The sequence below is a fragment of the Microbacterium bandirmense genome (genome assembly GCF_037204185.1).
Taxonomy (GTDB): Bacteria; Actinomycetota; Actinomycetes; order Actinomycetales; family Microbacteriaceae; genus Microbacterium; species Microbacterium bandirmense.
The window spans coordinates 223,216-279,603 of record NZ_JBBDGM010000002.1 but is presented as its reverse complement, the minus strand read 5'-3'; the positions used below and the strand labels follow the sequence as shown (position 1 = coordinate 279,603).

The window sequence follows — 56,388 nt, the reverse complement described above, 5'->3', positions numbered from 1 at the left end:
CTGACCGCCGACGGCGACGGCAGGTTCGATTCCGCCGTGGCGACGCTCGCCGACGGACGGGAACTCGTCATCCGCGTGGCAGAGGACGATGCGGCCGCTCTGGAGCTCGCGGAGGAGTCGCTGGCGCTGCGCGCACTCACCGCGGGTGCGCGCGAGATGCTGCCGTTCCGAGTGCCGACGCACGTCGGCGAGACGCGCGTCGGCGAGGCCCGCGCACTGGTGACCGATCTGATGCCCGGGTTCCAGATCGACGCGACGCTGATCCCCGCCGGTCGCGGTGCGGCCGTCTCGATCGGCGAGACGATCGCCGCGGTGCACGCGCTTCCCACGTCGGTGGTGCGTGCCGCGGGGCTGACAGTGCGCGATGCGGACGAGGTTCGTGCCGAGATCACCCAGCTGGTCGACCGGGCGGCGGCCACCGGCCGGGTGCCGTCGCGGCTCACCGGTCGCTGGCGCGACGCGACGGCCGACGACGAGCTGTGGCGGTTCGAGACCGCCGTGACGCTGGGCGGGATGCAGGCGCCGTCGTTCCTGTTCGAGGACGATCCCCACGACGGGCCGCAGGTGTCGGGCGTGCTGGGATGGCGGGGACTGGCCGTGGGCGACCCGGCCGAGGATCTCGGCTGGCTGTCGGGCGCTCCCGAGGCCGCGGCCGACGTGCATTCCGCGTACACGACCGCGTCGTCGCGGGCGATCGACGATGCGCTGCGGGTGCGCGCCCGGCTGCATGCCGAACTGGAGTTCGCACGATGGCTGGTGCACGGTGCCGAGCTGCGACGCCCCGACATCGTCGAGGATGCTGCCGCGCTGCTCGAATCGCTCGCCGACGGGCTGCGCAGCGATGATCTGCGTGTGGTCGCCGCGTACACGGGCGGGGTCGATTCGGCGCTCGATGTGCTCGACCGGGTGCCCGAGACCGCCGCGGCGACGATCGACACGTCGATGCAGACCGACGCGTATCGCCCGGAGGACCTGCGATGGCAGGACGACGCCGAGCAGCGCGGTGACTCCGACGGGACGGATGCCGAAGACACGGACGATCGCTCCGACGCATCCGACGACACCGACGATCGCTCCGAAGACACCGATGCCGAAGACACCGACGATCGCTCCGACGCGCATGGGGGCGCGCCGGCGGCCTGGGAGGAGCCGACTCAGGACCTCACCGAGATCAGCGGCGTGCGCGGCTCGACACACGGCGACGCTCGCGAGACCTCGAGCGCGGCGGCGGGATCGGATGCCGACGACGGCGCCGCGACGGGATCGAGCGATCTGGATTCGGCGGAAGAGGCTCAGCGCGCCGCACGGGCAGCGCTCCAGCGCTGGACCAGCTCCGACTCCGAGTAGACGCGGTCCCCGCGGATGACGAGGTCGTCGGCCACGTAGTACAGCGCGACGTCGATCTCCTCCAGCGGCACAGCGAACCGTCGGTGATAGGCCAGCCGGTAGAGCGCGAGCTGCAGCATCCGATCTTCGCGCTCCTGCGCCGTGCGCGGCGCGCGACCCGTCTTCCAATCGACGATCTCGATACGCCCGCCGCGATCCTCGCGGCGGTAGACCGCATCGAGCTTGCAGATGACGATGTGGCCTTCGTCGTCGACGGTCTGCCCGAAGGCGAAGTCGATCTCGATCTCGACGGCGATGGGCTTCAGCGGTGCCCACTCGCTGGCCTCGAAGATCTGCTGCAGTCGGTTCAGGTCGGCGGCGTCGGCGTCGGACACGCCGGGCGCCTCCGGCACGTCTTCGTCGATCTCCCACAGGGCCTCATCGATGCCGCGGCCCGCTCCGACCAGCCCCGACCGGTTCTCGACCCAGGCGTGGAACAGGGTGCCCAGACGCGTCTGGCGGTACGGCCGCTCGGGCATCGGTCGGATGATCTGCCCCAGGGTTCCCGCGTGATCGGTGACGTAGTCCTTGAACCGCGACGCCGGCACCCGCGTCGGCACCTCGGCGTCGGTACCGCGCCGGCGCGCTTCCCGCTCGGCGAGCAGCCGCTGCAGCTCGACGGTGGGCTCCGGTGGTGCCTGCTGAGCGCTGCGCACCTCGTCGACCGCCCGCTCGATCAGCGGGCGCCGGGCGCCCAGCGGGTCGAGCGGCCAGGTGGTCGTCATGCCGGGGCCGTCATACGGGTTCTCGTCGGGATCGACCGCATCGATCGCGTCCAGTCCGAGCACGTCGATGGCCTCGAGCAGGTACGGGCTCGGTGTGCGCGGCTTCTTCTGCCCTGCCCAGTGCGCGCCGGTCAGCAGCAGGTCGCTGCGAGCGCGGGTGACGGCGACGTACGCCAGCCGGCGCTCCTCACGCTTCTGATAGTCGGAGTACGCCTTCTTGAAGCGCGTCAGCGCACCCCCGGGATACGTCTTGGTGATGCCGCCCGACAGCGAGCGCTGCCCCTCGCGGTGTCTCTTGACCGGGTCGTCGCCGACGGCATCCATCGCCTCCTGCGGATCCCACTCGAACCTCGGCAGGGCTGCGGCGTCGCCCCGCAGCGGGAACGGCACCGCCCCGAAGCCGAACCAGCCCGCCGTGTCGGTCGCGCGCGACGGCAGCTCGTCGTCGACCAGCCGCACGACGGCCACGGCGTCCCATTCGAGCCCCTTCGACCCGTGGATCGTGAGCAGCTGCACGACGCCGGGTTCCGGGGGCTCGGGGCGCGGCATCAGCTCATCGGTGCTCTCGGCCTTCTCGAGCCAGGCGAGCAGACTGCTGATCGTGCCGCGCTCATCCGCGGCGAGGAACGCGCGCACCTCATCGGCGAACGAACGCAGCTGCGTGGTGGCGATGCGCGCGGGGCCACGGGACTCGTTGACGGCGAGCTCGATGTCGAGGCGCAGCTCGAACTCGATGAGCCGGATCAGCTCGGGCAACGGCTGGGTGATCGCGCGACGCAGCCGCTCGAGCATCTCCCCCGCGGCCCTGATGCGCGCCCTGCCGTCGGGGGTGATGCCCTCGATGAGGCGGTAGTCGTCGCGCATGCCGCGCACGACGTCGACCGCGTCGACGATCGACACCGATTCGTCGGCGCCGCTCGACGACCGGATCAGCGCGCGCACCTCATCCGAGAGCGGCGTCAGGGCGCTGTCGCGACGCGAGATCTCGGATGCCAGGTCGTACAGCGCCGCCATGTCGGCGACCCCGACCGCGAAGCGCGGTCCGGTCAGCAGCCGGATGAGAGCGGAGCCGGCGTTCGGGTCGTGGATGACCCGCAGCGTGGAGACGACGTCGACCACCTCGGGTGTGGCCAGCAGGCCGCCCAGGCCGAGGATGCGATGCGGGATGCCCGCTGCGGCGAGCGCCCCGGCGAATGTCTGCATGTGGCGCTTGGAGCGGAACAGGATCGCCCCGGTGTGCGGTGAGGCCCCCTGGTGTGCCGCGCGTCGCGCGGCGAACCATTCGGCGACCCGCGTCGCCTCCTCGTCGACGGTGAAGGCGAACCGCACATCGACCGTGCCCGTCCCGGCGCCGGGGCGCGGCTCGAGCGGCGGCACGTCGAGCCCCGGTCGCTGCAGCGGTTCGAGCAGGGTGTTGGCCACGTCGAGGATGTGGGCGTCGTTGCGCCAGCTCGTCATCAGGCTGTACGTCTGCGCCGTCTGCGCGGTCGAGAACGAGTGGGAGAACGCGAACAGGTTGTCGGCGCTCGCTCCGCGCCATCCGTAGATCGACTGGTGCGGGTCGCCCACGGCCATGACGGCGGAGTCGCGGAACAGCTCGGCGAGGAAGCGGGTCTGGATGACGGAGGTGTCCTGGTACTCGTCGAGCAGCACAACCCGGTGCTGCTCGCGCAGCTCATCGCGCACGTCGGGTGACGACTCGATGATGTCGTAGGCGCCCGAAACCTGATCGGCGAAGTCGAGCACCCCGCGGCGGGACTTCTCCGAGATGTACTCGCGCACCAGGTCGGCGAGCACCGGCAGCGCGAGCAGATTCGCCGATGCCTTGTCGACCGCATCCACCCCGAGATAGGGCTCGAAGGCGGCGGCCTGAGCGTCGGCGATCCGCACGGCGCGGTCGAGGTCGACGCGGTGGTCGAGCACATCGCCGGCGAGCTTCTGGACGGCATCCACGATGCCGGGCAGGGCGCGGTCGATCAGCTCGAGTCCGGGCAGGTCGGCGCGCAGCACGACGTCGCGGGCGAGGATCCACGATGCGGCCTGGCTGAGCATCGCGACGTCCGGGTCGCGGCCGATGCGCGCGGCGTGCTCGCGCACGATGCCGTCGGCGAACGCGTTGTACGTCGATACGCGCGGACGGATCATGAGGTCTTCCGCGGTGCGCGGCAGCGTGGCATCCCACCCGGTCGCGTAGGTGTCGGCGAGTTCGTCGAGCACGTGTGCGCGCACCAGCTCGCGCTGGCGGCCGGGTGCGGCAGCATCCACGCGACGCAGCGCGCCCGACGCGACGATCTCGGGCACGTGGGGCAGCAGCCCGCGTCGGCCGTACTCGTCGATCATCGCCAGACGCGCGCCGATGCGCTCCGACAGCTCACCGGCGGCCTTGCGGGTGAACGTGAGACCGAGGATCTCATCGCGCCGCACGTGCCCGTTGGCGACCAGCCACACGACGCGGCCCGACATGGTCTCGGTCTTGCCGCTGCCCGCACCGGCGACCACGAGCGCGGGGCCCGCGGGCGCCTCGATCACCCGCTGCTGTGCGGGCGTCGGCGTCGGCAGGCCGAGCGCACCGGCCACATCGGTCGCCGAGATGCGGAGCTGAGTCGCTGAGTCCCCCAGCTGAGTCGCTGAGTCCCCCAGTGCGGTCGCTGAGCCTGTCGAAGCGTGCCAGGCGGTCATGCGCTCACCGCCGGCACCGTGTGGATGAGACAGGGCTGCACCCGCCACTGCGTGTCGGCGCAGTGCGCCTCCACCTGGGCGGTGAAACTGCTCGCCGACATGCCGCGCGCGGCGTCGGCGACGCGCCGGAGGAACTCGTCGCGCGCCTCGCCGTCGAGGGTGTGCTGGTGCGCGACGCGGTAGTCGCTCTTGGCGAGGGTCTTGGCGACGAGCACCAGGCGCGCCCCGGCGAGGGCGTCCGGGTCGGCCCCTTCGATCAGGCCCTGCTGCACGGCGAGCTGGTACGCCGACAGCTGCGCGTGCGCGAGCACCTTCTCGTCGTTCTCGGGCTCGTACTTGCCGGTCTTCAGGTCGACCACGACCACGTTCTCCTTCTCGCCGGGCATCGCCTGCCATCCACGGCCGCGCGCATCGGCGTGCTCTCCGCCGCCCGCCGGATACGCCTCGACGCGGTCGATGTACCCGTGGATGATGGCCTGGCGCGCGGTGTCGTCACCCGCCGGATGCACCGTGGGCAAGACCCCGTCTCGCTGCGCTCCTTCAGCGGCAGCTTCTCGGGGCACATCGACCGCCAGCCGGAACTCCACCTCACTGGCCAGCACCCTGCCGCCGTCGGCCGCCACCCGCCCGAGGTACGAGTGCACGCGCTCGACGTACTGCTCGGCACGCCTGCGCTCCTTGCGTCCGATCCACTCGGTGTCGAAATCGAGCTCGGGCCAGCGGCGTGCGACCACCTCGCGCATGCGCTCGAGGTCACCGTCGGGCGCGGCCTCCATCGCCGCGTGCACGATCGTGCCGATGCCCGCCGAAGGCGGGAGCACCGTGTCACCGCCGAGCGCGGAGACGACCCAGTTGAGGCCGCACTCCTCGAACGCCTCCATGCGCGAGGGCGACACCCGAGCCGCCTCGACGTCGAGATCGCGCAGTGGCGCCTCGGTCGACGGCGGCGTCACGCCGTACCACTCCGCGGGTTCGGCGCCGGGCACTCCCTCCCGGGCGAGCACCGCCAGCTGCCCGGCGGCCTCCTGCCGGGCCGTGGGCGACGACGAGGTGGTCAGGGTGCGTCGGTGCCGTGCGACCAGACCGCGCAGGGTGAGCGGATGCTCGGCCGCGGGGTGACGCTCAGGCGGGTCGGGCTGCGGGAGGAACCCGAAGAACGGACTCGGTGTCGAGTCGTCATCATCGACGGCGGTGATCAGCAGACGAGAGCGAGCCCGCGAGACGGCCCGCACGAACAGGCGCAGTTCGTCGTGCAGCGCGCTGCGGCGGCGGTCGAGCACGCCGGGAACGACCGCGTCCACGCCCGTGCGCGCCGCCGTGATGGCGTCGGCGAGACGCCAGGTCTGCAGCATCCCGCCGCGCAGGCGCACGTTCGGCCAGACCCCGTCCTGCACACCGGCGATCACGACGGCGTCGAATTCGGTGCCGAGCGCCGTCGCCGGTGTGAGCAGGGTGACGCGGCCAGGACGCTCGGGAGCCGAGAGCGTGTCCTCGGGCACCTCGCTGCCGAGGATGTCGCGCACGAACGTGTCGGGCTTCTCCTCGGGCGTGCGCTCGACGAAGCGCTTGGCGGCGTCGAACAGCGCGACGAGTGCGTCGAGGGCGCGGGCGGTCTCGCCGCTGGTGGATTGCAGCGCGTTCTCGCGCCACGAGATCTGCAGTCTTCTCCCGTCCACTCCCCTGGCCGCGTCCCAGGCCCGCCAGAGCAGATCGTGGATGGTCTCGCCAGCGGTCGCCGCGGCGGTCATCTCCGCGAGCGTGTCGGCGAATCGGGCGGCCGCCCGCGCCTCTGCGGCATCGATGAGCGTCAGATGCGACGGGGCGGCCATCGCCTGCCGCAGCAGTTCGCGCGCGGGAGTCGATCCGCCGTGTTCGAGCTCGAGATGACGGAGCCTCGCACGAAAGCGCCGCAGGCCGATGGCGTCCATGCCGCCGAACGGCGATCGCAGGGCCTCTTCGAGCTGCTGCGGGGTGCGCTCCTCGACCGGTGTGAGCGCGAGGTCGACGATACCGACCAGATCGCGCACGACCGTCTCGTCGCCCAGTGGTCGCTGCACCCCGGCGGCGCGGGTGGGCACGTCGCGCGCGGCGAGCTCGGCCTCGAGCTGGGCGACCTGCCGGGTGTCGTGGGCGATGACGGCCATGCGATCCCAGCGGATGCCATCGCTCAGGTGCCAGTCACGCAGCACGCCCGCGATGCGGTCGACCTCTTCGTAGGGCGAGGGCGCGATGAAGGTCGTCACGGCGGCGGCGGAGTCGTCGACCACGACCGGAGCACGGCGATGATCGACCCGCCCCGATGCGCCGATCGCCTGTGTCACGGTGCGGGTGAGTGCGGTGAGAGCCGGAGCCTGTCGATGCGGGGTGTCGAGAACGTGCACGTCGCCGAGCTGCGCGGCGAGCTGGGCGAACAGCTCGGGGCTCGCGCCGCGGAAGGCCCCCGACGAGATGTCGGGATCACCGAACGCGAGCACGGCGATCCCCCGCGACCGGAGCGCGCGCACGAGGGCGATGCCTCCTCGCGTGAGCTCCTGGGCGTCGTCGATGAGCACGACCCGCAGGTCGGCGAGAGGCCCCAGCTCTGCGGCGTCCGCCGTGTGCAGGATACCCACGGACTCACTGAGCAGATCGGCGGCGTCTCGATGCGCCGACCGCAGGCGCCCCAGCACCTCGTGATACCCGTCGAGGAACTCGCCGGCCGCCGCCCACAGCTCATCGCCCAGTTCGCGCAGCTCACCGGGCAGCACACCCAGTTCGGTGCACTCGGCCAGGAACGCACGCAGCTCGGAGCGGAACCCCTTCGACGCCCGCACCGAGGGGCCGAGCGAGTCCGGCCAGCGTACGACGCCGTGCTGAGCGATGGCGTCTTCGGCGTCCTCGGCGTCCTCAGCCTCCCCGGCGAGCAGCTCGGCGATGATGCGGTCCTGGTCCGCGCCGGTCAGCAGCGCCGGCGGCTCTTCACCGGCGCGCACCATCGCGCCACGGACCAGCTGGAACGCGAACGACCCCACAGACCGCGCCAGCGGGCCCGGTGTCGCCTGTGTGATGCGCACGCCGATGCGGTCGCGCAGCGCGGTGGCCGCCTGCCTGTTGGGGGTGAGCGCCAGGACCTCGTCCGGACGGAGCCCGGAATCGAGCAGGTGCACGACGCGGTCGACGAGGGCGGTCGTCTTGCCGGTGCCTGGTGCGCCGATGACGACGCCGGACGCCGTCGCCTCTGCCTCGACGATCGCGCGCTGCGCAGCATCCGAACCCATGCCTCCACGCTATCGGCGGCGACCGACACGAGCTCACGACGCGTCGTGTGCGCCCATGGCGAAATCCGACCGTGCCCGGGGCGAGCGCCGATGCCAGCCGGTAGAGTTGCCGGTGTTCGCAGAACGTGAGGAGATCGCGTGGAAATCCGCATCGGCATCGTCAACACCGGCCGTGAGCTCAGCTTCGACACCAGCAGCAGCGCCGACGAGGTGCGCAAGCAGGTGACCGAGGCCCTCGAGCAGAACGCGAGCCACCTGAGCTTCGCCGATGCCAAGGGCAGCTCGTACATCGTGCCCACCGCGAACCTCGCCTACGTCGAGCTCGGCAGCGAAGAGTCGCGCCGAGTCGGCTTCGTCGCCTGACATGTACATCCTGCTCGCGCTCATCGCGGCGTGCGCACTCGGTGTGGCACTGCACTTCCTGCTGCCGCACCGCGAGCTGCGCGGCGTCGCGGTCACCCCGGCGATCGCGACGGCCGTCGCCGCCGCGACCTACACGGTCATGCAGTGGGCCGGTGTCGCCGAGAGCAGCGTGTGGCTGTGGGTGGCCAGCGTCGGCGGCGGACTGCTGATCGCAGCGATCGCGACGATCAGCATCAGCGCCCAGCGCATCCACCACGACCGCCTCGAGAAGCAGGCGCTCGGCATCTGACGCGGCCCGGCCCGTAGGCTGCCGACCGGTGTGGGAGATCTCAGACCGTCCGCGCGGGAGCCCGCGTGTCGTGCCCCGACACGCCGGTCGGCACCCGTTCCGTCTGAGACTTCCGACAGTGGTCCGGCTCAAGCCAGCGCCCCGGCACGCGCAGGCGGTCCCGCACGCGCGATCGACGTCGGATGCTACGAGGCGAGCCCCATGGCATCCATGCGCCGCGCGTGCGCGCCCATCAGCTCGGTGTAGACCGGCTCGATGCGCGTGTCGTCGGCCTCGAGCCGCCCGGGACGCAGCGCGCCACGGCAGACGAGCAGGGTGTCGCCGACCAGGCGCCGGCCCCACATCGACAGCAGCGAGCGCCACTCGTCATCGCTCTCGATGGTCTGCTGGATGATCGAGACGATCTCGCCACCCCGGTCGTCCTGCCGCAGGATCGCGGCGACCCGCTCGCCCGTCTCGCCGTAGCTCGAGGCGAGCGCGAGGTAGAAGTCGTCGAGCATGCCGGCGGTGAGGTACACCGACAGCAGGGTCTCCTCCTGATGCACGCCGATCGTCTTGCGGCGGAACGCGTCGAGGTTCTCGCGGAACGGCAGCATCACCTCGGTGGGGTCATCGCCCAGGTCGGCGATGATCTCGACGATGCCGCGGTGCTTGTCGAGTGCGGCGCCGGCGGCGCGCGACAGCGCTTCCTTGCGCGCGAGTTCGTGCGTGCCCCGGATGCCACGGGTGAGCGTCTCGAAGTAACCGAGCTGCAGATACGCGGCCTGACCGAGGAAGCGGTTCAGCTCAGGCGCGAGCTCGGCGAAGTCGACACGTGTCGCTCCCCCGGTGTCTCCCTTGCTGCGCAGCGTGAGATTGCGCCGCTGCGGCTTGCGCTTCCAGAACCAGTTGACCACCAGAACAGACTATCGGGCGACCGCCGAACCGCGAGATCTCCTACACTCGCCACACGAGGTGGCAACGCACTTACTACCCGAGTAGCATCGTCCCATGGCGCACATCAAGATCAGCCTGAGCCTCAGCGAGGAAGACGCCGCCTTTCTCGACACCGAGACACTGAGCGGCCGGTACTCCTCTCGGTCTGCCGCCGTGCAGGATGCTGTGCGGCTGCTCCGCGAGAGCCTGCTCGCCGACGCGTACGCGGAGGCGTACGCCGAGGGTTACGACGAAGACTGGGACGCCACCGCTGAGGATGGGATCGCATGATCTCGCTGCTGCGCCGCGGACAGATCGTGCTCGTCGCACTCGACCCCGCGGTTGGCTCCGAGGCGAAGAAGACCCGGCCGGCCGTGGTGGTGAGCAACAACACAGCCAACGCGGTCGCGGCGCGCACCGACAGCGCGACCGTCACCGTCGTCCCCCTCACATCGAACGTCGCCCGGATCCTGCCCTTCCAGGTTCATCTCCCGGCGGGCGACACAGGCCTTAATCGGGACTCGAAGGCCCAGGCCGAGCAGGTCCGCACGGTGGCGGTCTCGCGTATCGTGCGTCCGGTCGGGTGGGTGGGCGCAGAGCTCATGGCCGCACTCGACGACGCGCTGCGGCTGCACCTCGCGCTGTAGCCGCAGCATCGCCGAACACCGGTTCTCGGGCATCGGGCGCCCCTCGGGTAGGCTTGTCCCGTCCTGCCATCGGAGCAGGGCCCCGCGCCTGTGGCAGCAGTTGACGGCGTGGATCCGTTTAACAAGGCGCCGCTCGCACGGCAACCGCCGCGCACGCGCCGGACAGGCAAAGACATACTGTGACTTCATTCGCTGATCTGGGGATCGATCAGGACATCATCGACGCACTCGCCGCCAAGGGCATCGTCGACGCTTTCCCCATCCAGGAGCAGACCATCCCCCTCGGCCTTCCCGGCCAGGACATCATCGGCCAGGCCAAGACCGGCACCGGCAAGACCTTCGGCTTCGGCATCCCCGTCGTGCAGCGGCTGGGCGAGAACCCCGAGCCGGGCGTCAAGGCGCTCATCGTGGTGCCGACGCGCGAGCTCGCCGTGCAGGTGTACGAGGACATGGATCTGCTCACCTCGAACCGCTCCACGAGCGTCGTGGCCATCTACGGCGGCAAGGCCTACGAGGGTCAGATCGACCAGCTCAAGGCCGGTGCGCAGATCGTCGTCGGCACCCCCGGTCGTCTGATCGACCTCGCCAACCAGCGCCTGCTCGACCTCTCGAACGCCACGGAGGTCGTGCTCGACGAGGCCGACAAGATGCTCGACCTCGGCTTCCTCGCCGACATCGAGAAGATCTTCTCGAAGGTGCCGCCGGTGCGCCACACGCAGCTGTTCTCGGCGACCATGCCCGGCCCGATCGTCGCGCTGGCGCGCCGGTTCATGACGAACCCGATCCACATCCGCGCCAACGACCCCGACGAGGGCCTCACCCAGGCGAACATCAAGCACATCATCTACCGCGCGCACTCGCTCGACAAGGACGAGATCATCGCGCGCATCCTGCAGGCCGAGGGTCGCGGCAAGGCCGTCATCTTCACCCGCACGAAGCGTGCCGCGCAGAAGCTCGTCGACGAGCTCGGCGACCGCGGCTTCAACGTCGGCGGTGTGCACGGTGACATGGGCCAGGAGCAGCGCGAGCGCTCGATGGCGGCGTTCAAGGCCGGCAAGCGCGACGTGCTGGTCGCGACCGACGTCGCCGCCCGCGGCATCGACGTCGACGACATCACGCACGTGATCAACCACACCATCCCGGATGAGGACAAGACGTACCTGCACCGGGCCGGTCGCACCGGCCGCGCCGGCAAGACCGGCATCGCGGTCACCTTCGTCGACTGGGAGGACCTGCATAAGTGGGCCCTGATCAACCGCGCCCTCGACTTCGGCCAGCCCGAGCCCGTCGAGACGTACTCGTCGAGCCCGCACCTGTTCACCGACCTCGACATCCCCGAGGGCACCAAGGGACGTCTGCGCACGGCTCCCAAGGCCGAGAAGCCCGAGCGCAAGCAGCGTCAGCCGCAGAAGGCATCGGATGCTGCCGCCGAGGGCACCGACGAGGGCACCACCCGCCGTCGGCGTCGGCGCCGCCGCAGTTCGAACGCCGAGAAGGTCGGCTCGACCTTCGCCGAGGGCACCGAGTCCCAGGCATCCGATTCCCACTCCTCCGCCCCTGCGGCCGATCGCGACGCCGAGGGAGCGGGCACCCACGACGGTGACGCCACCAGCGAGCACCGTGACGGCAAGCCGGCACCGCAGCGTCGTCGCCGCCGTCGCCGCAGCGGTGGCGGAGCGGGCGCCCCGACCGGCGCCTGACGCTTCAGCTCACCGAGGCCCCTCCTGCTCGACAGGAGGGGCCTCGGCCGTCTCCGGATCGGATGCCACGGCATCGGGCCCGCGCGGAGGGTACACCCACGTGACGAGCACGACCGAGATGATCATCAGCAGGAACCAAGAGCCGAGCTTGCTGATCGAGACGAGCTGCCACCCGTCGAGCTGATCCGGATACGCCCAGGCGCCGGCCCACGTGCCGATGTTCTCGGCCAGCCAGATGAAGAACGCAACGCCGGCGAACACCGCAAGCAGCGGCAGCCGCAGCACCCGCACGCGGATGCGCGCGTACATCACGGTGCGTCCCCACAGCAGCACCACCGCGATGAGCAGCACCCAGCGTGCATCCCACCAGAAGTGGTGCGTGAAGAAGTTCGCGTAGATCGCGGCGGCGACGATCGCCGTCATCCAGAGTCGCGGGTACCGCGAGAACCGCAGATCGAACAGACGGTACACCCGCACCATGTACGAGCCGACAGCCGCATACATGAAGCCACTGAACAGCGGGACGCCGCCGATGCGCAGCATCCCCTCCGCGGCATACGCCCACGAGCCGACGTCGGTCTTGAACAGCTCCATGATCGTGCCGGTGATGTGGAACAGCACGATCACCCGCAGCTCGCGCACCGTCTCCAACCCGAACACGAGCATCGCCACCTGGATCAGCACCGCCGCAAGCGTGAGCAGATCATTGCGGGCCAGCGCGGCATCGTCGGGGTAGAACAGGCGGGCGGCGATGATCACCACCAGCAGAGTCGCCCCGAAGGCGCACGCCCACGCCTGCTTGAGCACGAACACGACGAACTCGATCAGCGCGGCGCGCACGCCCTGGGCGGCCGCGTCCTGCAGCATCCGATCGGCGACTCTGTCGATGCGCTGCTCGAGCGCGGTTCCCCACTGCATGCCTCGGACGGTATCGATCCCACCCGATAGTTCGCTGGGCCGGCTACGCGTACCGCGGCGGGGTGCCCGAGGCGCGCTCAATGATACGCGCCACCATCTCGTCTGAGGTCGTGTTCTCACCGGGACGGTTCGGCTTGCCGGCCATGCCGTGATAATCGCTGGATCCGGTCACGACCAGGTCGTGGCGGGCTGCGAGCTCGCGCAATCGAGCCTTGCCCGGCTCGGTGTTCTCGCGATGGTCGATCTCGAACCCGGCCAGTCCCTCGGCGATCAGGCGCTCCAGATACGGCACGGGCAGCATCCGATCGCGACCCGACGTCACAGGGTGAGCGATGATCGCCACTCCCCCGGCGTTCGTGATCAGCCGCACCGCGGTCAGCGGCCCCGGTGCGTAGTGCGGTTCGTAGTAGCCGCTGCGGGGATGCAGGATGCCCTCGAACGCGTCGGTGCGGTCGCGGGCGAAGCCGCGGGCGATCAGGGCGTCGGCGATGTGCGGGCGGCCCACGGTGGCATCCGCGGTGGTGTGCGCGAGCACATCGTCCCAGACCAGCTCGTAATCCCGGGCGATGTTGCGAACGATGCGCTCAGCGCGCCCCACCCGGTCGCTGCGGATGCGCTCGGTCTCGGCCATCAGCGCCGGGTCGGTCGGATCGAAGAGGTATCCGAGCACGTGCACACTGCGCCACTCGTGTTTGGCTGACAGCTCCATACCCGGCAGGAAGGTCATCCCGAGGTCGCCGGCGGCGGCGCCCGCCTCGTCCCACCCCGTGGTGCGATCGTGGTCGGTGAGGGCGAAGGTGCGGATGCCATGGGCGTGCGCCTGGCGCACCACCTCGGTGGGCGACTCGGTGCCGTCGGAGTGATTGGAGTGCAGATGCAGATCACTCGGCCCCGCGAAGCGGAAGGGCGCACCTGAGGTCATCCTCCGAGCGTACCGCCAGGGCTGTCACAGTCGGCTCGCTTAGGCTTTCAGGCGATGCTACGTGTGTTCGGAATCCTCATCTCCGTGCTGTTCGCGATCGCGACGGCCGTACTCGTGTGGCCGCAGTTCTTCAAGGTCGAGACGACGTTCCCGATCGCGCAGATCGTGGCGTCCCGCTCTCTGCTGATCGTCGCCTTCCTGGTGATCGCCGTGCTGGCCGTGCTGCTGATGTTCGCGCGGCCGCTGCGCGGCTTCGCAGCATCCATCCTCATCATCGCCCTGCTGGGAGCGGGGGCGAACGGCGCGGTCGGTGCGCTGCGCGGATTCGGCTCGGACACGCTGCCGCAGAAGTCGGATGCCAGTGTGCGCGTGCTGACGTGGAACACGGCCGGTGCCGCCGTCTCGGCGGAGAAGATCGCCGGAGTCATCGACGAGCAGCAGGTCGACATCGTCGCGCTGCCCGAGACCTCGGAGGAGGTCGGCGAGCAGATCGCGATCATGATGCGCGAAGCGGGCAACCCGATGTGGGTGCACCACGTGAACATCCGTCCGGATGTGGAGAACGGTCCGCAGGCGTGGCAGACGACGATCCTCATCGCCGCCGATCTCGGCGAGTACTCGGTGATCGAATCGTCCACGGATGGATCCAGCAATACCGGCTCGGTGCCGAGCGCGGTAGCCATGCCGGTCGATGGAACGGGGCCCACGATCGTCGCCGTGCACGCGGTCGCCCCTCGCGCCGCCGCCATGGAGAGGTGGCGGTCGGACCTGGCCTGGATCGCCGATCAGTGCCCCGACGGAGATTTCATCCTGGCCGGCGATTTCAACGCCACGGTCGACCACATGGCCGGGCTCGGCATGGGCGGCGGCACGATGGGCCGCTGCCGCGACGTCGCCTCGAACACCGGCAACGGCATGGTCGGCACCTGGCCGGCGGAACTGCCGCGGCTGCTGGGCGCGCCGATCGACCACGTGATGGCGAGCGCGAACTGGCGGGCGTCCGGTTCGGTCGTGCTCGAGGACTCCGGCGGCAGCGACCACCGAGCACTCGTGGCGCAGCTCGAGCCCGCCGAGTCGGGTCCCTGAGCTCGTCGAAGGTCCCTGAGCTCGTCGAAGGTCCCTGAGCATGGCGAAGGGCGGGAGTGAGACAATGGAGATCATGAGCAGCGCAGACCACGACGTCGCCGTCGACACCCACGAAGAAGTCCCGGCCACCGCAGAAGACGAGCAGGCGAAGAACCCCCGCAAGCAGCCTTTCCCCCGCGGATTCCTCGACACCATCTCGACCGGATGGGCAGACCGCCCCGAGTCGACGCCGGCCGCCCGCGCCCAGGCGCCGTTCGCCGCCGCACGTCGCGCGAAGGTGTCGGCCGCGTTCCCGGGTAAGCGTCTGGTGGTGCCCGCAGGCTCGTTCAAGCAGCGCAGCAACGACACCGACTACCCGTTCCGCGCGCACTCGGCGTTCGTGCACCTGACGGGCTGGGCGAACGAGTCCGAGCCGGACTCGCTGCTGGTCTTCGAACCGACCGATGCCGGCCACGAGATCACTCTGTACTTCCGCGAGCGGGCCGACCGCACCACCAGCGAGTTCTACTCGGATGCCACGATCGGCGAGTTCTGGATCGGTCCGCGCCCTTCGCTGGCCGGTGTCGCCGCCGACCTCGATCTCGCGACCGCGCATGTCGACACGTTCGTCGCCGGTGACGACGACCTGGTCGTCGACGCGGACGCGGACCTGACCCGCTTCGTCTCCGAGCTGCGGCTCGTGAAGGACGAGTACGAGATCGCCGAGATGCGCCACGCGGTCGCGGTGACGGCATCCGGCTTCGACGACATCATCCGCGAATTCGACAAGGCCGTCGCGCATCCGCGTGGCGAGCGCATCGTCGAGGGCGTGTTCCACCAGCGTGCCCGCAGTGACGGGCACTGGGAGGGCTACGACACCATCGCGGCGTCCGGTCACCACGCCTGCTACCTGCACTGGACGCGCAACGACGGCGCGGTCGTGCCGGGCGATCTGATCCTCATCGACGCGGGTGTGGAAGTCGACAGCCAGTACACCGCCGACATCACGCGCACCCTGCCGGTGAACGGGAAGTTCTCGGACGTGCAGCGTCGCGTCTACGACGTGGTGCTCGAGGCGGCGGATGCCGCATTCGCCGCAGCCAAGCCGGGCGCGCGCTTCCGCGAGGTGCACGAGGCCGCGATGGACGTCATCGCCCGCCGCACCGCCGAGTGGGGCGTGCTGCCGGTGTCGGCCGAGGAGGCGCTCGACGCCGACAAGGGCGGCCAGCACCGCCGCTACATGGTGCACGGCACATCGCACCACCTCGGCATCGACGTGCACGACTGTGCGCAGGCCCGCCGTGAGATGTACTACGACGGGGTGCTGGAGGCCGGCATGGTCTTCACCATCGAGCCCGGACTGTACTTCCAGATCGACGACCTCACCGTGCCCGCCGAGCTGCGCGGCATCGGCGTGCGCATCGAGGACGACATCCTGATGACTGCGGAGGGCCCGGTGAACCTGTCGGCGGAGATTCCGCGGACCGCCGATGACGTCGAGGCCTGGATCGCACGGCTGAACGGCTGAATCCTGTCGCACATGCACGACGGCCAGCTGGTCGTCACTGAGGAACTCGCGGGCGAGCTGATCGTCCGCGAGTTCCCGCGTCTGGCTGGACTGCCGATCACGACGGTGTCAGGCGCCGGGACGGTGAACGCCATCTTCCGCATCGGGCCGGATGTCACGGCGCGCTTCCCGCTGGCATCCGCTTCTGCCGACGATCTCACCGTCGAGGCCACAGCGCTCAAGGAGTTCGCCGACGCCTCTCCGTTCCCCGCGCCGAGACCGCTCGGCATCGGTGCGGGCGATGAGCGTTATCCGTCAGCCTGGTCGCTGCAGACCTGGCTGCCCGGAGGGGTCGCCGATCCGTTCGTCGCAGCCAGGTCGGAGGCGTTCGCGGACGATCTGGGAGCACTGATCCTGTCGCTGCGGTCGGTGCCGGTGGGTGGTCGGGTGTTCGACGGGCACGGGCGCGGTGGCGTGCTGGCCGACCATGACGAGTGGATGGCGCACTGCCTCGCGCAGAGCGCCGGGATCGTCGACGTCGAGGGCGTGTCAGCGGCCTGGGCCGTGCTGCGTGACGTGCCGACCGTGGGCGAGCACGTGATGAGCCACCGCGACCTGACCCCGGCCAACCTGCTCGTATCGGAGGGCCGGCTCGTCGGAGTGCTCGATGTCGGCTCGTTCGGCCCGGCCGACCGATCGCTCGACCTCGTCTGCGCGTGGCACCTGCTGCACGAGGGTCCGCGCCGGAGACTGCGCGGCATCGTGGGGGCGTTGGACGACGAATGGCGACGCGGCGCGGCATGGGCGCTGCAGCAGGCCATGGGACTCGTCTGGTACTACGCCGAGTCCAACCCGGTGATGGCCGAACTCGGCCGCAGCACCGTGTCGCGGGTGCTGAGCGACCGGGACGTCATCGGGTGAGTTCACCGGGCATCATCGTCTTCGACCTGGACGGCACGCTCGTCGATCAGCTCTCCGCCGTGCGGCGTTGGACCGACGAGTTCATCGTCCGGCACGCCGCCGACCCGGCTCTGTCTCCGTGGATCACCCGCGAGTTGACGGCCCGCGCCCCCAAGGACGAGGCGTTCGCGCGCATCGCGGAGAAGGTGCCCGCAGCCGGGCATCCCTCCGAGATGTGGCAGGAGTACCGCACCCGAATGCCGGAACTCGTCGAACTGTTCACCGGAACTGCAGATGCACTGCGCGGCTTGCGGCAGGCAGGTTGGGTGCTCGGCATCGCCACCAACGGGATGACCGATAACCAGGCCGGCAAGATCAGGCGCACCGGCCTCGATGCGCTGGTGGACGGCTGGGTGGTGTCGGCGGAGGTCGGGGTCCGCAAGCCGGATCCGCTTCTGCTCACCGCGCTCGCCGCGCAGCTCGGCGTCCCTCTGCACGGCTGGATGGTCGGAGACGGCCTGGAGTCGGATGTCGAAGTCGGCCGCCGCGCGGGTCTGCGCACGGCGTGGGTCAGCGCCGCGAGTGGGTCTGCTGATGCCGATCTCACCGTGCCAGACGTCGCGGCATTCGCCGACGCGATTCTCAGGCGCTGACGGCGAGGCCCGCGGCGCGCAGCGCCTCGCGCAGCCCGTCGATACCGGTGAAGTGGTGCGTGGGCATGCCGAGCGCGGCAGCGCCGACGAGTTTGCTCGCGGAGTCGTCAGTGAAGAGCACCTCGTGCGCCTTGAGCCGAAGAGCGTCGAGCACGTGCTGAAAGGCGCGCACGTCCGGCTTGGCGAAGCCGATCTCGGCTGAGTTGAAGACGGCGTCGACGCGGGTGACGATGCCGAGTTCGCGCAACTCGGCGGGGATCGTGTCGGTGCCGTTGGTGAGGATGGCGGTGCGGATGCCGGATGCCCGCAGCTGATCGCTGAGCATCAGCATCCGCTCGTCGGCCACCGACGGGTGCGCCGCCCACTCGGCCGCGGCAGCGAAGTTCTCAAGCTGCGCGCCGACGCGTAGCATCCACTCCTCGCGCGGGATCGCGCCGGTCGTGACGGCGGCGAGCAGCGTCGGTTCGAACGCCGCCGCGTGGATGCTGCCGCCGGCGAGCCCGTTCCGCTCCTCGATCTGCGCGACGAGTGCGGGATCGAAGTGCCGCAGCACTCCATCGAGGTCGAAGACGACGGCGCGGATCATGCATCCATCGTGTCAGTCGCGTGGCGCGCAGATGTACAAGGCGGGTTCCCGGTGTCAGCGTCCGCCCCTAGGCTTTCGCCGTGGAATCCCTGATCGAGATCAACGGCACGCACTTGTTCGTCGACGAGCGCGGGCGCGCCGACGGCCGGCCGCTGCTGTTCATCCACGGAGGTCCTGGCAACTCGTGCTGGGACTTCATGGCATCCGTCGGCGATGCGTTCGCCGCGCGCGGCTTCCGGGTGATCGGCGTGGATCAGCGCGGCGTGCTGCGCTCGGACGTCTTGCCTCATGAGCCGGGGCTGACGGTCGACGTACTGATCCGCGACTTCGAGGCGCTCCGAGAGCATCTCGGTCTAGAGAACTGGACGGTCATCGGCCACTCGTCGGGTGGTGCCTACGCGTTCGACTACGCGCTGCAGCATCCCGACCGAATCGATGCGCTGGTGCTGGACTGCCCCGCGCTCGATGCGGATGCCACCGATCGATTCCGACTGCCGAAGGCGGCGGCGCTGCTCGACGAGGCGGCGGGTTCGGATGCGGACGGCGGTGCGGCGCTTCGCGATGCGGCGGCGGAATGCCGTCGTCTTGCGACGCTCGACCGGCGGCTGACTGCCGACGACCGCACGTGGGGGGCGATGCTGCCGCTCGGCCCGCACTACCTCGACCTCTTCCTGCACGACGCGTCGACCCGTGCGCGGTACGAGCGGCTGATGGGCGCGGCGCCGGACCACCTCGACTGGGGCAAGGGCATGTCGCACCTGCCGCTCATGGCCGAGATGTACCGCGACCAGACACTGCAGCTGACGCAGCTGACCGTGCCGTCGACCCTGCTCATCGGCGAGAGCGACATGGTCGCCCCGCCCGTTGTGCGGGACGTGTACCGCGCGGCGACCGGGCATGATGTGGTCACGATCTCGGATGCCGGACACTTCGCGTTCGTCGAGCAGCCCGAGCGCTATGTGGACGCCGTCGCGCGATTCCTCGACGCGCCAGGAGAGGGCGCCGCGTGATGCGCCCCCGTCGGTGAGCCTGAGAGGATCGACTGTGCCCATCCGATTTCCGCGTCCCCTTCGCCCAGGCGACACCATCGCCATCACCTCACCCTCGAGCGGTGTCACCCCGCAGTACTGGCCACGACTCGAGGCGGCGATCGCGGGGCTGCGCGATCGTGGCTATGAGGTCGTCATCGGTGAGTGCATGGACGGCTCGTCACCCGTCAGCGCAGCCGCGGTCGACCGCGCTCGCGAACTGACGGACTTCCTGACCGATCCGCGGGTGCGGGCGGTCGTGCCGCCATGGGGCGGAGAGCTGGCGATCGATCTGCTCCCGCTGCTCGATTGGGATGCCATCTCTGAAGCGGAGCCCACCTGGTTCGTCGGCTTCTCCGACATCTCCACGCTGATCACCCCGCTGACACTGCGCACCGGCATTGCGACGCTGCACGGCAGCAACATGATGGACACGCCCTACCGTCCACCCGCCGGACTGCTGCACTGGCTCGACATCGCCACGCTGGGCCCTGACAGCACGTTCACACAGACGTCTCCGGGGCGGTTCCGCGCGCATGGCTGGGACGATTACGTCGGGCACCCCGAGGTCTCGGAGATGACTCTGGATTCGTCCGGATCGTGGACGCGCTTCGACGACGGCCCCGGTGCCGTGGATGTCTCGGGCCGCCTGATCGGCGGCTGCATCGACACCCTCTGCAACGTCGCCGGCTCGCCATTCGGCGAGATCGCGGAGTTCGCGCGCCGCTTCGCGCCGGAGGGGCTGCTGGTGTACATCGAGGCATCGGGTGACGACGACGCCGTGGCGATGTGCCGCCAGCTGCACGGCATGCGTCTGGCGGGCTTCTTCGAACACGCCAACGCCGTGCTCGTCGGCAGGACGCGGGCTGCCGACGAGCCGCACATGACCGTGCGTCATGCTGTTCGTGACGCCCTGGGTGGGCTCGGCGTGCCCATCATCGGCGATGTCGAATGCGGCCACGTGCAGCCGTTCATGCCGATCGTTAACGGTGCGCTCGGGCGCGTCCGCCACGGTGCCGGCGAATCGAGCCTGACACAGACCCTTGTGTGAGTGTCCGATCTCACGAGATTTGTCGGTTGGTGAGACTGAGCATCCCCGCAGTCGGTTTCGGCACGGGGTTCCGGCAGGTGGGAAGGTGAGCTGAGGAAACCGTCCGCGGGGCTAAGCGCGGTTCCACTCTGGTAGTGGGTACTCACTGATGGGAGGTTGCGTGGCAAGGACCACGATCAGCGGCCCCAGTACAAGGATCGTGCTCAGCCCGACGACGATCCAAACCGTAGCTTTCCGCGCGCGCGTCGGGCGTTCGCCGCGCAGCCCCATCGGCATGGCAGCTAGCAGCAACACGACCCAGACCACGAGTGCGATGATGCCCATCCCGATACCGATCGCCCGCTCGCCGTCATCCGAATCGGAGTACTCGATGACCGTCAGACCTGGGCCCGCCAACGTGAGGCCGGATACTCCGAGCATCAGATCGCCGAGAAGTCCGAAAAGCGTCGCTAGGATGGCGAGGGAGACAACGCCGACGATGCGCATGGCGTTCATTTTGTCACGTGACGGGCACATCAGCCCAAAGCCGGACGATCACTCCCGGGGGATTACAGTGGGCGGTCACCCACCCCTCCTGAGCAGGTGTGCTGCACCGTAGCCAGCGTCAGGAAAAGAGCTGGCGAAGCGCGTCGAGGTCGCCGGAGTCGACGATCTTCTGAACGGCGTCGATGGTTTCCTCGTTGGTGAACATGCCCTTGAGGGTGTCGTTCTAAATTGCCCGCACGGCCCGCGTCAGCTTCGTGATCTTTCCGTGATGCACAGAGGCCGGATTCGGCCTCGTACGGGCGTTCGAATGTCGGTGGCTGCTGGTGCAATAGACATATGGCAGCGCTGGCGGATGTGACGGTGGAGCAGGTGACCACGCTCGATGAGCTGGTCGACCTGGCCCGTGACCTGGAGCGCTCGATCAGCAGCCTGCAGGCGGCCCGAGACGGCGTGCTGGCCTTGGCATCGCGGTGGGCGCTGAGCGCGGCGGGGGATGCTGATGAAGCCGACATCTCGATGCGGGCGGTGGCCGCGGAACTGGCCACGGCGCTGCGGGTGAGCGACCGCACCGTGCAGCGGCGCATGCTGGCCGCCGAGCTGGCGGTGGAGCGGTTCCCGCTGGTGTGGCAGGCGCAGGGCGCCGGGCGGATCAGCGCCGGGCACGCCCGGGTGATCATCGACGCCGGCGAACACATCGAGGATCCCGACGCTCGGGCGGAGTATTCGGCGCGGGTGCTGGAGTTCGCCGAGGACGAGTCGCCGAACCGGGTGCGCCCCGTCGCGGAGCGGATCGCCCAGCAGTACCAGGCCCGCACGATAGAGGAACGCCATCAGGACGCGCGCGAGCAGCGCAGTGCCTGGGCGAAGGATCACCCTGACGCGATGGCCGAACTGCACCTGTACGGCCCCTCCGCGCTGATTCATGGGGCGTTCGATCGGCTCACCACCATGGCCAAGGCCGACTCCGAAGCAAGCGCCGCCGGTTCAGACGACGATGGCTCGGATCCGCGCACCCTGAACCAGAAGCGCCTCGACATCGCGATGGATCTGCTTCTGACCGGTGCACCGACCGGACATGACACCGAAGACGGTCTGCTTTCCGCGATCACTGCGAACATCAGCATCACCATCCCCGCGCTCACCCTGATCGGGCGTGCGGGCGGTATCGCGTCACCCGCGGCAGAGTTGGACGGGCGCGGACCGATCGACCCGCACACGGCACGACTGCTCGCCGGGGCCGCGTCCGGGTGGGATCGACTGCTCACCCACCCGTTCACCGGCGTGCTGCTGGCCACCGACCGATACCGGCCCGGCCAGAGACTGCGACGGCAGCTGCGGGCGCGCGATCAGCGCTGCCGATTCCCCACCTGTCGGATGCCCGTGCGCGACAGCGACCTCGATCACACCCACGACGCCGCGCTCGGCGGACCGACCGAAGAGGGAAACCTCGCGGCGCTGTGCCGGCGACATCACACCCTCAAGCACCACTCCCCCTGGCACGTCACCCAGCTCGGCGACGGGCTGCTCGAATGGACCAGCCCCACCGGCCACGCGTACATCGACAAACTTCCGCCGCAGAACACCGTGACGTTCGCCGATGCCGATCCCTCCGCCGATGCACAGGTCGATCTCGAGTCGGACGACCCCGGCGACCACCACGACCCCTGGGCCGCGGTGCCGGCCGCTGCGCTCGCTCCCTTCTGACCGTGACGAGCTCTCCCTTCTGAGCCCGAGAACCGGCGTCTAGGGTTGCGGTTGTGCCGGTCTCACGTCTCACCCGCATCGCGGCAGCAGTCTGCGCCGCAGCATCCGCCGTCTGGCTGTGGGCGGAATACGTCGACAGGCGGGCCAGCAGCCGCCGACTCGGCGCGCCTGCCCCGATTTCGACCACCGCGAGCCGCCGACCACCCACCGGCGGACCGGCAGTCGGCAGCCCACGCACCGACGTCGTCGTCGTGCTCGGCTTCCGCAACCGCGGCGAGCGCGCGAACATCGTCAACCGGTTCCGCGTGCGCGCGGGCATCCGATCGCTCGACCCGACGACCGCACAGCAGCTGCTCGTGCTCTGCGGCGGCGCGGTCGGCGGCGAGATCACCGAAGCGGAGGTCATGCAGCGCTATGCGCGCGACGTGCTCGGCTTCGCCGGGCCGATCGCGCTCGATCCCGACAGCCGCTCGACCTGGCAGAACATCGCCAACGCCCTCCCCCACCTCGAGGACGCCGACACCATCAAGATCGTCTCCAACGCCCCGCACGCCGAGCTGGGGCGCGAGATCCTCTGGCGGCAGCGTCCGGACCTCGCGAGCAGACTGGTCCGCGGCGGCGAGCATCGGTTCGGCGAAGCTCCCCTGCTGAAGATCCTCGGTGCGCTGCGCGCACTGCAGTCACGACTCTCCGGCGCCTGGCGCACGGCATCCGAACCACGCCGCTGAGTCCCTGAGCCCTTGGGCCCGCAACCGGGGGGCGGCGCCCACTCAGGCAGCAGCGTGCTCCGCGATGAACGCCGCGACCAGCGGCGCAAGCGACGCACCCACCTCGTCGGCAGGACGCTTGTTGCCCTTCACCTCGAAGGAGTGCCCACCTCCGTCGATCCACTCGATCCGGGCATCCTGACACGATGACACCGCGTCCTCGAGCTGCGACAACGGCTGCACGAACGGGTCATTCGTGCCCTCCACGAACAGCTGCGGCGGGCGCACCGCGGGCAGATGCTCGACGCGCGGCTTCTCGGGCTTCCCCGGTGGGTGCAGAGGGTAGCCGAGGTACACCAGCCCATCCAGCTCCACACCCTCGGCCGACGCCATCGATGCCATCCGCCCGCCGTACGACTTGCCGCACGCCCACACGACGGCATGCGGCTGCTCGGCGCGGATCGCGTCGACCACCACCCGCCACGTCGCGATCGCGTGCGCGGCCGGGCCCGGCATGCGCCGCCCCGCCTCGACATACGGGAAGTTGAACCGCAGAGTCGTGAATCCCTGCTCGCGCAGGGTGTCGGCGAAGCCGACGAGGAACGGATGCCCCATGCCGGCGCCCGCGCCGTGGGCGATCGCCACGACACCGCGCGATGTGCCCGCGGGCTGCTCCCAGGCCGTCGTCACCCGCACTGCACCGCTCGGCAGCGGCACCTCGACGATCACGACGGGCTCCGCAGCAACGGCAGCCGCACGACCTCGCCACGCCGGGCGCGGACGACTGCGGCGATCACGACGACGAGATGCACGACGCACACGATCGCATAGAGCGTGATCGGGATGCCCTGAGGGAAGAATCCCGAAGCCGGCGCGCTCGGCTGCGTCATGCGGATCAGACCCCACACCAGCTGCGCCACCAGCAGACCGGTCGAGACGATGAGGAAGAGTGCGCCCCATTGTCGTGCGGACGTCGCATTCGCCTTCGCCACTGCACCCTCACGGGCCAGTGAGCGGTATGAGGCGACCATGCCGCCGCCGGCCAACAGCGGACCGAGCAGAGGAAGCGGCAGCAGCACGAGCAGGCCCCACGCCCAGGCCGACACACCGGTCACGGGGCGGGGCGTTGACGTCATCGTCCCTCGGCGGGAGGCTCTTCGGCGCCACCCTCACCAGTGCCGGCCTGACCGGTGCCGGCATCATCGGCAGCACCAGCGCCGCGGGCATCCGCCGCACCGGCATCCGACGCGCCAGCAGCACCTTCAGCCTCCGCGGCATTCGGCGTCGAATCGGCACCAGGCGCGGCAGCCGGCGCAGGCGCCTGCGCAGCGGCGGGCGCGGGAAGGGGCGGCGGCGGGGGCGGAGCGGGAGCCGTGTGCGGAGCGGGAGCCGTGTGCGGAGCGGGAGCCGTGTGCGGAGCGGGAGCCGTGTGCGCAGCGGGAGCGTGCGCCGCGCCCGCCCCCGACGCCGCGGCAGCACCCTGGCCACCGTGGCTACCCTGAGCGCCCTGGCCACCCTGAGCGCCCTGGCCACCCGGCGTGATCCGCTCCCCGTACCGGGGCGGCTCGCTCAGGTCGACCGCGGGGCGCGGCGTCACCGGACGCTCCTGGCCGACCACCTGACGCGCCTTCGCGAGCGAAGCCGCCTGCACGCGCACCTCGTAGTGGTCGGCGAGCATCTGCGACACACTCGCGAAGTCACGCCGCCGGCGCACGATCGCATACGTGATCAAGCTCATGATCATGCCGAGCGCGACACCCACGAGCAAGAACCCGAGGAACAGCGAGAGCGGTGCATCCGGGTTGCCGAACAGCATGATCGCCGACAGCAGCAATCCGATCAGCACGCCGTTGATCGCACCCGAGCGTGCGGCGGAGGCGTAGCCGAGCCGTCCCGTCACCCGCTCCACCGTGCGCACGCCCTCACCCACGATGGCGATGTCGCGTGCCGGCACCTCGCCGGCGATCAGTTTCGACACCGTCTTCTGGGCGGCCTCGTAGTCGCGTGTGGAGACGATGACCTCGCCGAGGTCATTGCCGTTCACCGGGCGATTCAGCATGCTCATCCCGCCATTGTTCCATCGACGCCTGTGGGACGACACCTGCCGCGGCCACACGGGCCGTCCGGACTACGCTGGAGCCGTGAGCACACAACGGGTCTTCGTCGCGCGTCTGGCCGGATGCGCCGTCTTCGATCCCGTCGGCGACCGGGTCGGCAAGGTCCGCGATGTCGTCATCGTGTACCGAAAAACCGCGGCACCTCGCGTGATCGGACTCGTCATCGAGATTCCCGGCCGCCGCCAGGTGTTCCTCTCGATCGGACGCGTCACGTCGATCCGTGCAGGGCAGGTCATCAGCACCGGCCTGATCAACGTCCGGCGGTTCCAGCCGCGTCACGGCGAGGTGCGCGTGCTCGCCGAGTTCCTCGGCCGGCGGGTGAGCCTCGTCGACGGCTCGGGCAACGCCATCGTCGAAGACGCCGCCATCGAGCAGGACCGCCACGGCGAGTGGGCGATCACCCAGCTGTTCCTGCGCAAGCCGAAGACCAACCCCTCGCCCTTCGCGAAGGGTCCGACGACCTTCGCGGCGTGGAGCGAGGTCGCCGAGCTGCGCAATCCCGGCGAGGCGCAGTCCGCCGAGCAGCTCGTCGCCTCGTACTCCGAGCTGCACGCCGCCGACCTGGCCACGTCGCTGCTGGACCTGCCCCAGCAGCGACGCATCGAGGTCGCCGAGGAACTGCCCGACGAGCGTCTGGCCGACGCGCTGGAGGAGATGCCGGAGAACGATCAGGTGAACATCCTCGATCGCCTCGGCGACGAGCGCGCCGCCGACGTGCTCGACGAGATGGAGCCCGACGACGCCGCCGACCTGCTCGCCCAGCTGCCCAAGGAGCGCCTCGAGCAGCTGCTCGCGCTGATGGACCCCGACGAAGCCGAGGACGTGCGCACGCTGCTGCGGTACGGCCCCGATACGGCCGGCGGACTGATGACGACCGAGCCGATCATCCTCTCGGCCGACGCGACCGTCGCCGAGGCGCTCGCCCTGATCCGCCGACACGAGCTGCACCCCGCGCTGGCCGCGGCGGTGTTCGTGACCCTGCCGCCGTTCGAGACGCCGACCGGCCGCCTGCTCGGAGTCGTGCACTTCCAGCGGATGCTGCGCTATCCCCCGCACGAACGCCTGGGGGCCATCCTCGACGACAGCCTCGAACCGGTCTCGGTCACCGCCTCGGCGGCCGAGGTCGCCAGGATGCTTGCGAGCTACGATCTCGTCTCACTGCCCGTGGTCGACCCGGTGCACCGACTGGTCGGCGCCATCAGCGTCGACGACGTGCTCGACTACCTGCTGCCCGATGACTGGCGTACGACCGATGCCGAGGACGCGACCGTGGAAGGTGCCCGATGATGGCCCGCGCCGCACGTCTCGACACCCCAGGCACCCGCGGTGCCGCACGCGTTCCCGCCCCCTCTCGCGACCGCTTCGGTCGATTCACGGAGTGGGTCGCCCGCGCGATGGGAACACCCGCGTTCCTGGTGATCCTCACCCTGTTCTGCGCCGCATGGATCGTGTGGAACACCCTGATGCCCGAATCGCTGCGCTTCGACGACGCGGCCCTCGGCTTCACCGCCCTGACGCTGATGCTGTCGCTGCAGGCCTCGTACGCGGCCCCGCTGATCCTGCTCGCGCAGAACCGTCAGGACGACCGCGATCGCGTGCAGATCGAGCAGGATCGGCAGCGCGCCGAGCGCAACCTCGCCGACACCGAGTACCTCGCCCGTGAGATCGTCGCGCTGCGCCTCGCGCTGGAGGAGAGCAGTGCGCAGGCGGTCAGCCGCGATGTGCTGCGACAGGAGCTGCGGGCGATACTCGCGGAGCTGGGCGATGACGATGCTCGCTGACCGCGTCCGCACCGCGGTCGCCGCGGTCACCGATCCCGAGCTGCGCCGGCCGATCGGCGACCTCGACATGGTGCGCGAGATCACCGTCGACGACGGGATCGCGCACGTGGGCATCGCACTCACCATCGTCGGATGCCCGGCGGCCCAGCGCATCGAGCAGGATGTGCGGGATGCTGCAGCATCCGTCCCCGACATCGTCGGCGTCACCGTCGATGTCGGCGTGATGACCCCCGAGGAGCGGCGGGCGCTCACCGAGAAGCTGCGCGACGGGCGGCCCGCGCGGCAGATGCCGTTCGGCCCCGACTCCCTGACGCGCGTCATCCTCGTCTCGAGCGGCAAGGGCGGCGTCGGCAAGTCGACCGTCACCGCCAACCTCGCCGTCGCGCTCGCCCAGCGCGGTCTGCGGGTGGGGCTGGTGGATGCCGATGTGCACGGCTTCTCGATCCCCGGCCTGCTCGGCATCACCCCGGGCACGCAGCCGACGCGCATCGACGATCTGATGCTCCCCCCGGTGGCGCACGACGTGAAGACCGTGTCGATCGGGATGTTCCTGCGCGAGGGCGAGGGCGTGGTGGCCTGGCGCGGCCCGATGCTGCACCGCACCGTGCAGCAGTTCCTCACCGACGTGTTCTTCGGCGATCTGGACGTGCTGCTGATCGACATGCCCCCGGGCACCGGCGACGTCGCGATCTCGATCGGGCAGATCCTGCCGCACGCCGAGGTGCTCGTGGTGACCACTCCGCAGCCGGCCGCCGCCGACGTCGCGATCCGTTCGGGTCTGGTGGCCCGGCAGACCGGGCAGCGCGTGATCGGCGTGGTCGAGAACATGGCGGCCCTCACCCTGCCCGACGGCACGGTGCTCGACCTGTTCGGCTCCGGTGGCGGCGCCGAGGTGGCCGAGGCGCTGAGCGCTGACGAGAACGTGCCGCTGCTGGCATCCATCCCGCTCAGTCCGGCGCTGCGTCAGGGTGGCGACTCCGGCGAACCGGTCGTGCTCGCTCGGCCGGACGACGTCGCGGCGCAGGCGATCATCACGCTGGCGCGCGACATCGCGCAGCACGGTCGCAGCCTCGCCGGCCGGTCGCTTCCGCTGCGGCCGAGCTGAGGCTCACCGAGATCGGGCGAGATCGGCCGAGATCGGGCTCAGGTGGCCTCGACGTCGAACGGCGGCGGGCTCATCCGCGAGAACGACGTGCGCACCATCGGCTGACGTACCGGCGTCACCGGGTCGGTCGTGAAGGGATTGCTCGACGCGGCAGGGGTCGCCGGCTTGGCCGCCGGGGTGCTGTCGAACTCCGGCTCTTCGAACAGCGCATCCCGGATGATGCGCCGCGGGTCGTACTGCCGCGGGTCGAGCTTGCGCCAGTCGACCTCATCGATCTCGGGACCGAGCTCGTCGCGCATCTTGCTTCGCGTGTCACGCAGGTACTCCCCCGCGCGACGCACGAACTTCGAGAACGACTCCGCCGCCTTCGGCAGCCGCTCGGGACCGATGATGAGCACAGCGACAAGCCCGATCAGCAGCAGCTTGTCGAAGGTCAGCCCCAGTTCCATCCCCTTAGGCTACCCGCCGCGCCTCACGCTGTGATCCACTCGGGGCACTTACGCTGTCAGTACCCCCGAACCTTTCTCAGGAGCGACCCATGAGCGAACACGACGCGAACGCCCGATTCGCCCGCGAGACCATCGTGGAGCCGTCGGCCATCTCCCGCGCCCGCGCGCACGCCGTCGAGCTCGGCGCCGCGCCGGTCAGTCCCGGCATCGGCGCACAGCTCGCGGTGCTCGCGGCCACCAGCGGTGCGCGCTCCATCGTCGAGATCGGCACCGGGGCCGGCGTCTCGGGGCTGTGGCTCATGCGCGGCGCCCCGCAGGCCGTGCTGACCACCATCGACAACGAGCCCGAGCATCTCGGTGTGGCGCGCCAGTCGTTCGCCGATGCGAAGATCCCGCCCGCGCGCGCACGCTTCATCACCGGCCGCGCGGCCGACGTGCTGCCCCGCATGAACGAGGGCGCCTACGACATCGTGCTCGTCGACGCCGACCCCGAGAACGTGATCGAGTACGTCGAGCACAGCCTGCGCCTGGTGCGAACCGGCGGACTCGTGCTGGTGCCGCGCGTGCTGGCCGGCGGCAAGGTCGCCGACCCGGTGCAGCGCGATGAGATCACCACCGCGTACCGCTCCCTGCTGCAGGAGACCCAGGAGTCGCAGGCCGTGCTCGCCGCCCTGTCGACCACCGGCGAAGGGCTGCTGCAGCTCGCCAGGATCTCGGAGTAGCGGCTCCGCAGACACGAAGAAGGGCGATGGACCATGTCCATCGCCCTTCTTCTCTGAGCTGATCTCGTGGGTGTCGGTCAGGCCGCGTTCACAACGGCGGCCAGCACGTCGTGAAGCTCCTTCGCTTCGTCGTCGTTCACGGATACGACCAGACGGCCGCCGCCTTCGAGCGGAACCCGCACGATGATGAGTCGCCCTTCCTTCACAGCCTCCATCGGCCCGTCGCCCGTCCTCGGCTTCATCGCTGCCATCGTGGCTCCCTTTCCTCGGTGGTATGCATCGAGTTTATCGGTATGCTGTGCGCCCCGTCGCCCGCCGCGACACGAGCCGCGTCGGGTGTGATCTACGGAACCTGCCAGTACGTCTGCGCGAGCCCGTACATGACGTGGATCCACAGCCACTGCAGCAGCAGGCACAGCAGCAGCATCCCCCAGCGATAGGTGCGCGACCGCGGCACCGCCAGCGCCCCGACGAGGGGCGTCAGGGGCATCAGCAGGCGGAACGTGCTCGACTGCGGGAAGAACACCGCCAGCAGGTAGAGCACGTAGCTGGCACTCCACAGCCGGATGTCACTGCCCAGCCGACGCACGGCGCGCGCACGCAGCAGGATCAGCGCGATCCCCACCACCAGGGCGACCAGCAGGATCCAGCCGAACCACGCGGGCATCCCCCATTTCATCGCCCAGAACTCGGCGCCGCGTACGAAGCCCTCGAACGGGAAGAAGTCGGGGCGGGGGTCGGTGAGCCAGTTGCGACGCCAGGACAGCTCGGTCTTCAGGTACGCGCCAGGATCACCGGTGACGATCGCCGCGATCACCTGCCAGCTGAATCCCACGACCGTGGCGAGCGCGCCCAGTGCGACGATGTGCACCATGTCGCGCACGGGCAGCGGCTCGCGTCGCCGACGCAGCCATCGCACGATGCCGTGCAGACCGAGGAACAGCGCGAAGGCGAGGATGCCGGGGCGGGTGTACCCCATCACCGGGATCAGCAGGTAGAGCAGCGGATAGCGGTGCCGCGACGCCAGGTCGAGTGCGACCAGCAGCAGCAGCACGAACAGCGTCTCGGCGTAGCCGACCTGGAACAGCGCCGCCAGCGGGCCGTTCGCGAAGAACACCACGGCCCACAGCGCCGCCGTCGAGCCGATCCGCGGTCTGAGCAACCGGTGCAGGGCGAGGCAGGCCAGGAATCCGGCGATCAGCGAGACCAGCAGCGCGCCGGCGCCCCAGTCGCCGAAGCCGACGACCTTCGCGAGATATGCGTACACCGGCATGAACGCCCACGCGTTCTCGGTCACATCCCCCGCGGGTGTCACAGGCAGCGTCGACGGGTACCCGTTCTCTGCCACCCACCAGTACCACTGCGCATCCCAGCCGAGCACGTACTCGCCCAGGGTCGGCTGAAGTCCGAACCGCGACGGTGGTGCAGACAGGCTCGAGGTCAGCACCATCAGCCCCGTGGTGACCAGCCGCGCGAGCAGGTAGATGATGGCGATGCGGCCGGCGACCGGAAGACGCGCCCAGGTGCGCACCGCCCAGACCCGCGCCGCTGGACCCCCGCCGGGGCCGCCCGCGGTCAGCTGCCGCTCAGCCACGCCCGCAGTCCGCGTTCGACCTCGTCGATCTGCGCGAGGGGCACGCGCTCCTCGTCGTGATGGGCGAGATGGGGGTCACCGGGCCCGTAATTGACCGCCGGCACGCCCATCGCCGAGAACCGCGCCACGTCGGTCCAGCCGTACTTCGCGTGCGCCTCGGCGCCGACCGCGGCGAGGAACTGCTGCGCGACGGGGGCGTCGAGTCCGGGCTTGGCGCCGGCGGCGGCATCGGTGAACTCGACCTCGAAGCCCTCGAACGCGCCGCGCACGTGCGCCTGGGCCTCGGCGACGCCCTTGCTGGGTGCGAAGCGGTAGTTGACCTCCACCTCGCACAGATCGGGGATGACGTTGCCGGCGATCCCGCCGCGGATGGCGACCGCGTTCAGGCCCTCGCGGTAGCGGAGGCCCTCGACCTCGATCTCGCGGGCGCGGTACTCGGCGAGCCTGGCGAGGATCGGGGCTGCACCGTGGATGGCGTTCTCACCGACCCATGAGCGGGCGCTGTGTGCGCGCACACCGTGCGTGCGAACGATCGCGCGCAGCGTTCCGTTGCATCCGCCCTCCACGCGCCCGTCGGACGGTTCGCCGAGGATGGCGAAGTCCGCGGCGAACAGGTCGGGCCGTGCGGCCGACAGCAGGAACAGGCCGTTCTTCGACTCCTCGACCTCTTCGTTGTCGTACCACATCCAGGTGACGTCGACGGCGGGTGCGGTCAGCTCGGCCGCGAGCTTCAGCTGCACCGCCACACCGGCCTTCATGTCGACCGTTCCGCGCCCCCGGATGTGCGGGGCGCCATCGACATCGACGTCACGAGTGGGCACATTGCCGTTGATGGGCACGGTGTCGATGTGTCCCGCGATCACGACCCGCTGCGCACGCCCGAGGTTCGTGCGGGCGACGATGGTGTTGCCGTGACGGGTCACCTCGAGGTGCTCGTGCGCGGCGATCGCCGCCTCGATCTCATCGGCCAGCGGCCCCTCACCTCCCGAGACACTGGGGATGTCGCACAGGGCGCGTGTGAGGTCGGCGGCGGACGCGGTCAGATCGAGCACCATGCGCTCCAGCCTATCGACGCCGTCACGGCGCGCGGACGACCCCCGCGCGGGCGTTACCGTAGACGGATGAGCAGTGAGCGCACCGTGTGGGGTATCGGACTGACGACCATCACCGACGAGGCGAGCGCCTCGCCCGGCACGACGCTGGATGCGTGGTTCGCCGACCTCGGCTTCGGCACAGGCATCGACACGGAGTCGGATGCCCGTGGCGCCGCCGACCTCGACCAGCACGCCGGCCCGGATGAGCGTCGCGCGGTGCGCACCGAGGTCGTGCGGGTCGCGATCGATCTGGACGCCGCCGTGGCATCCACCACCGACGCGTACCTGCGCCTGCACGCGCTGTCGCACCTGCTGGTGCGCCCCAACGAGGTCAACCTCGACGGCATCTTCGCGCACCTGCCGAACGTGGCGTGGACCACCGCGGGCCCGATGCTGCCCGCCGACGCCGCCCGACTGCGGCCCGCGCTGCAGCGGCACGGCATCCAGGTGCAGGGCCTCGACAAGTTCCCGCGGCTCACCGACTACGTGCAGCCCGAGGGCGTCCGCATCGCCGACGCCTCGCGGGTGCGCCTGGGAGCACACCTCTCCCCCGGCACGACCGTGATGCACGAGGGCTTCGTGAACTTCAACGCCGGCACGCTCGGTGCCGCGATGGTCGAGGGCCGCATCTCGCAGGGCGTCGTCGTCGGTGCCGACAGCGACATCGGCGGCGGAGCCTCGATCATGGGCACGCTGTCGGGCGGCGGCCAGCACCGCGTGTCGATCGGCGCACGCACCCTGCTCGGCGCGAACGCCGGGATCGGCATCTCGCTGGGTGATGACAGCGTCGTCGAGGCGGGTCTGTACGTGACGGCCGGCTCGAAGGTGGTGCTCAGCGACGCACCGGTGGATGCCGACGGCCGCAAACCCTCGGTGAAGGCCGCCGAGCTGTCGGGCCGCCCCGGCCTGCTGTTCCGGCGCAACTCGCTCACCGGCGCGATCGAGGCCACGCAGCGCACAGGTCACGGCGTGACCCTCAACGAGACTCTGCACGCCTGACCTGCCTTACCCCGGCCCGTCGAGGCCCCCTCTGGTAGCCCGGGCCCCTCCCTGGCGACGCAGTTCGGAGGGGGCGCGGGCGCCCTGAGGGGGCGTCGGCAGGAATCGGGCGTTTCGGCGCTTGCACAGGTGCGGCGGCACCGCACTGCTAGGGTTGATCCGACGCCCCTCGCGAAGCGAGACGTCTGCGTCGTCGATACACTCCGCACCGGCATCCGATAACGATCTCCGGCAGCGGCCCCTCGAGCGGCGAACCGATGCGCGATCCCGCGCCGTCGCCCACTTTCGCAGCACCGCTGCGCTTTTACGGAGATACCCCTATGCCTTCCTTCCTCGATCTCGGCGTGCCCGCGTCACTCGCGAACGTGCTCGCCGCAGACGGCAAGACCGAGCCGTTCGCCATCCAGCGCGACACGCTCCCCGATTCCCTCGCCGGTCGTGACCTGCTCGGTCGTGGCCGCACCGGCAGCGGCAAGACCATCGCCTTCGCGCTGCCGCTGGTCGCGCGCCTCGCTGCCTCGGGCGCGAAGCGCCAGGCCGGCCGTCCGCGCGGACTCGTGCTGGCGCCGACCCGCGAGCTGGCGACGCAGATCGCCGCAACCATCAAGCCGCTCGCCGAGGCCGTCGGCCTGCGCGTCACGACCGTGTTCGGCGGTGTCAGCCAGCGCCCGCAGGAGCAGGCGCTGCGCGGCGGCGTCGACATCATGGTGGCCTGCCCCGGTCGCCTCGAAGACCTCATGAAGCAGCGCATCGTCTCACTGGATGCCGTCGAGATCGCCGTGCTCGACGAGGCCGACCACATGGCCGACCTGGGCTTCCTGCCCGGTGTCACCCGCATCCTCTCGGCCACGCCGCCGCGCGGTCAGCGCCTGCTGTTCAGCGCCACGCTCGACCGTGGCATCGACGCACTGGCCAAGCGCTTCCTGCACGACCCCGTCAGTCACGAGGTCGATGAGGCCAGCGTGCCGGTGGGCGAGATGACGCACCGCGTGCTCGTCGCCGCCGACGCCGATGCCAAGAAGACGCTCGTGCACGACATGGCCTCGGGCACCGGGCGCCGCATCCTGTTCACGCGCACCAAGCACCACGCCAAGAAGCTCGCGAAGCAGCTGACCTCTGCGGGCATCCCCGCCGTCGACCTGCACGGAAACCTCGGCCAGAACGCCCGCGAGCGCAACCTCGCCGCGTTCGGCGCCGACCCGGCCGCAGGCGGGGTCCGCGTGCTGGTCGCCACCGATGTGGCGGCGCGCGGTGTGCACGTCGACGACGTCGAGCTGGTCGTGCACGTCGACCCGCCGGTCGAGCACAAGGCGTACCTGCACCGCTCGGGTCGCACCGCCCGCGCCGGCGCCGCCGGCACCGTGGTCACGCTGATGCTGCCCGAGCAGCGTCGTGACGTGCACGACCTGCTGCGCAAGGCCGCCATCAAGGTGTCGCCCGAGCCCGCCACGGCCGAAGCCGTCGCCGAGCTCGTGGGCGAGCGCGCGCCGCACGTGAAGCCCACTCCCCCTCAGCAGCAGCAGAAGAACCAGCCTAAGAAGAAGGCGGCCGGCGCAACCGGATCGCAGGACGGTACGGGATCGCAGGGCGGTCAGCGCTCGCGCGGTCGCGGCCAGCGCGGCAACCCGCAGGGTGGCAACGGCCAGGGTGGCAACGGCCAGGGCCGTGGCGGTCAGGGTCGCAACGCCCAGGGCGGTAGTGGCCAGGGCGGTCGCCGCAGCGGGCGCGGCCAGGGCGGGGCATCCGACCACAGCGGCAGCACTCGCAGCGGTTCCGTCGCACGCTACTCGAGCGAGACAGGTCAGGGTCAGCGTCCGACGAGCCAGCGACCGCCTCAGGGAGCCGGCCGCCAGGGTTCGCGTCGCGCCAGCCGCCCGCAGGGCCGCTGACAGGCATCCGACACTCCAGGTCGCAATGGATGCCGCTTCGCGGGCGCGCAAGCGGCATCCATTGCGACCTGAACAGCACCACGACGAAGAGAAGCCGGCCACCCCGCGAGGGGTGGCCGGCTTCTCTGTCTCATGACCCGGTGTCAGCGCGTCGGGAACTGCCGCTCGGGCGAACCCGTGTACAGCTGCTGGGGACGGCCGATCTTGGTCTGCGGGTCGAGGCTCAGCTCGCGCCACTGCGCCAGCCAGCCGGGAAGCCGGCCGATCGCGAACAGCACGGTGAACATGCGGGTCGGGAAGCCCATCGCCTTGTAGATCACGCCGGTGTAGAAGTCGACGTTCGGGTACAGGCGGCGCTCCTTGAAGTAGTCGTCCGCGAGGGCGATCTCCTCGAGCTCCTTGGCGAGGTCCAGCAGCGGGTCGCTGACGCCGAGGGATGCGAGCACCTCGTCGGCGGCTTCCTTGACGAGCTTCGCGCGCGGGTCGTAGTTCTTGTAGACGCGGTGCCCGAAGCCCATCAGCTTCACACCGTCTTCCTTGTTCTTCACGCGCTCGACGAAGCGCTGCACGCTCTGACCCGACTCGCGGATCTGTCCGAGCATGGTGAGCACGGCCTCGTTGGCACCGCCGTGCAGCGGGCCGGAAAGGGCCTGGATGCCCGCCGAGATCGACGCGAACTGGTTGGCGCCGGTGGAGCCCACCAGGCGCACGGTCGACGTGGAGGCGTTCTGCTCGTGGTCCTCGTGCAGGATCAGCAGAAGCTCGAGAGCCTTCGACATGACGGGATTGACCTCGTACGGCTCGGAGAGCACGCCGAAGTTCAGCTTCAGGAAGTTGTCGACGAAGCTGAGCGAGTTGTCGGGGTACAGGAAGGCCTGTCCGACGCTCTTCTTGTGCGCGTACGCCGCGATCACCGGCAGCTTGGCGAGCATGCGCACCATGTTCAGCTCGACGTGCTCGGGGTTGTTCGGGTCGGTCTGGCCCTCGTAGTACGTCGACAGCGCCGCGACTGCAGATGACAGCACCGACATCGGGTGCGCGGTGTGCGGCAGCGCCGAGAAGAAGCGCTTCAGGTCTTCGTGCAGCAGGGTGTGGCGACGGATGCGCTCGTCGAAGTCGGCCAGCTCGGATGCCGTGGGCAGCTCGCCGTAGATGAGCAGCCAGGCGACCTCGAGGTAGGTGCAGTTCTTGGCGACCTGCTCGATCGGGTACCCGCGGTAGCGCAGGATGCCCTTGTCTCCGTCGATGAAAGTGATCGCCGACTTGGTCGACGCCGTGTTCACGAAGCCGTAGTCGAGACCCGTGTAGCCGGTCTGGCGCGTCAACGTCGAGAAGTCGATGCTGTCGATGCCACTGGTCGAGCGCAAGAGAGGGAACTCCGCCGTGGTACCGCCGATCGAGAGAGTCGCCTTCTCGGGCTGAGCTGCGCTCACGCCAACCTCCTGCTGCGTCTGTGTCGTCAAGGGCGATGGCCGGGGGCAGCGCGTCTCGGGTCGAATGGCACCGGACCGCGCACGATCACATCGCTCTTACAGCCTAGCTGTGCCTCCGGCCTACTGTGACATCCACCAAGAGATCGCCACTTCGGGCAAGGATCACCACAAAGCGCCTCAGGTCGATACGGCGAGTCTGGCCGCCGCCTGCTGCACGCGCTCGAGCGGGGCGGTCAGCGACAGCCGCACATGATCGGCGGAGTGCGCACCGTAGAAGTGACCGGGGCCGGCCAGGATACCCAGTGCCGCGAGCCGATCCATCGACTCCCAGGCGTCGCGCCCCTCGGTGACCCACAGGTACAGACCGGCCTCGGAGCCGTCGATGCGGAACCCTGCCTGCCGCAGCGCGGGCACGAGGGCATCCCGACGCTGCCGGTACAGCTCCTTCTGCGCCGCGACGTGCGCGTCGTCGCGCAGGGCGACGGCCATCGCATGCTGCACGGGCGCGGGCGGCATGAGGCCGAGATGCTTGCGGGCCGTGAGCACGTCGCCGACGATGCGCGCGCAGCCCGCGATGAACGCGGCGCGGTAGCCGGCGAGGTTCGACTGCTTGCTGAGCGAATAGACGCTGAGCAGGCCCGCGCGCGTACCGCCGGTCACCCGGGGGTCGAGCACCGACGGGATGATCTCCTCAGCCCACGGGCCGTCCCAGCCGAGCTCGGCGTAGCACTCGTCGCTGGCCAGCACAGCCCCCAGTTCACGGGCACGGCGCACCGCGACCGCCAGCTCGTCGACGCTCCAGGTGCGTCCGTCAGGGTTGCCGGGGGTGTTGATCCAGATCAGCTTCGCGCCCTCGGGCCACTCGGCCGGGTCGTCGGCAGCGACCGCGACGGCGTCCACGATCGCCGCACCCACCGCATAGGTGGGGTACGCGACGCGCGGGTGCACGACGATGTCGCCCGCTCCGAGGCCGAGGAGCGTCGGCAGCAGTGCGACCAGCTCCTTCGAGCCGATCGTGGGCAGCACGTTCGCCTCACGCAGGTCGGGAACGCCACGGCGTCGGGCGTACCAGTCGACGATCGCGGCGCGCACGGCGGGCGTGCCGACGGTTTGCGGGTAGGCGTGCGCGTCGGTCGCCTCGGCGAGCGCCGCGCGGATCACCTCGGGCGTCGGATCGACCGGCGATCCGATGGAGAGGTCGACGAGACCGTCGGGATGCTGCGCTGCACGCTCACGGTAGGGGACGACCGCATCCCAGGGGTAGTCGGCGAGGTCGCGGACGCCCATCTACTCCCCCTGCGGGGGCAGCACCGAGATCACGGGGTGATCGAAGTCGTAGACGCCGACCTTGGCGGCGCCGCCGGGAGAGCCGATCTCATTGAAGAACTCGACGTTGGCCTTGTAGTAGTCGGCCCATTCCTCGGGGAGGTCGTCCTCGTAGTAGATCGCCTCGACCGGGCACACCGGCTCGCAGGCGCCGCAGTCGACGCACTCGTCGGGGTGGATGTACAGCATCCGCTCGCCCTCGTAGATGCAGTCCACCGGGCACTCGTCGACGCAGGCACGGTCCTTGACATCGACACAGGGAAGAGCGATCACATACGTCACATGACCAGTCTACGGCTCCTCGGGAGTGCGAGCCTCTGCCGGCGGAGTCGCCGCAGGCCGGGGCGACGACAGCGCGCGCAGCCTGGACATGTCGGGCCAGGCCACGACGAGCAGCACGATGCCCGACGCCACGTACATCCAGATGTTGCCCAGCGGCGTGTTCGGCACGATGATCGAGCCCCCGGGGCCGCGCTGCGAGATCACCAGGATCAGCGCCATCATGCCGATGCCCGCAGCCAGTGCGGCCCACCGGTCTCCGGTGAGCGCGCGCAGCGCGATCAGCAGCGCCCCGCAGCCGATGGCGCCGACGATCAGCCCGAGCGGCACCGGGCCGAGCGTGAAGCTGTGCGCGATGGTGGCGGCGACGCCGTAGACGGCGCCGACGAGAGCGGCGGCGAGCCATGACAGGCCGCGAGAGAGGATGCTGCGCACAGAGCAAGCCTAGTTGCCCGGCACCGGATGCCGAGTCAGACCGCCAAGCCGAACAGGCGCAGCAGTGCGGCCACGGCGGCGGCCGCCACGACGACGACGAGGAACGACTGCCGCATCCACAGGAGCCCCGCCGCCACCAGCACGGCGGGCACACGGGCATCCACGATCACCGCCTGCCCCTCACCCAGCGTCTGCACGGCGACGAGCGCTCCCAGCAGCGCGACGGTGAGCAGATCGGAGATCCGCGCCGGGCGCGGGGCTTCGAGCAGGCGGGCGGGGATCAGGTATCCGAACGCCTTCAGCGCCACGCAGATGCACGCGGCCAGCAGCACCGCACTCCACACGCTCACGGTGACACCTCCTTCACAGGCGGAGCGTCATCGCGCCCGAGCCAGTTGAACCAGCCGACCAGGATCGCCACGAGTGCGGCCACGAGCACCGGAAGCCCAGGCATCAGGAACGGGGTGAGCGAGGCGGCGACGACGGCCGCAGCGACGCCGACGGCGACCGCCTGGCGCTGTTTCAGCCGCGGCCACAGCAGCGCGAGGAACGCGGCAGCGGCGGCCGCGTCGAGCCCCCACGTCTTCGGGTCGCCGAGCACGTCACCCAGCAGCGCTCCGGCGAGGGTGGTGAGGTTCCAACCGATGAAGACGCCCAGCCCGGTGATCCAGAACCCGAGCCTGCGCAGCCGCGTCGAGCCCTGCGAGATGGCGACGGCGGTGGACTCGTCGATGGTGACCTGGGCGGCGGCCGCGCGACGCCAGAACCCGTCGCCGATGATCGACGACATGCGCATGCCGTAGGCCACGTTGCGCACGCCGAGCAGCGCCGCCGATGCGATGGCCGAGGGCAATGCGGCAATCCCACCCGCGCCGAAGACGCCGATGAACGCGAACTGCGAGCCGCCGGTGAACATCAGCAGGCTGAGCACGCAGGTCTGCCAGACGTCGAGGCCGGACGCCACCGCGAGCGCACCGAACGAGATGCCGTAGGCGCTGGTGGCGATCGCGACGCCGAGCCCCTCTCGCCACACTTCCCGGGCTGCGGCACCGTCGTCGACCTCGTCGACTGTTCGATCCACTGAACGCATGCCTATCATTCTGAACAGCAGATGACGGGCCGTCAAGCTGAACGTTCGTTTGACATACTAAACGGCATGGAGCTGCGTGAACGTCTGGCCCGCTCGCTGCGCCGCGAGCGCGAAGCCGCCGGTCTGTCGGTGTCCGAGCTCGCGCGTCGAGCGAGCGTGTCGAAGGCGACGATCTCGCAACTGGAGAGCGGTTCGGGGAACCCCAGCGTCGAGACACTGTGGGCGATCGGCGACGCCCTCGGCATCCCGTTCGCCACTCTGGTCGAGGAGCGCGTCACCGCCCCCCGCCTGATCCGGCTCGGCGATCACGCCGGCGTACCCTCGGCCGCCGCACCGTACCTGGCGACACTGCTCTCAGCCGCGGCACCCGGCACGCGACGCGACATCTACCTGATCCAGGCCGAGCCCGGGGAACCGCGCCGGTCTCTGCCGCACCACGCGGGAACCACCGAGCACGTCGTGCTGCTCAGCGGCGAAGCGCTGCTCGGCCCCGCCGAGGCACCCGAGCTCATGCATCCCGGCGACTACCTGTCGTACGCCGGCGACGCGCCCCACGTGTTCGAGGCGCGTCTGCCGGGCACCAGCGCGGTGCTGGTCACCGAACTGCGCTGATCGCCGTGGAGCTCAGTACCAGTTGACGGCCTGCGAGTGACCCCACGCCGCGCACGGCGAGCCGTACGCGCGCTGGATGTAGTCGAGGCCCCACGAGATCTGCGTGGTGGCGTTCGTGCGCCAGTCGCTGCCCGCGGTGGCCATCTTGTCACCGGGCAGAGCCTGAGGGATGCCGGTGGCGCCACCGTTCTGGTTGTAGGCCTGATAGTTCCAGCCGGATTCCTTGGTCCACAGCGAGACCAGGCACGAGAACTCGCCCTCGCCCCAGCCGTAGCGCTCGGCGGCCATCGCCCTGGCCGTCGCCTTGGCGCCGTCGGGGGTGTTGCCTGCGGCCAGTGCCTCCGCGGCACGACGGGCATCCTCGGCAGCCTTCTTCGCCGCCTTCTCGGCCGCGATCCGCTCGGCCTCGGCCTTCAGACGGGCATTCTCGGCGGCCTTGTTGACCCGCGCGGTGGTCAGCGCGTTCTGCATGGCGTCCCTGCGCCCGTCCACCGCAGCGATGCCGGCGGTGACGTCATCGGTGAGCTCGGCCAGACGCTGCGACGACAGGTCGTCGGCGCCTTCGAGCATCCGCACGTCACTGCGCAGTTCGACGAAGTCGACGGCGGTCGTGACCGTGCCGAGCGAGATGTCGGCGGTCGCGACGACGTTGTTCAGCGCCTCGGCGTTGACGAGGGCGATCTTGCCGTCGTCGACGGCGTCGGATGCCTGCTCGAGGGCGGCCTCGGTGGGGTACGCGCCGAGCGCGGCCGGTGCGTAGACGATTCCTGCGGCTGCGGTGGCGATCAGCGCTGCACCCACGGCGATGCCGATCAGGGGGCGGCGCATCGCCGAGTTCGCGGACGCGGCGGCAGCCACCCGGCGGGACGCACGGGTGTTCTGGTGGTGGAACATGGGGTATCGACTTTCGGGTCGTCGTCGGCCCGGACCCACGCGGGGCTGCTCATCGGGAGCGGGTACCCGGGCACGAAGAACGAGTCTCTCCCGGCGACCTGGGCGAAACCCCGCGCCGACCTGGATGTTCCGTGTCCGGAACCCGAGAATCAGCGCGTCACGCTCTCGAGAAGATGTGTTATGGATTCGTTACCTTGGGTGGAGACGGGTCGGGGATCTCCTCCGGCTTGTACCTCGGCAGACGCGATGCCGGGATGATCGCGAGCGCGCTGATCCCGGCCAGCAGCAGCAGTCCGAGCTTGAGGGTGCGCAGGCGCACCTCCTCGTTCACGGCGACGGCGGCATCGACCTGCGCCTCGGTGGCGTCGGTCTGCTCGAGCACGCTTCGCAGCTCGTCGTTGCTGATGAAGTTGACGTTGTCCATGTTCACCTGGGCGACCAGCGAGGGCGGGATCTCAGGATGCTCCACCACCGCGCGGCCGACGCTGAGCCCCAGCAGCGAGACCAGCAGCGCGCCCGCCACCGCGGTGCCGACGGCCGACGCCAGGTTCTGCGTCGTGCCGCGCAGCGAGCCCACATCGCCGGCCAGCTTCGTCGGCGCCGCCGTGACCAGCACGTTGAACACCAGAGTGACCAGCGCCCCCTGCCCGACGCCGAACACGAACAGCCCGAGGATGGTCGGCAGCGTCTCCCAGTTGTTGTTCACGACGAACGCCAGCCAGCACAGGGCGGCTGTGGTGAGCACGAAGCCGAAGACGCCGATCACGCGCGGCGGGTACTTCTTGTAGAACCGCACGACCAGCGTCGCCGTGACGAAGACGGTGAGGTTGAACGGCATCATCGCCAGCGAGGTGTCGAACGGCGTGCGTCCCTGCACGATCTGGATGTACAGCGGGATCGAGAAGTTCACGCAGGCCTCGAGCGCGACCACGATGAACATCGCGTACACGGCCGCACGCTCCCGCGGGGAGTCGATGACGCTCAGATCGATCAGCGGCACCTTGCCCAGGCGCATGCGCCGCCGCGTCCACAGGAAGAACGCCTGACCGAGCATGATGCCGATCACGATCAGCACCGGCGCCGGTGACAGGCCGAAAACGCTGAACGGCGCCCCCTCCGAGGCGGTCGTCGCACCCCAGGTGTTGAGGTTGTTGAAGCCGAGGGTCAGCATGACCACGGCCGCACCGATCAGGACGGCGGCCACCAGATCGATCCGGATCGACGCGTCACCCCGGTCTCCGCGCAGTGTGAAGCTCAGCGCGAAGACGGCCACTGCGATGCCCAGCACGATGAAGAACACCGGACGCCAGCCCACGAGCGTGCCCAGCGTGCCGCCGATCAGGAACGCACTCACGCCCGAGATCGCGCGCGCCGAGCCGAGCGCGCCGACGGCAGTCGCCTGCTGCCGTCCGCGGTAGTTCTCGGCGATCAGCGCGACCAGTGCGGGCACGATGATCGCGGCGGCCGCACCGGCCACAGCCTGGCCGGCGATCGCCCACGCGACCGTGGGCGAGAAGATCATCATCAGCGATGACCCGGCGAACAGTGCCACCACCACCCGGAAGATCAGCACCCAGCCGATGAGTTGCCCGAGTTTGGCGCCGGTCATCACGAGGGCGGCGACCGCGAGCCCGTAAACGACGATGGTCGAGCTGGCGATCGTCGGCGGCACGCCGAAGTCCTCGACCATGCCGCCCAGCGAGATCGGCAGCGCGGCGACGTTGAACGACATCAGCACCTGGGCGAGGAACAGGCTCACCATCGGCAGCCAGGAGGTCTTCTGCTCGGCACCCTGTGCGGTGCCGACGGTGTCGGCGGTCATGCGCGTCCTTCCGTGGTGACGGCGACCCTGGGCGCCGAGGCGAACAGATTGAGACCGAGGGCGCGGGAGAGGTGCCCGATGGCTAGCTGCGACCGCACCGAGTTGCCGGCACGGTCCAGTCGCGGCGAGAACGCCCCCGCGGCGCCCTTGCCCGGCGCGACGGCGACGATGCCGCCGGCCACACCGGATTTGGCCGGGATACCGATCTCGAACAGCCACTCGCCGCTGCGCTCGTACAGTCCGGAGGCGGCGACAACAGCGAGCGTGTCCCTGCACACGTCGGCGGAGACGACCCGCTCACCCGTCACGGGGTTCACTCCCCCGTCGGCGAGCGTCGCGCCCATCACGGCGAGGTCGTGTGCGGTGACGTTGAGCGCGCACTGGCGCGTGTACACGTCGACGATGTCGTCGGAGTCACCCTCGAGACGTCCGTAGCTGGCCAGCAGCCGGCCCAGCGCCTGGTTGCGCTGATTCGTCAGCATCTCGGAGCGGTAGACCTCGCCGTCCATGGCCAGAGACCGGCCGGCGAACGCCGAGAGACCCTCACGGATACGCTCCCACTTCTCGGCGGGGGTCGCGCCCGGCATCAGCGCGGTCGTGGCGATGGCGCCGGCGTTGACCATGGGATTCATCGGATGCCCGGCGTTGAGCTCCAGCGCCATGACTGAGTTGAACGCCAGGCCGGTGTTGTTCACTCCGACGATCTCGCGCACGCGCTCGTGCCCGTGCTCCTGGATCGCCAGCGCGTAGACGAACATCTTCGAGATGGACTGGATCGAGAACAGGTGCGTCGCGTCGCCGACGTCGTGCACGCCGCCGGTCACGTCGACGACCGCCAGGCCGAACAGCGCGGGGTCCGCCGCCCCGAGGATCGGGATGTAGTCGGCGACCGCGCCGGAGTCGTCCGCCCGGTGACGATCGAACGCCTCCTGAACCAGCTCGTCGACGCGTTCCCATCCGGGCAGCGCCCCGGTCGATACGCGCTGATCGACTCCCTCGAGGTCAGTCGGGATCACCGGGGCCTCCTCATCTCTCGGTCACACCGTAGACCCCCCAGCGGGGGTCTGTACAGGTGCGCCGAGAAACGGCGAGGAGGTTACGCGTTCGCGTCCTGGCGCTTGAGGCGCGATGCCTCGCGTCCGCGGATCGTCTGATCGAGGATCACCTTGCGGATGCGCACGACCTCGGGGGTCACCTCGACACATTCGTCGTCGCGCGCGAACTCCAGGCTCTCCTCGAGCGACAGCTCCCGCGGCGGCGTCATCGACTCGAACGAGTCGGCGGTCGCCGAGCGCATGTTGGTGAGCTTCTTCTCCTTGGTGATGTTCACGTCCATGTCATCGCTGCGCGAGTTCTCGCCGATGACCATGCCCTCGTAGACCTCCTGCGTGGGCTTGACGAAGAACGACATGCGCTCCTGCAGGGCGATCATCGCGAACGGGGTCACCACACCGGCGCGGTCGGCGACGATCGAGCCGTTCTGACGCGTGGTGATCTGGCCCGCCCACGGCTCGTAGCCATGCGAGATGCTGTTGGCGATGCCGGTGCCGCGGGTCGTGGTCATGAACTCGGTGCGGAAGCCGATCAGACCGCGCGCCGGGACCACGAACTCCATGCGCACCCAGCCGGTGCCGTGGTTGATCATGTTGTCCATGCGGCCCTTGCGGTTCGCCAGCAGCTGCGTGATCGCCCCGAGGTACTCCTCGGGGGCGTCGATGGTCAGGTGCTCGAACGGCTCGTACGTCTTGCCGTCGATCTTCCTGGTGACCACCTGCGGCTTGCCGACGGTGAGCTCGAAGCCCTCGCGGCGCATGTTCTCGACCAGGATCGCCAGGGCCAGCTCACCGCGGCCCTGCACCTCCCAGGCATCGGGGCGCCCGATCTCGACGACCTTCAGCGAGACGTTTCCGATCAGCTCGCGGTCCAGGCGGTCCTTCACCATGCGGGCGGTCAGCTTGTGCCCGCGCACCTTGCCAACCAGCGGCGAGGTGTTGGTGCCGATGGTCATCGAGATCGCCGGGTCGTCGACGTGGATCTGCGGCAGCGGCCGCACATCGTCGGGGTCGGCGATCGTCTCGCCGATCGTGATGTCCTCGAAGCCGGCGATCGCGACGATGTCGCCGGGGCCGGCCTGCTCGGCCGGGTACCGCTCGAGGGCGCGGGTCATCAGCAGCTCGGTGATGCGGGCGCTGCTGGTGGTGCCGTCGGCACGCACCCAGGCGACGGTCTGGCCCTTGCGCAGCGTGCCGTTGAACACGCGCAGCAACGCGAGACGGCCGAGGAACGGGCTCGAGTCGAGGTTGGTGACCCACGCCTGCAGCGGCGCCTCGTCATCGTACGACGGTGCCGGGATGTGCTCGAGGATGGCCTCGAAGAGCGGCTCGAGGTCGTCGTTATCGGGCAGTTCGCCGTTGGCGGGGCGGGTGCGCGATGCGGCGCCGGCGCGGCCGGACGCGTAGACGACGGGCACGTCGAGCAGGGCGTCGACGTCGAGGTCTGGCACGTCGTCGACGAGGTCGGATGCCAGGCCCAGCAGCAGGTCCTGCGCCTCGGCCTCGACCTCGGCGATGCGCGCGTCGGGGCGATCGGTCTTGTTCACCAGCAGGATCACGGGCAGCTTCGCCTCAAGCGCCTTGCGCAGCACGAAGCGGGTCTGCGGCAGCGGACCCTCCGAGGAGTCGACGAGAAGCACGACGCCATCGACCATCGACAGCCCGCGCTCGACCTCGCCGCCGAAGTCGGCGTGGCCTGGCGTGTCGATGACGTTGATGGTCACCGGCTTGTCGGTGTGGGCGCCGTTGTAGGTGATCGCGGTGTTCTTCGCGAGGATCGTGATGCCCTTCTCGCGCTCGAGGTCACCCGAGTCCATGGCGCGCTCATCGACGTGCGCGTGTTCGCCGAAGGAGCCCGTCTGGCGGAGCATCGCGTCGACGAGCGTGGTCTTGCCGTGGTCGACGTGCGCGACGATCGCGACGTTGCGGAGATCAGAGCGGAGGGCGTTCGCCATTCAGGAGTCCTAAGCGGAGTGGGGTGGGATGGGATGCCGCTTGTGCCGACGAGGACCGGCGAGACGACGTTCCAGGATAACGTACGGTCGCACCTGGTTTCTGAACGCCAGGTCGTAGCATCGGGAGGGTGAGTCGGACGAGGACCTGGTGGGAGATCGCGATCGTGCTCGCCCTCGGTCTCGGACAGTCGGCGGTGTACGCGATCGTGCAGATCGCCTATCGGCTCACCGATGAGACGCCGCTCGGCGATCAGACCGCGACGCTGAACCCCTCCCGCAGCGACCGTGAGGTGTTCGATCTGATCTACCAGCTGCTGTCGATCGGCTTCGGGATCGTGCCGGTGCTGCTGGTCTGCTTCCTGCTCTGGCAGGACCGCAGACCTCGCCTCGGCGCCCTGGGATTGGACGGCACGCGACCCGCGCGCGACATCGGCTGGGGCACCGTGCTGGTGCTCGCCATCGGCATCCCCGGGCTCGGCCTGTACCTGCTCGGCCGGTCGCTCGGCTGGTTCGTGGCGGTGAACCCCGCGGGTCTGGACGCGCACTGGTGGACGATCCCGATCCTGCTGCTCTCCGCCGCGCGGGCATCCATCCAGGAGGAGTTCGTCGTACTCGGCTACCTGTTCGCGCGTCTGCGTGGGCTGGGCTGGGGGCCCTGGCCGATCATCATCGCCACCAGCGTGCTGCGCGCGAGCTACCACCTGTATCAGGGCCCCGGCGCGTTCGTCGGCAATCTCGCGATGGGCCTGCTGTTCGGCTGGCTGTTCGCGCGCACCGGACGGCTGCTGCCGTTTCTGGTCGCGCACTTCCTGATCGACGCGACCGTGTTCGTCGGCTATCCGTGGGTCGCGGCGACCTGGCCGGCCCTGTTCGGACTGCCGGGCTGACGACGCTGCGGCGCCGTCACCCGGCGATCAGTCGAACAGGTCGCTCAGCCAGCTCTCGCGCTTGCGACGCTGCGGATACTGCTCGCGCCGATCGTAGCGCGGCTCGTCATAGCGGGGTTCGCCGCGTCGCTCGTACGACGGCGGTGCGTAGCGGTCGGCCTGCGGCTGAGGCGCGGATGCCGAACGGTCGATGATCTTGTCGAGCTCGCCACGGTCGAGCCACACGCCCCGGCATTCGGGGCAGTAGTCGATCTCGATGCCGCTGCGCTCGCTCATGACCAGGGTGGAACCATCTGCGGGACACTTCATGCTGAAAGCGAAACAGGTCCGGCTATGAACGCGCTCCGCGCGCGGCAGCAGCGATCACGCTCACCGCGTGACGACCACGGCGACGACGGCCCACACCACGAGCACCACACCCACCAGGATCGTCGTCCGATCCCAGGTGCGCGCGAGAGCAGCATCCGATGGGCCGGGCGCGGCATCCGCACGGAGCTTGTGGAGGCGCGCGATGCCGTCGTCGGTCTCGGCGACCCCTTCCTCCTTCACGCGGCCTGGGGCCAGGCGCCGGGCGCGCGAGCGCGCCGGTCCGCCGAAGCACGACACCACCGTGCCGTCGTCGAGGGTGACCTCCAGCTGCCAGCGCATCTGCATGCGCTTCACGCGCGGCCACGGGATCCGCGTGCGCCGCAGCAGGTTCTGCACCTGCATCCCGGTCTCGTCCGCGCGGACGTCGGAGGCGACGCCGACCACGTACACGCACCACACGACCAGCAGCGGCCATGGCGCCAGCAGCAGCATGTTGGCAATGCCGGAGCGCACCGCCGCGTCGACGAGCAGCAGCACGGCCACCACGACCGTCAGCCCGAGCAGCACGAGTGATCCCGTGCCGCGGAAGACCCGTGGTGGCCGTGCCCCGCTCATGAACGCGACCCCGACATCAGACCGCGCCACCGCCGAGGGTGAGCGACGCACCGGGGATCGCATCCAGCAGTCGCCGGGTGTACTCCTCCTTCGGCGCGGCGAAGATGTCGTCGACGCTGCCCTGTTCGACGATGCGCCCCTTCTCCATCACGCACACCATGTCGGCCGCGACGCGGACCACGGCGAGGTCGTGAGTGATGAACAGGTACGTCAGGCCGAGCTCCTGCTGCAGGTCCGACAGCAGGTGCAGGATCTGGTCCTGCACCAGCACGTCCAGCGCTGAGACGGCCTCATCGAGTACGACGATGTCGGGCTTGAGAGCCAGCGCGCGCGCGATCGCCACACGCTGCCGCTGCCCGCCGGACAGCTCGTTCGGGTACCGCCACGCGAGTTCCTGCGGCAGCGCGACCTTGTCGAGCAGTTCCAGCGTGCGCTGATGCTGCTCGTCCTTCGTGCCGACGCCGTGCACGTGCAGCGGTTCCGAGATGAGACTGCCGATGCTGCGCAGCGGGTCGAGCGATCCGTACGGATCCTGGAACACCGGCTGCATCCGGCGGCGCAGCTTGAACACCTCGACGCGCGACATCGTGCTGGTCGCCATGCCGTCGATGAGGATCTCACCGTCGGTGGGCTTCTCGAGCTGCAGCAGCATCTTGGCCACGGTCGACTTGCCCGAACCGGACTCGCCGACCAGTGCCATCGTCGTGCCGCGCGGGATCGAGAACGACACGTCGTCGACCGCGCGGAACTGCTCATGGCGGAATCCGCCCGTGCGGATCGAGTAGTCCTTCACCAGTCCGCGCACCTCGACGACCGCGGGAGCGGTCGAGACCGGCTCAGCCTTGCGCTCGGCGATGCCGATGCGCTGCGAGGCCAGGCTCGGCGCCGCGGCGACCAGACGCTGGGTGTAGGGGTGGCGGGGGTTGGTGAGGATCTCCTCGCTGAGTCCGGCCTCGACGATCTCGCCCTGGTTCATCACGATGATCCGGTCGGCGCGCTCCGCGGCAAGGCCCAGGTCGTGCGTGATCAGCAGCACCGAGGTGCCGCGCTCGCTGGTCAGCGTCGCCAGGTGATCGAGGATCACCCGCTGCACCGTCACGTCGAGCGCGCTGGTGGGCTCATCGGCGATCAGCAGCTTCGGGTCGGCCGCGAGGCCGATTCCGATCAGCGCCCGCTGGCGCATGCCGCCCGAGAACTGGTGCGGGAACTGGTGCATGCGGCGGGCAGCGTCGGCGAGTCCTGCCTGCTGCAGCACCTCGATCGCCCGGTCATTCACCTGCGCCTTGCCCTGCGCGAGCCCGTTGGCGCGCACGGCCTCCTTGACCTGGAAGCCGATCGACCACACGGGGTTCAGGTTCGACATCGGGTCCTGCGGCACGTAGCCGATCTCACGGCCGCGGATCCGCTCCATCTCCTTGCGGCTCGCGGTCGTCAGCTCACGCCCGTCGAGCGTGATGCTGCCGCCGGTGACGGTGCCGGTGCCTGGCAGCAGGTCGATGATGGCCGCAGCGGTCGTCGACTTGCCCGAGCCGGACTCGCCGACGATCGCCAGGGTCTCCCCCGCCATCACGTCGAAGCTCACGCCGTGCAGCACCTCACGCGATATCTTGCCGCTGCGGAACGCGACCTTGAGGTCGCGGATGCTGAGAAGAGGTTCGCTCATCGCTGTGCCCTCGCCTTCGGGTCGACGGCGTCGCGCAGCAGCTCGCCGAGGGTGATGAATGCCAGCACCGTCAGGGTCAGCGCCAGCGACGGCCAGAACAGCGCCATCGGCGCGGTGCGGATGCTGGTCTGCGCCTGACTGATGTCGTTGCCCCACGACATCGTGCTGCCGCCGAGGCCGACGCCGAGGAACGACAGCACCGACTCGGCGACGATCGCGGCGCCCAACGACAGCGTGGCGACGACGATCACCGGCGCCATGGCGTTCGGCAGCACGTGCACGAGCAGCGTGCGGAAGCGCGACAGCCCGACCGCCTCGGCGCCCATCACGAAGTCGGCCTGCTTCACTCGCAGGATCTCGGCTCGCATGATGCGCGCCGTCGCTGCCCAGGCGAACCCGCCGATGGCGAAGGCGAGCACGATCTCGTTGCGCACCGGCATCACCGACATCACCACGATCGCCGCGATGATGTACGGGATGGTGAAGAAGATGTCGCCGACGCGCGAGAGGAACGAGTCGAGCCAGCCGCCGTAGAAGCCGGCGAACGCACCCATGACCATGCCGATGATCGTGCCGATCGCCGTGGCCAGCACGCCCACGATGAGCGAGGTGCGCGTGCCCCAGATGATCCGGGAGTACACGTCGCAGCCCTGGCGCGTGAAGCCGAGCGGATGCCCCGACTCGGGCCCGCCGTTGCTGTTCGCGAGCTGGCACCCGTTATTGGGTGGCACGTTCGTGAACAGCGACGGCGCGATCGCGACGACCACGATGAGCAGCACGAAGAACGCCGAGACCCAGAACATCGGGCGGCGGCGCAGGTCGCGCCACGCGTCGAGCCAGAGGTTGCTGCGCTTCGCGTCGATGCGGACGGCATCCACCTTGACGGTGGCTGTCTCCACGGGAGCGACGTAGTGCTCCGGATTCGATTCAGTTCGAGACATAGCGGATCCTCGGGTCGAGCAGGCCGTAGATCAGGTCCACGATGATGTTGATGAACACGTACACGACGACGAACACGGTGACGAACGACACCACTGTCGGGTTCTCACCGCGGATGATCGCCTGATACAGCGTGTTGCCCACACCGGGCACGTTGAAGATGCCCTCGGTGACCGTCGCGCCGACCATCAGGATGCCGAAGACGGTGCCGAGGTCGGTGACCATCGGGATCAGCGAGTTGCGCAGCACGTGCACGGGGATGACACGGCGCCGCGGCAGGCCCTTGCTGTACGCCGTGCGCACCCAGTCCTGACCGAGGGTCTCGATGGTCGACGCCCGGGTCAGCCGCATGCTTGTGGCGTACACGCTGACGCCCAGCACGATGGCCGGCAGCCAGAGATCACCCCAGTCGTTGTTGCCTCCGACCGTCGGGCGGAACCACCCCCATTGCACGGCGAGGAAGTACTGCGCCAGGAAGGCGAGCACGAAGATCGGCAGCGCGATGAAGATCAGCGCGAGCACGAGCATCGAGTTGTCGAAGATGCCGTCCTTGTTCAGCGCCGAGAACAGGCCGATAACGATGGCCAGCACGAACGCGATCGCGACCGACATGATGGCCAGGCGCAGGGTGACGGGGAACGTGCGGGCGAGGATCTCGCCGACCGGCTGCCCCGAGAAGCTGATGCCGAAGTCGCCCCGGAAGATGCCGGCGATGTAGTAGAAGTACTGGACGATGAACGGTTCATCGAGGTGGTAGTGCGCGCGCAGCCGCTCGAGCAGAGCAGGATTGGGCTGGCGGTCTCCGAACAGCGCAGCGATCGGATCGCCGGGCATCGCGAAGACCATGAAGTAGATCAGCAGGGTGGCGCCGAAGAACACCGGGATCGCCTGCAGGATCCGTCTGAGGATGTAAAAGGCCATCCTCGACCTCCCTTCGGGTACGGGACACACAGGGAAGAGGCGGTGGTGGGATCACCACCGCCTCTTCCTCAGGTGTGATCGATCAGCCGATCTTGGTGATCTCGTTGTACAGCGGCACGGAGTTCCAGCCGAACTGCACGTTGTCGACCGTCGTCGAGTAACCTCCGACGACGTTGGAGTACCACAGCGGGATGGCCGGCAGGTCCTGCAGCAGAACCTCCTGCGCCTGCTGGAACAGCGAGTTCGCCTCGTCCGGATCGGTGGCCGAGATGCCCTCGGAGAGAAGCTGGTCGAAGTCGGCGCTGGAGTAGTCACCGTCGTTCGAGCCGGCGTTGGTCGCGTACAGCGGTCCCAGGAAGTTGTACAGACCCGGGTAGTCGGCCTGCCATCCGGTGCGGAAGGCGGTCTCGATGGTGCGGTCGGTGACCTTGCCGCGCAGCTCGGCGAAGGTCGGGTACGGAGCACCCGAGGCCTCGATGCCGAGCACGTTCTTGATCGAGTTCACCGTGGCGTCGACCCAGGCCTGGTGGCCGCCGTCGGCGTTGTAGGCGATCTGGAACTCACCGCTCCACGGGCTGATGGCGTCGGCCTGCGCCCACAGCTCCTTGGCCTGCGCGTCGTTGAACGCGAGCACCTCGGCGCCGCTCAGCGAGTCGGACCACCCGTCGATGACCGGCGAGGTGAAGTCGCTGGCCGGGGTGCGGGTGCCCTGGAAGATCACGTCGGTGATCTCTTCGCGGTTGATCGCCATCGACAGCGCCTGGCGGCGCAGGTTGCCCTCTTCGCCGCTGAAGTGCTCAAGACGCTCGGGGATCGTGAACGACTGGAAGATCGCCGCCGGCTGGTTCACCGCGCGGTCGCCCAGGTCGGACTCGAAGGAGCCGAATGCCGAGTCGGGGATGGCGTCGAGAACGTCGAGCTCATCGGCCAGCAGGTCGAGGTACGCCGCGTCCTGCGTGGCGTAGAACACGATGTTCAGACCGCCGTTGGCCGGCGTGCGCGGGCCGTCGTAGTCGGGGTTGACGACGAGGTTGATGCCGACATCGTGCTGCCAGGCGCCCTCACCGTCGAGCATGTACGGTCCGTTGCCGATCGGGCTCTCACCGAAGGCGTCCATGTCCTCGAAGGCCGCGTCGGGCAGCGGGTAGTAGGCCGAGTAGCCCAGACGCTGTGCGAAGTCGGAGGCCGGCTTGTTCAGCGCGATCGTGAACGTGTACTCGTCGACCTGCTCGAGGCCGGTCAGCTCGGAGTCCTCCTCGTAGCTGAAGCCCTCGATGTCTTCGAAGAAGTAGCTCGAGAGCTGCTCGTTCGACGCCAGTGCTCCGTAGTTCCACGCCTTGATGAAGTTGTCTGCCGTGACCTCTTCGCCGTCGGTGAAGGTGAGTCCCTCACGGATCTTGACGGTGAGGTTCTGCGGGTCTTCGACCGTGATCTCCTCGGCGACGTCGTTGTAGACCGAGCCGTCGGCCGCGTACCCGATCAGGCCCGCGAAGATCGAGTCGAGGATCTTGCCGCCACCGGTCTCGTTGGTGTTGGTCGGGATCAGCGGGTTCTGCGGCTCTGAGCCGTTCGCCGTGATGATGGCGTTCGGGTCGCCCGAGCCCTCACCGGTGTTTCCGGAATCGGTGTCGCCGCTGTCGCCTGCGCACCCGGTCAGCGCCAGGGCGCCGGCTGTGAGCAGACCGACCCCGACGAGGGTGATCTTGTTTCGCTTCATCGGAATGTCCTCCTGTGGACAGGTACGAAGGGCACGACATCGGCGTCGCACCACCTATACGCCCAGGCTACCGCCGCAGCCACGGATCACAATGCCTCCGTTAATGAACCGTTACTGACTTCACAGAGGACGACGCCCCCGCCCGGGTCGGCGGGGGCGTCGTCGTGCCCGAGCGGGGATGCTACGCGAATGCCTCGATGGGCGGGCAGGCACACACCAGGTTGCGGTCACCGTAGGCCTGGTCGATGCGGCGCACCGGTGGCCAGTACTTCGCGGCCATCAGCGAGCGCACCGGGTAGGCGGCGACCTCACGGGAGTAGGCGTGCTCCCACTCCCCCGCGATCAGGCTCTCGGCGGTGTGCGGGGCACCCACCAGCGGGTTGTCGTCGGCCGGCCAGGTGCCGGCGGCGACGGCATCCGCCTCCGCCTTGATCTGGATCATCGCCTCGATGAACCGATCCACCTCGGCGAGGTCCTCGGACTCGGTCGGCTCGACCATCAGCGTGCCCGCGACGGGGAACGACATGGTCGGCGCGTGGAAGCCGTAGTCGATGAGTCGCTTCGCGACGTCGTCGACCGTGATTCCGGTGGTCTCCTTGAGCGGACGCAGGTCGAGGATGCACTCGTGCGCGACCCGGCCCTGCTCGCCGGTGTACAGCACCGGGTAGTGCTCGGCCAGGCGCGCGGCGATGTAGTTCGCCGACAGCACCGCAGCCGCGGTCGCATCGCGAAGGCCCCCCGGGCCCATCATGCGCACGTACGCCCACGAGATCGGCAGCACGCCTGCCGAGCCGTACGGCGCGCCCGAGACCGGACCGCCCTCGAAGACGTATCCGCCGGCGTGCTCGGCCTGCTGCGCCTGCGGGTGACCCGGCAGGTACGGCGCGAGGTGCGCCTTGGCCGCCACCGGGCCCACTCCGGGGCCGCCACCGCCGTGCGGGATCGCGAAGGTCTTGTGCAGGTTGAGGTGCGACACGTCGCCACCCAGATCGCCGAACCGGGCATAGCCGAGCAGCGCGTTCAGGTTGGCGCCGTCGACGTACACCTGACCGCCGGCGGCGTGCACCGCTGCGGTGATGTCGGTCACCTGCTCCTCGTACACGCCGTGGGTCGACGGGTAGGTGATCATCAGCGCCGACAGCGTCTCGGCGTTGGCCTCGATCTTGGCGTGCAGGTCGTCGAGATCGACGTTTCCGAGCTCGTCGGTCGCGACGACGACCACCTTCATGCCGGCCAGCACCGCTGAGGCGGCGTTGGTGCCGTGCGCCGAGGACGGGATCAGGCACACCGTGCGCTGCTCGTCGCCGTTCGCGAGGTGGTAGCCGCGGATCGCGAGCAGCCCGGCGAGCTCACCCTGCGATCCGGCGTTCGGCTGCAGCGAGACCGCGTCGTAGCCGGTGACCTCGGCGAGCCACGCCTCGAGCTGGTCGATCATCGCCAGCGAGCCTTCCACGTCCTCCACCGGGGCGAAGGGGTGCAGCTGCGCGAACTCGGGCCAGGTGATCGCCGCCATCTCGGTCGCCGCGTTGAGCTTCATCGTGCACGACCCCAGCGGGATCATGCCCCGGTCGAGCGCGTAGTCGCGGTCGGCGAGCTGCTTGAGATAGCGCATCATCGCCGTCTCCGAGCGGTGCACGTGGAACACCGGGTGCGTGAGGTACTCGTCCTCGCGCAGCAGGGCCTCCGGCAGCGCACCCTCGGAGCCCGCGCCGAAGAAGCCGAACACCCGCTCCTCCTTGCCGCCGAACAGCACGGCGACCTGGTGCAGGTCGGTGAACGTGGTGGTCTCATCGACCGCGATGCCGACGGTGTCGGCATCCACGGGGCGCAGCAGGATGCCCGCGGCGTGGGCGTCCGCGACGATCGTCGCGGCCCGTCCCGGAACGCGCACGTTCAGGGTGTCGAAGAAGGCGTCGTGCACGACCGAGGCGCCGGTCTCGACCAGCCAGTCGCGGAGCAGCGCGGCCTTGCCGGCGACCTCCGCGGCGATCGCGCGCAGCCCATCCGGACCGTGGTAGACGGCGTACATCGACGCCATCACGGCGAGCAGCACCTGGGCGGTGCAGATGTTCGAGGTCGCCTTCTCACGGCGGATGTGCTGCTCGCGGGTCTGCAGCGCGAGCCGGTAGGCCGGGTAGCCGACGGCATCCTGCGACACTCCGACGAGGCGACCGGGCAGCTGACGCTCGAGACCGGCGCGCACAGCCATGTATCCGGCGTGCGGACCGCCGAAGGCCATCGGCACGCCGAAGCGCTGGGTGGTGCCCACCGCGACGTCGGCGCCGAGCGACCCCGGCGAGCGCAGCAGCGTCAGCGCGAGCAGGTCGGCGGCGGCCACGGCGATGCCGTTCACCAGGTGCGCGGCGTCGAACACCGCGGACGGATCCCACACGCGACCGGAGGCGCCGGGATACTGCACGAACACGCCGAACAGCTCCTCGGGCAGCTTCTCACCGCCGGCGAGGTCGCGCTCGACGAGTTCGACGCCCACGGCGGCGGCGCGGGTGGCGAGCAGCGACTTGGTCTGCGGCAGCGCGTCGGCGTCGACCACGAACACGTTCGACTTCGACTTCGAGGCGCGCCGCGCGAGCAGCATCCCCTCGGCCACGGCGGTCGACTCGTCGAGCATCGACGAGTTCGCCGTCGACAGTCCGGTGAGGTCGGAGACCATGGTCTGGAAGTTGATCAGCGCCTCGAGTCGGCCCTGCGAGATCTCGGGCTGGTACGGCGTGTACGCCGTGTACCAGGACGGGTTCTCAAGCACGTTGCGCTGGATCACGCTCGGGGTGAGCGTGCCGTGGTAGCCGAGCCCGATCATCGGACGGTTCACCGTGTTGCGGTTCGCGAGGGCACGCAGCTCGGCGAGCGCCTCTGCCTCGGAGGCCGCCATCGGGATGCCCGAAGCGTCGTCATCGGCTGCGCGGCCCATGAAGATGCTGGCGGGCACGGCCTGGCGCATCAGATTCTCGATCGGCGCCTCGGCCTCGGGATCGAGACTCGGTGTCGGATCGATGCCGAGGGTCGTCAGCATCTGCTGACGCGCCTCAGTCGTGATTCCGATATGACGGTCTGCGAATGAGGTCACTCTCATGCCCCCGTGATCGCGACGTAGCCGTCGCGGTCGAGCAGCCCGTCGAGGGCGCCGTCGGCGACCTCGACCTTGATCAGCCAGGCATCCTCGAACGGCGAGGAGTTCACCAG

54 protein-coding genes (2 of these 54 cut by a window edge) are annotated in these 56,388 nt (G+C 69.6%); 22 read left to right on the top strand and 32 right to left on the bottom strand.

The genetic code is table 11. The features are described 5' to 3' along the window. Nucleotides 1–1,347, top strand: partial view of a phosphotransferase gene (locus WDU99_RS03400; RefSeq protein ID WP_337331028.1) — the 3' portion only. The gene continues 78 nt to the left of window position 1, outside the view; the window shows 1,347 of its 1,425 coding nt (coding positions 79–1,425); its start codon lies off the left edge, out of view; its stop codon occupies nt 1,345–1,347. On the opposite strand, the gene WDU99_RS03395 is transcribed toward WDU99_RS03400, so the two are convergent. Further along, nucleotides 1,293–4,790: an ATP-dependent DNA helicase gene (locus tag WDU99_RS03395; protein WP_337331027.1), complete on the bottom strand. Its 3,498-nt coding sequence runs from the start codon at nt 4,788–4,790 to the stop codon at nt 1,293–1,295. The genes WDU99_RS03400 and WDU99_RS03395 overlap by 55 nt on opposite strands. Next, complete coding sequence (locus tag WDU99_RS03390) at nt 4,787–8,047, bottom strand: ATP-dependent helicase (protein ID WP_337331026.1); 3,261 nt, start codon at nt 8,045–8,047, stop codon at nt 4,787–4,789. The genes WDU99_RS03395 and WDU99_RS03390 overlap by 4 nt, the downstream gene beginning before the upstream one ends. A gap of 138 nt (nt 8,048–8,185) precedes the next feature. On the opposite strand from WDU99_RS03390, the gene WDU99_RS03385 reads away from it, so the two are divergent. Continuing rightward, nucleotides 8,186–8,410, top strand: coding sequence for a DUF3107 domain-containing protein (locus WDU99_RS03385; protein ID WP_337331025.1), 225 nt, complete (start codon nt 8,186–8,188; stop codon nt 8,408–8,410). A gap of 1 nt (nt 8,411) precedes the next feature. Beyond that, on the top strand, nt 8,412–8,699 hold the full coding sequence (locus tag WDU99_RS03380) for a hypothetical protein (RefSeq protein ID WP_337331024.1): 288 nt from the start codon (nt 8,412–8,414) through the stop codon (nt 8,697–8,699). A 185-nt stretch (nt 8,700–8,884) separates the two neighbouring features. Here WDU99_RS03380 and WDU99_RS03375 read toward each other — a convergent pair whose 3' ends face one another. Next, nucleotides 8,885–9,595, bottom strand: a complete 711-nt coding sequence (locus tag WDU99_RS03375; protein ID WP_337331023.1) for a ferritin-like fold-containing protein — start codon at nt 9,593–9,595, stop codon at nt 8,885–8,887. Nucleotides 9,596–9,689: 94 nt separating this feature from the next. Here WDU99_RS03375 and WDU99_RS03370 point away from each other — a divergent pair, with 94 nt between their 5' ends. The 3 genes from WDU99_RS03370 to WDU99_RS03360 all read left to right on the top strand — a co-directional run bounded on the left by WDU99_RS03370 (nt 9,690) and on the right by WDU99_RS03360 (nt 11,961). Continuing rightward, nucleotides 9,690–9,905: a ribbon-helix-helix domain-containing protein gene (locus WDU99_RS03370; RefSeq protein ID WP_337331022.1), complete on the top strand. Its 216-nt coding sequence runs from the start codon at nt 9,690–9,692 to the stop codon at nt 9,903–9,905. Then, the gene (locus tag WDU99_RS03365; protein ID WP_337331021.1) at nt 9,902–10,261 is read left to right on the top strand and encodes a type II toxin-antitoxin system PemK/MazF family toxin; all 360 of its coding nucleotides are present in this window, start codon (nt 9,902–9,904) and stop codon (nt 10,259–10,261) included. The genes WDU99_RS03370 and WDU99_RS03365 overlap by 4 nt, the downstream gene beginning before the upstream one ends. 179 nt (nt 10,262–10,440) lie before the next feature. Next, nucleotides 10,441–11,961 carry a DEAD/DEAH box helicase gene (locus tag WDU99_RS03360; protein ID WP_337331020.1) on the top strand — a complete coding sequence of 507 codons (1,521 nt, stop codon included), beginning with the start codon at nt 10,441–10,443 and terminating at the stop codon, nt 11,959–11,961. Nucleotides 11,962–11,970: 9 nt separating this feature from the next. On the opposite strand, the gene WDU99_RS03355 is transcribed toward WDU99_RS03360, so the two are convergent. Continuing rightward, entirely contained in the window at nt 11,971–12,879 is a 909-nt protein-coding gene (locus WDU99_RS03355) for a DUF817 domain-containing protein (protein WP_337331019.1), read from the bottom strand. A 43-nt stretch (nt 12,880–12,922) separates the two neighbouring features. Further along, the gene (locus WDU99_RS03350) at nt 12,923–13,801 is read right to left on the bottom strand and encodes a PHP domain-containing protein (protein WP_337331018.1); all 879 of its coding nucleotides are present in this window, start codon (nt 13,799–13,801) and stop codon (nt 12,923–12,925) included. Between the two features lie 54 nt (nt 13,802–13,855). On the opposite strand from WDU99_RS03350, the gene WDU99_RS03345 reads away from it, so the two are divergent. The 4 genes from WDU99_RS03345 to WDU99_RS03330 all read left to right on the top strand — a co-directional run bounded on the left by WDU99_RS03345 (nt 13,856) and on the right by WDU99_RS03330 (nt 17,926). Next, a complete protein-coding gene (locus WDU99_RS03345; protein WP_337331017.1) occupies nt 13,856–14,887 on the top strand; it encodes an endonuclease/exonuclease/phosphatase family protein in 1,032 nt (343 codons plus the stop codon). Between the two features lie 73 nt (nt 14,888–14,960). After that, a complete protein-coding gene (locus tag WDU99_RS03340) occupies nt 14,961–16,394 on the top strand; it encodes an aminopeptidase P family protein (protein WP_420063977.1) in 1,434 nt (477 codons plus the stop codon). A 12-nt stretch (nt 16,395–16,406) separates the two neighbouring features. After that, on the top strand, nt 16,407–17,294 hold the full coding sequence (locus WDU99_RS03335; protein ID WP_337331015.1) for a phosphotransferase: 888 nt from the start codon (nt 16,407–16,409) through the stop codon (nt 17,292–17,294). Continuing rightward, complete coding sequence (locus tag WDU99_RS03330; protein ID WP_337331013.1) at nt 17,291–17,926, top strand: HAD family hydrolase; 636 nt, start codon at nt 17,291–17,293, stop codon at nt 17,924–17,926. The genes WDU99_RS03335 and WDU99_RS03330 overlap by 4 nt, the downstream gene beginning before the upstream one ends. Here WDU99_RS03330 and WDU99_RS03325 read toward each other — a convergent pair. Continuing rightward, nucleotides 17,916–18,512 carry an HAD family hydrolase gene (locus WDU99_RS03325; RefSeq protein WP_337331012.1) on the bottom strand — a complete coding sequence of 199 codons (597 nt, stop codon included), beginning with the start codon at nt 18,510–18,512 and terminating at the stop codon, nt 17,916–17,918. The genes WDU99_RS03330 and WDU99_RS03325 overlap by 11 nt on opposite strands. An 80-nt stretch (nt 18,513–18,592) precedes the next feature. On the opposite strand from WDU99_RS03325, the gene WDU99_RS03320 reads away from it, so the two are divergent. Together WDU99_RS03320 and WDU99_RS03315 are read left to right on the top strand one after the other, a co-directional pair. Beyond that, on the top strand, nt 18,593–19,522 hold the full coding sequence (locus WDU99_RS03320; RefSeq protein ID WP_337331011.1) for an alpha/beta hydrolase: 930 nt from the start codon (nt 18,593–18,595) through the stop codon (nt 19,520–19,522). A gap of 34 nt (nt 19,523–19,556) precedes the next feature. Further along, nucleotides 19,557–20,591: a S66 family peptidase gene (locus tag WDU99_RS03315; RefSeq protein WP_337331010.1), complete on the top strand. Its 1,035-nt coding sequence runs from the start codon at nt 19,557–19,559 to the stop codon at nt 20,589–20,591. A 111-nt stretch (nt 20,592–20,702) separates the two neighbouring features. Here WDU99_RS03315 and WDU99_RS03310 read toward each other — a convergent pair whose 3' ends face one another. Further along, entirely contained in the window at nt 20,703–21,077 is a 375-nt protein-coding gene (locus WDU99_RS03310) for a hypothetical protein (protein ID WP_337331009.1), read from the bottom strand. A 336-nt stretch (nt 21,078–21,413) separates the two neighbouring features. Between WDU99_RS03310 and WDU99_RS03305 the strand changes: the two genes are divergently transcribed. Both WDU99_RS03305 and WDU99_RS03300 read left to right on the top strand, forming a co-directional pair. Next, nucleotides 21,414–22,781 (top strand): HNH endonuclease signature motif containing protein, encoded by a 1,368-nt coding sequence (locus WDU99_RS03305; protein ID WP_337331008.1) that lies wholly within the window; start codon nt 21,414–21,416, stop codon nt 22,779–22,781. Between the two features lie 53 nt (nt 22,782–22,834). Further along, nucleotides 22,835–23,509 carry a YdcF family protein gene (locus tag WDU99_RS03300; protein WP_337331007.1) on the top strand — a complete coding sequence of 225 codons (675 nt, stop codon included), beginning with the start codon at nt 22,835–22,837 and terminating at the stop codon, nt 23,507–23,509. 42 nt (nt 23,510–23,551) lie between these two features. Here the strand turns inward: WDU99_RS03300 and WDU99_RS03295 are convergent, their stop codons facing one another. The 3 genes from WDU99_RS03295 to WDU99_RS03285 are packed head-to-tail and all read right to left on the bottom strand — an operon-like array spanning nt 23,552 to nt 25,553. Next, a complete protein-coding gene (locus tag WDU99_RS03295; RefSeq protein ID WP_337331113.1) occupies nt 23,552–24,214 on the bottom strand; it encodes an alpha/beta hydrolase family protein in 663 nt (220 codons plus the stop codon). Beyond that, the gene (locus WDU99_RS03290; protein ID WP_337331006.1) at nt 24,214–24,624 is read right to left on the bottom strand and encodes a hypothetical protein; all 411 of its coding nucleotides are present in this window, start codon (nt 24,622–24,624) and stop codon (nt 24,214–24,216) included. Before WDU99_RS03290 ends, WDU99_RS03295 begins: the two co-directional genes overlap by 1 nt. Continuing rightward, nucleotides 24,621–25,553 (bottom strand): YflT domain-containing protein, encoded by a 933-nt coding sequence (locus tag WDU99_RS03285; protein WP_337331005.1) that lies wholly within the window; start codon nt 25,551–25,553, stop codon nt 24,621–24,623. Before WDU99_RS03285 ends, WDU99_RS03290 begins: the two co-directional genes overlap by 4 nt. Nucleotides 25,554–25,629: 76 nt before the next feature. Here WDU99_RS03285 and WDU99_RS03280 point away from each other — a divergent pair, with 76 nt between their 5' ends. The 3 genes from WDU99_RS03280 to WDU99_RS03270 are packed head-to-tail and all read left to right on the top strand — an operon-like array spanning nt 25,630 to nt 28,491. Beyond that, entirely contained in the window at nt 25,630–26,892 is a 1,263-nt protein-coding gene (locus WDU99_RS03280) for a magnesium transporter (RefSeq protein ID WP_337331004.1), read from the top strand. After that, entirely contained in the window at nt 26,892–27,386 is a 495-nt protein-coding gene (locus tag WDU99_RS03275) for a DUF1003 domain-containing protein (RefSeq protein ID WP_337331003.1), read from the top strand. Before WDU99_RS03280 ends, WDU99_RS03275 begins: the two co-directional genes overlap by 1 nt. Continuing rightward, nucleotides 27,370–28,491, top strand: a complete 1,122-nt coding sequence (locus tag WDU99_RS03270; RefSeq protein WP_337331002.1) for an Mrp/NBP35 family ATP-binding protein — start codon at nt 27,370–27,372, stop codon at nt 28,489–28,491. Before WDU99_RS03275 ends, WDU99_RS03270 begins: the two co-directional genes overlap by 17 nt. Nucleotides 28,492–28,529: 38 nt before the next feature. On the opposite strand, the gene WDU99_RS03265 is transcribed toward WDU99_RS03270, so the two are convergent. Next, nucleotides 28,530–28,940 carry a twin-arginine translocase TatA/TatE family subunit gene (locus WDU99_RS03265; RefSeq protein ID WP_337331001.1) on the bottom strand — a complete coding sequence of 137 codons (411 nt, stop codon included), beginning with the start codon at nt 28,938–28,940 and terminating at the stop codon, nt 28,530–28,532. Nucleotides 28,941–29,029: 89 nt separating this feature from the next. Between WDU99_RS03265 and WDU99_RS03260 the strand changes: the two genes are divergently transcribed. Then, nucleotides 29,030–29,662: an O-methyltransferase gene (locus WDU99_RS03260; protein ID WP_337331000.1), complete on the top strand. Its 633-nt coding sequence runs from the start codon at nt 29,030–29,032 to the stop codon at nt 29,660–29,662. A gap of 77 nt (nt 29,663–29,739) precedes the next feature. Here the strand turns inward: WDU99_RS03260 and WDU99_RS03255 are convergent, their stop codons facing one another. From WDU99_RS03255 to dapE, 3 genes are all read right to left on the bottom strand, one after another. Next, nucleotides 29,740–29,913 (bottom strand): DUF3117 domain-containing protein, encoded by a 174-nt coding sequence (locus WDU99_RS03255; protein ID WP_179411345.1) that lies wholly within the window; start codon nt 29,911–29,913, stop codon nt 29,740–29,742. A 92-nt stretch (nt 29,914–30,005) separates the two neighbouring features. Further along, nucleotides 30,006–31,256, bottom strand: coding sequence for a hypothetical protein (locus WDU99_RS03250; RefSeq protein ID WP_337330999.1), 1,251 nt, complete (start codon nt 31,254–31,256; stop codon nt 30,006–30,008). Beyond that, on the bottom strand, nt 31,238–32,311 hold the full coding sequence (gene dapE / locus WDU99_RS03245) for a succinyl-diaminopimelate desuccinylase (protein ID WP_337330998.1): 1,074 nt from the start codon (nt 32,309–32,311) through the stop codon (nt 31,238–31,240). Before dapE ends, WDU99_RS03250 begins: the two co-directional genes overlap by 19 nt. A gap of 66 nt (nt 32,312–32,377) precedes the next feature. Here dapE and dapD point away from each other — a divergent pair, with 66 nt between their 5' ends. Further along, nucleotides 32,378–33,349, top strand: a complete 972-nt coding sequence (gene dapD / locus WDU99_RS03240; protein WP_337330997.1) for a 2,3,4,5-tetrahydropyridine-2,6-dicarboxylate N-succinyltransferase — start codon at nt 32,378–32,380, stop codon at nt 33,347–33,349. A 320-nt stretch (nt 33,350–33,669) separates the two neighbouring features. Then, a complete protein-coding gene (locus WDU99_RS03235; RefSeq protein WP_337330996.1) occupies nt 33,670–35,238 on the top strand; it encodes a DEAD/DEAH box helicase in 1,569 nt (522 codons plus the stop codon). 143 nt (nt 35,239–35,381) lie between these two features. Here WDU99_RS03235 and WDU99_RS03230 read toward each other — a convergent pair whose 3' ends face one another. The 6 genes from WDU99_RS03230 to WDU99_RS03205 all read right to left on the bottom strand — a co-directional run bounded on the left by WDU99_RS03230 (nt 35,382) and on the right by WDU99_RS03205 (nt 39,801). Beyond that, nucleotides 35,382–36,671, bottom strand: a complete 1,290-nt coding sequence (locus tag WDU99_RS03230) for a citrate synthase (RefSeq protein ID WP_337330995.1) — start codon at nt 36,669–36,671, stop codon at nt 35,382–35,384. Nucleotides 36,672–36,848: 177 nt separating this feature from the next. Further along, nucleotides 36,849–37,958, bottom strand: a complete 1,110-nt coding sequence (gene dapC / locus WDU99_RS03225; protein WP_337330994.1) for a succinyldiaminopimelate transaminase — start codon at nt 37,956–37,958, stop codon at nt 36,849–36,851. Beyond that, nucleotides 37,959–38,279 carry a ferredoxin gene (gene fdxA, locus WDU99_RS03220; RefSeq protein WP_337330993.1) on the bottom strand — a complete coding sequence of 107 codons (321 nt, stop codon included), beginning with the start codon at nt 38,277–38,279 and terminating at the stop codon, nt 37,959–37,961. It abuts the gene before it with no gap. A 9-nt stretch (nt 38,280–38,288) separates the two neighbouring features. Continuing rightward, complete coding sequence (locus WDU99_RS03215) at nt 38,289–38,711, bottom strand: histidinol dehydrogenase (RefSeq protein ID WP_337330992.1); 423 nt, start codon at nt 38,709–38,711, stop codon at nt 38,289–38,291. 35 nt (nt 38,712–38,746) lie between these two features. Beyond that, the gene (locus WDU99_RS03210; protein WP_337330991.1) at nt 38,747–39,061 is read right to left on the bottom strand and encodes an AzlD domain-containing protein; all 315 of its coding nucleotides are present in this window, start codon (nt 39,059–39,061) and stop codon (nt 38,747–38,749) included. Further along, nucleotides 39,058–39,801 (bottom strand): AzlC family ABC transporter permease, encoded by a 744-nt coding sequence (locus WDU99_RS03205; RefSeq protein WP_337330990.1) that lies wholly within the window; start codon nt 39,799–39,801, stop codon nt 39,058–39,060. The genes WDU99_RS03210 and WDU99_RS03205 overlap by 4 nt, the downstream gene beginning before the upstream one ends. 66 nt (nt 39,802–39,867) lie before the next feature. Between WDU99_RS03205 and WDU99_RS03200 the strand changes: the two genes are divergently transcribed. Then, the gene (locus WDU99_RS03200; protein ID WP_337330989.1) at nt 39,868–40,413 is read left to right on the top strand and encodes a helix-turn-helix domain-containing protein; all 546 of its coding nucleotides are present in this window, start codon (nt 39,868–39,870) and stop codon (nt 40,411–40,413) included. A 12-nt stretch (nt 40,414–40,425) separates the two neighbouring features. Here the strand turns inward: WDU99_RS03200 and WDU99_RS03195 are convergent, their stop codons facing one another. From WDU99_RS03195 to typA, 4 genes are all read right to left on the bottom strand, one after another. Continuing rightward, nucleotides 40,426–41,307 carry an aggregation-promoting factor C-terminal-like domain-containing protein gene (locus WDU99_RS03195; protein WP_337330988.1) on the bottom strand — a complete coding sequence of 294 codons (882 nt, stop codon included), beginning with the start codon at nt 41,305–41,307 and terminating at the stop codon, nt 40,426–40,428. Between the two features lie 178 nt (nt 41,308–41,485). After that, nucleotides 41,486–43,129 (bottom strand): MFS transporter, encoded by a 1,644-nt coding sequence (locus WDU99_RS03190; protein WP_337330987.1) that lies wholly within the window; start codon nt 43,127–43,129, stop codon nt 41,486–41,488. Next, nucleotides 43,126–44,145 (bottom strand): glutaminase A, encoded by a 1,020-nt coding sequence (gene glsA, locus WDU99_RS03185; RefSeq protein WP_337330986.1) that lies wholly within the window; start codon nt 44,143–44,145, stop codon nt 43,126–43,128. Before glsA ends, WDU99_RS03190 begins: the two co-directional genes overlap by 4 nt. A gap of 80 nt (nt 44,146–44,225) precedes the next feature. After that, on the bottom strand, nt 44,226–46,136 hold the full coding sequence (typA, locus tag WDU99_RS03180; RefSeq protein ID WP_337330985.1) for a translational GTPase TypA: 1,911 nt from the start codon (nt 46,134–46,136) through the stop codon (nt 44,226–44,228). A 128-nt stretch (nt 46,137–46,264) separates the two neighbouring features. Here typA and WDU99_RS03175 point away from each other — a divergent pair, with 128 nt between their 5' ends. After that, nucleotides 46,265–47,023: a CPBP family intramembrane glutamic endopeptidase gene (locus WDU99_RS03175; RefSeq protein WP_337330984.1), complete on the top strand. Its 759-nt coding sequence runs from the start codon at nt 46,265–46,267 to the stop codon at nt 47,021–47,023. Nucleotides 47,024–47,050: 27 nt separating this feature from the next. Here the strand turns inward: WDU99_RS03175 and WDU99_RS03170 are convergent, their stop codons facing one another. The 8 genes from WDU99_RS03170 to gcvH form a co-directional block, all read right to left on the bottom strand. Then, nucleotides 47,051–47,332 carry a TFIIB-type zinc ribbon-containing protein gene (locus WDU99_RS03170; RefSeq protein WP_337330983.1) on the bottom strand — a complete coding sequence of 94 codons (282 nt, stop codon included), beginning with the start codon at nt 47,330–47,332 and terminating at the stop codon, nt 47,051–47,053. 60 nt (nt 47,333–47,392) lie between these two features. Beyond that, nucleotides 47,393–47,947: a PH domain-containing protein gene (locus tag WDU99_RS03165; protein WP_337330982.1), complete on the bottom strand. Its 555-nt coding sequence runs from the start codon at nt 47,945–47,947 to the stop codon at nt 47,393–47,395. Nucleotides 47,948–47,963: 16 nt separating this feature from the next. Further along, on the bottom strand, nt 47,964–49,610 hold the full coding sequence (locus tag WDU99_RS03160; protein WP_337330981.1) for an ABC transporter ATP-binding protein: 1,647 nt from the start codon (nt 49,608–49,610) through the stop codon (nt 47,964–47,966). Further along, complete coding sequence (locus WDU99_RS03155) at nt 49,607–50,551, bottom strand: ABC transporter permease (protein WP_337330980.1); 945 nt, start codon at nt 50,549–50,551, stop codon at nt 49,607–49,609. Before WDU99_RS03155 ends, WDU99_RS03160 begins: the two co-directional genes overlap by 4 nt. After that, on the bottom strand, nt 50,538–51,470 hold the full coding sequence (locus WDU99_RS03150; RefSeq protein WP_337330979.1) for an ABC transporter permease: 933 nt from the start codon (nt 51,468–51,470) through the stop codon (nt 50,538–50,540). The genes WDU99_RS03155 and WDU99_RS03150 overlap by 14 nt, the downstream gene beginning before the upstream one ends. An 82-nt stretch (nt 51,471–51,552) precedes the next feature. Next, nucleotides 51,553–53,187: a peptide ABC transporter substrate-binding protein gene (locus WDU99_RS03145; protein ID WP_337330978.1), complete on the bottom strand. Its 1,635-nt coding sequence runs from the start codon at nt 53,185–53,187 to the stop codon at nt 51,553–51,555. A 181-nt stretch (nt 53,188–53,368) separates the two neighbouring features. Continuing rightward, on the bottom strand, nt 53,369–56,218 hold the full coding sequence (gene gcvP / locus WDU99_RS03140; protein WP_420063976.1) for an aminomethyl-transferring glycine dehydrogenase: 2,850 nt from the start codon (nt 56,216–56,218) through the stop codon (nt 53,369–53,371). 56 nt (nt 56,219–56,274) lie between these two features. Next, nucleotides 56,275–56,388: the 3' portion of a glycine cleavage system protein GcvH gene (gcvH, locus tag WDU99_RS03135; protein ID WP_337330976.1), read on the bottom strand. Its footprint extends 264 nt past the window's final position; 114 of the gene's 378 nt are visible here — the last part of the coding sequence; its start codon lies beyond the right edge, outside the window; its stop codon occupies nt 56,275–56,277.

Coding starts and splice junctions, on each gene's coding strand:
- typA (WP_337330985.1), bottom strand. CDS start 46,136: ATGGCGAACGCCCTCCGCTCTGATCTCCGCAACGTCGCGATCGTCGCG.
- WDU99_RS03325 (WP_337331012.1), bottom strand. CDS start 18,512: ATGATCCGCGCCGTCGTCTTCGACCTCGATGGAGTGCTGCGGCACTTC.
- WDU99_RS03190 (WP_337330987.1), bottom strand. CDS start 43,129: ATGACCGCCGACACCGTCGGCACCGCACAGGGTGCCGAGCAGAAGACC.
- WDU99_RS03265 (WP_337331001.1), bottom strand. CDS start 28,940: ATGGAACTGGGGCTGACCTTCGACAAGCTGCTGCTGATCGGGCTTGTC.
- WDU99_RS03195 (WP_337330988.1), bottom strand. CDS start 41,307: ATGTTCCACCACCAGAACACCCGTGCGTCCCGCCGGGTGGCTGCCGCC.
- WDU99_RS03310 (WP_337331009.1), bottom strand. CDS start 21,077: ATGCGCATCGTCGGCGTTGTCTCCCTCGCCATCCTAGCGACGCTTTTC.
- WDU99_RS03365 (WP_337331021.1), top strand. CDS start 9,902: ATGATCTCGCTGCTGCGCCGCGGACAGATCGTGCTCGTCGCACTCGAC.
- WDU99_RS03205 (WP_337330990.1), bottom strand. CDS start 39,801: ATGCGTTCAGTGGATCGAACAGTCGACGAGGTCGACGACGGTGCCGCA.
- WDU99_RS03145 (WP_337330978.1), bottom strand. CDS start 53,187: ATGAAGCGAAACAAGATCACCCTCGTCGGGGTCGGTCTGCTCACAGCC.
- WDU99_RS03165 (WP_337330982.1), bottom strand. CDS start 47,947: ATGAGCGGGGCACGGCCACCACGGGTCTTCCGCGGCACGGGATCACTC.
- WDU99_RS03285 (WP_337331005.1), bottom strand. CDS start 25,553: ATGAGCATGCTGAATCGCCCGGTGAACGGCAATGACCTCGGCGAGGTC.
- WDU99_RS03235 (WP_337330996.1), top strand. CDS start 33,670: ATGCCTTCCTTCCTCGATCTCGGCGTGCCCGCGTCACTCGCGAACGTG.
- WDU99_RS03160 (WP_337330981.1), bottom strand. CDS start 49,610: ATGAGCGAACCTCTTCTCAGCATCCGCGACCTCAAGGTCGCGTTCCGC.
- WDU99_RS03255 (WP_179411345.1), bottom strand. CDS start 29,913: ATGGCAGCGATGAAGCCGAGGACGGGCGACGGGCCGATGGAGGCTGTG.
- gcvP (WP_420063976.1), bottom strand. CDS start 56,218: ATGCTGACGACCCTCGGCATCGATCCGACACCGAGTCTCGATCCCGAG.
- WDU99_RS03340 (WP_420063977.1), top strand. CDS start 14,961: ATGAGCAGCGCAGACCACGACGTCGCCGTCGACACCCACGAAGAAGTC.
- WDU99_RS03150 (WP_337330979.1), bottom strand. CDS start 51,470: ATGGCCTTTTACATCCTCAGACGGATCCTGCAGGCGATCCCGGTGTTC.
- dapC (WP_337330994.1), bottom strand. CDS start 37,958: ATGGGCGTCCGCGACCTCGCCGACTACCCCTGGGATGCGGTCGTCCCC.
- WDU99_RS03260 (WP_337331000.1), top strand. CDS start 29,030: ATGAGCGAACACGACGCGAACGCCCGATTCGCCCGCGAGACCATCGTG.
- WDU99_RS03390 (WP_337331026.1), bottom strand. CDS start 8,047: ATGGGTTCGGATGCTGCGCAGCGCGCGATCGTCGAGGCAGAGGCGACG.
- WDU99_RS03155 (WP_337330980.1), bottom strand. CDS start 50,551: ATGTCTCGAACTGAATCGAATCCGGAGCACTACGTCGCTCCCGTGGAG.
- WDU99_RS03270 (WP_337331002.1), top strand. CDS start 27,370: ATGACGATGCTCGCTGACCGCGTCCGCACCGCGGTCGCCGCGGTCACC.
- WDU99_RS03275 (WP_337331003.1), top strand. CDS start 26,892: ATGGCCCGCGCCGCACGTCTCGACACCCCAGGCACCCGCGGTGCCGCA.
- dapD (WP_337330997.1), top strand. CDS start 32,378: ATGAGCAGTGAGCGCACCGTGTGGGGTATCGGACTGACGACCATCACC.
- WDU99_RS03290 (WP_337331006.1), bottom strand. CDS start 24,624: ATGACGTCAACGCCCCGCCCCGTGACCGGTGTGTCGGCCTGGGCGTGG.
- WDU99_RS03200 (WP_337330989.1), top strand. CDS start 39,868: ATGGAGCTGCGTGAACGTCTGGCCCGCTCGCTGCGCCGCGAGCGCGAA.
- dapE (WP_337330998.1), bottom strand. CDS start 32,311: ATGGTGCTCGATCTGACCGCGTCCGCCGCCGACCTCACACGCGCCCTG.
- WDU99_RS03305 (WP_337331008.1), top strand. CDS start 21,414: ATGGCAGCGCTGGCGGATGTGACGGTGGAGCAGGTGACCACGCTCGAT.
- WDU99_RS03350 (WP_337331018.1), bottom strand. CDS start 13,801: ATGACCTCAGGTGCGCCCTTCCGCTTCGCGGGGCCGAGTGATCTGCAT.
- WDU99_RS03380 (WP_337331024.1), top strand. CDS start 8,412: ATGTACATCCTGCTCGCGCTCATCGCGGCGTGCGCACTCGGTGTGGCA.
- WDU99_RS03345 (WP_337331017.1), top strand. CDS start 13,856: ATGCTACGTGTGTTCGGAATCCTCATCTCCGTGCTGTTCGCGATCGCG.
- WDU99_RS03170 (WP_337330983.1), bottom strand. CDS start 47,332: ATGAAGTGTCCCGCAGATGGTTCCACCCTGGTCATGAGCGAGCGCAGC.
- WDU99_RS03335 (WP_337331015.1), top strand. CDS start 16,407: ATGCACGACGGCCAGCTGGTCGTCACTGAGGAACTCGCGGGCGAGCTG.
- WDU99_RS03370 (WP_337331022.1), top strand. CDS start 9,690: ATGGCGCACATCAAGATCAGCCTGAGCCTCAGCGAGGAAGACGCCGCC.
- WDU99_RS03395 (WP_337331027.1), bottom strand. CDS start 4,790: ATGACCGCCTGGCACGCTTCGACAGGCTCAGCGACCGCACTGGGGGAC.
- WDU99_RS03355 (WP_337331019.1), bottom strand. CDS start 12,879: ATGCAGTGGGGAACCGCGCTCGAGCAGCGCATCGACAGAGTCGCCGAT.